46 protein-coding genes and 1 pseudogene (1 of these 47 running past the window's edge) are annotated in these 57,671 nt (G+C 37.8%); 13 read left to right on the top strand and 34 right to left on the bottom strand.

The genetic code is table 11. From position 1 onward, the window contains the following. Positions 1-1,410 carry the 5' portion of a hypothetical protein gene (locus IMO47_RS14380; RefSeq protein WP_190977857.1) on the bottom strand. Its footprint begins 15 nt before the window's first position, so only the first 1,410 of its 1,425 coding nucleotides appear in the window; its start codon is at positions 1,408-1,410; its stop codon lies beyond the left edge, outside the window. Positions 1,411-1,795: 385 nt separating this feature from the next. On the opposite strand from IMO47_RS14380, the gene IMO47_RS14375 reads away from it, so the two are divergent. Genes IMO47_RS14375 through IMO47_RS14365 form a run of 3 tightly spaced genes read left to right on the top strand, consistent with a single transcriptional unit; the run spans position 1,796 to position 4,299 of the window. Next, the gene (locus tag IMO47_RS14375) at positions 1,796-3,001 is read left to right on the top strand and encodes an inovirus-type Gp2 protein (RefSeq protein ID WP_190977856.1); all 1,206 of its coding nucleotides are present in this window, start codon (positions 1,796-1,798) and stop codon (positions 2,999-3,001) included. A 27-nt stretch (positions 3,002-3,028) separates the two neighbouring features. Beyond that, the gene (locus IMO47_RS14370; protein ID WP_190977855.1) at positions 3,029-4,018 is read left to right on the top strand and encodes a hypothetical protein; all 990 of its coding nucleotides are present in this window, start codon (positions 3,029-3,031) and stop codon (positions 4,016-4,018) included. A 5-nt stretch (positions 4,019-4,023) separates the two neighbouring features. Beyond that, entirely contained in the window at positions 4,024-4,299 is a 276-nt protein-coding gene (locus tag IMO47_RS14365) for a pyocin activator PrtN family protein (protein ID WP_190977854.1), read from the top strand. Here IMO47_RS14365 and IMO47_RS14360 read toward each other — a convergent pair. Next, entirely contained in the window at positions 4,283-5,431 is a 1,149-nt protein-coding gene (locus IMO47_RS14360) for a tyrosine-type recombinase/integrase (RefSeq protein ID WP_190977853.1), read from the bottom strand. The two genes, IMO47_RS14365 and IMO47_RS14360, sit on opposite strands and share 17 nt — an antisense overlap. A gap of 133 nt (positions 5,432-5,564) precedes the next feature. On the opposite strand from IMO47_RS14360, the gene dusA reads away from it, so the two are divergent. Continuing rightward, on the top strand, positions 5,565-6,581 hold the full coding sequence (gene dusA, locus IMO47_RS14355; RefSeq protein WP_196076765.1) for a tRNA dihydrouridine(20/20a) synthase DusA: 1,017 nt from the start codon (positions 5,565-5,567) through the stop codon (positions 6,579-6,581). Between the two features lie 79 nt (positions 6,582-6,660). Here dusA and IMO47_RS14350 read toward each other — a convergent pair whose 3' ends face one another. Further along, the gene (locus IMO47_RS14350) at positions 6,661-7,551 is read right to left on the bottom strand and encodes a LysR family transcriptional regulator (protein WP_196076764.1); all 891 of its coding nucleotides are present in this window, start codon (positions 7,549-7,551) and stop codon (positions 6,661-6,663) included. Positions 7,552-7,653: 102 nt separating this feature from the next. Here IMO47_RS14350 and IMO47_RS14345 point away from each other — a divergent pair, with 102 nt between their 5' ends. After that, positions 7,654-7,791, top strand: a complete 138-nt coding sequence (locus IMO47_RS14345) for a hypothetical protein (RefSeq protein ID WP_196076763.1) — start codon at positions 7,654-7,656, stop codon at positions 7,789-7,791. Between the two features lie 220 nt (positions 7,792-8,011). Here IMO47_RS14345 and IMO47_RS14340 read toward each other — a convergent pair whose 3' ends face one another. The 18 genes and pseudogenes from IMO47_RS14340 to pilG all read right to left on the bottom strand — a co-directional run bounded on the left by IMO47_RS14340 (position 8,012) and on the right by pilG (position 32,807). Continuing rightward, positions 8,012-8,464, bottom strand: coding sequence for a hypothetical protein (locus tag IMO47_RS14340; protein WP_242052670.1), 453 nt, complete (start codon positions 8,462-8,464; stop codon positions 8,012-8,014). Between the two features lie 81 nt (positions 8,465-8,545). After that, positions 8,546-9,647 (bottom strand): annotated as a pseudogene (locus IMO47_RS14335) (DUF695 domain-containing protein). A 98-nt stretch (positions 9,648-9,745) separates the two neighbouring features. Beyond that, positions 9,746-10,516 (bottom strand): tRNA threonylcarbamoyladenosine dehydratase, encoded by a 771-nt coding sequence (locus IMO47_RS14330; RefSeq protein WP_196076762.1) that lies wholly within the window; start codon positions 10,514-10,516, stop codon positions 9,746-9,748. A 135-nt stretch (positions 10,517-10,651) separates the two neighbouring features. Continuing rightward, entirely contained in the window at positions 10,652-13,408 is a 2,757-nt protein-coding gene (gene acnA, locus IMO47_RS14325) for an aconitate hydratase AcnA (protein WP_196076761.1), read from the bottom strand. A gap of 212 nt (positions 13,409-13,620) precedes the next feature. Next, a complete protein-coding gene (locus tag IMO47_RS14320; RefSeq protein WP_196076759.1) occupies positions 13,621-14,445 on the bottom strand; it encodes a TatD family hydrolase in 825 nt (274 codons plus the stop codon). Further along, a complete protein-coding gene (locus IMO47_RS14315) occupies positions 14,445-15,413 on the bottom strand; it encodes an RsiV family protein (protein ID WP_196076758.1) in 969 nt (322 codons plus the stop codon). Before IMO47_RS14315 ends, IMO47_RS14320 begins: the two co-directional genes overlap by 1 nt. 262 nt (positions 15,414-15,675) lie before the next feature. Continuing rightward, positions 15,676-16,443: a hypothetical protein gene (locus IMO47_RS14310; protein WP_196076766.1), complete on the bottom strand. Its 768-nt coding sequence runs from the start codon at positions 16,441-16,443 to the stop codon at positions 15,676-15,678. A 140-nt stretch (positions 16,444-16,583) separates the two neighbouring features. Beyond that, a complete protein-coding gene (locus IMO47_RS14305) occupies positions 16,584-18,173 on the bottom strand; it encodes a peptide chain release factor 3 (protein WP_196076756.1) in 1,590 nt (529 codons plus the stop codon). A 339-nt stretch (positions 18,174-18,512) separates the two neighbouring features. Continuing rightward, positions 18,513-19,127: a MarC family protein gene (locus tag IMO47_RS14300; RefSeq protein WP_196076755.1), complete on the bottom strand. Its 615-nt coding sequence runs from the start codon at positions 19,125-19,127 to the stop codon at positions 18,513-18,515. A 333-nt stretch (positions 19,128-19,460) separates the two neighbouring features. Beyond that, positions 19,461-19,673, bottom strand: a complete 213-nt coding sequence (locus IMO47_RS14295) for a hypothetical protein (protein ID WP_196076753.1) — start codon at positions 19,671-19,673, stop codon at positions 19,461-19,463. Between the two features lie 480 nt (positions 19,674-20,153). Beyond that, entirely contained in the window at positions 20,154-21,446 is a 1,293-nt protein-coding gene (locus tag IMO47_RS14290) for a serine hydrolase (protein ID WP_196076752.1), read from the bottom strand. Positions 21,447-21,811: 365 nt separating this feature from the next. Continuing rightward, positions 21,812-23,875: an EAL domain-containing protein gene (locus IMO47_RS14285; protein WP_196077411.1), complete on the bottom strand. Its 2,064-nt coding sequence runs from the start codon at positions 23,873-23,875 to the stop codon at positions 21,812-21,814. A gap of 404 nt (positions 23,876-24,279) precedes the next feature. After that, a complete protein-coding gene (locus IMO47_RS14280; RefSeq protein WP_196077412.1) occupies positions 24,280-24,744 on the bottom strand; it encodes a hypothetical protein in 465 nt (154 codons plus the stop codon). 8 nt (positions 24,745-24,752) lie between these two features. Then, positions 24,753-29,237 (bottom strand): Hpt domain-containing protein, encoded by a 4,485-nt coding sequence (locus IMO47_RS14275; protein ID WP_196077413.1) that lies wholly within the window; start codon positions 29,235-29,237, stop codon positions 24,753-24,755. 146 nt (positions 29,238-29,383) lie between these two features. Further along, positions 29,384-31,453, bottom strand: coding sequence for a methyl-accepting chemotaxis protein (locus IMO47_RS14270; protein ID WP_196077414.1), 2,070 nt, complete (start codon positions 31,451-31,453; stop codon positions 29,384-29,386). Between the two features lie 42 nt (positions 31,454-31,495). Continuing rightward, on the bottom strand, positions 31,496-32,032 hold the full coding sequence (locus tag IMO47_RS14265; protein WP_196077415.1) for a chemotaxis protein CheW: 537 nt from the start codon (positions 32,030-32,032) through the stop codon (positions 31,496-31,498). Positions 32,033-32,035: 3 nt separating this feature from the next. Continuing rightward, on the bottom strand, positions 32,036-32,404 hold the full coding sequence (locus tag IMO47_RS14260; RefSeq protein ID WP_004827615.1) for a response regulator: 369 nt from the start codon (positions 32,402-32,404) through the stop codon (positions 32,036-32,038). Between the two features lie 19 nt (positions 32,405-32,423). Then, on the bottom strand, positions 32,424-32,807 hold the full coding sequence (gene pilG, locus IMO47_RS14255; RefSeq protein WP_196077416.1) for a twitching motility response regulator PilG: 384 nt from the start codon (positions 32,805-32,807) through the stop codon (positions 32,424-32,426). A 284-nt stretch (positions 32,808-33,091) separates the two neighbouring features. On the opposite strand from pilG, the gene IMO47_RS14250 reads away from it, so the two are divergent. Both IMO47_RS14250 and IMO47_RS14245 read left to right on the top strand, forming a co-directional pair. Continuing rightward, positions 33,092-33,733 carry a hypothetical protein gene (locus tag IMO47_RS14250; RefSeq protein WP_196077417.1) on the top strand — a complete coding sequence of 214 codons (642 nt, stop codon included), beginning with the start codon at positions 33,092-33,094 and terminating at the stop codon, positions 33,731-33,733. A 246-nt stretch (positions 33,734-33,979) separates the two neighbouring features. Next, complete coding sequence (locus IMO47_RS14245; protein ID WP_196077418.1) at positions 33,980-35,695, top strand: proline--tRNA ligase; 1,716 nt, start codon at positions 33,980-33,982, stop codon at positions 35,693-35,695. A gap of 70 nt (positions 35,696-35,765) precedes the next feature. Here IMO47_RS14245 and IMO47_RS14240 read toward each other — a convergent pair whose 3' ends face one another. The 8 genes from IMO47_RS14240 to IMO47_RS14205 form a co-directional block, all read right to left on the bottom strand. Then, on the bottom strand, positions 35,766-36,713 hold the full coding sequence (locus IMO47_RS14240) for a DUF6160 family protein (protein ID WP_196077419.1): 948 nt from the start codon (positions 36,711-36,713) through the stop codon (positions 35,766-35,768). 95 nt (positions 36,714-36,808) lie between these two features. Beyond that, positions 36,809-39,280: a DUF6160 family protein gene (locus IMO47_RS14235; RefSeq protein ID WP_196077420.1), complete on the bottom strand. Its 2,472-nt coding sequence runs from the start codon at positions 39,278-39,280 to the stop codon at positions 36,809-36,811. Positions 39,281-39,305: 25 nt separating this feature from the next. Continuing rightward, a complete protein-coding gene (locus IMO47_RS14230; protein ID WP_196077422.1) occupies positions 39,306-40,058 on the bottom strand; it encodes a hypothetical protein in 753 nt (250 codons plus the stop codon). Between the two features lie 16 nt (positions 40,059-40,074). Beyond that, complete coding sequence (locus IMO47_RS14225) at positions 40,075-41,631, bottom strand: hypothetical protein (RefSeq protein WP_196077421.1); 1,557 nt, start codon at positions 41,629-41,631, stop codon at positions 40,075-40,077. A 258-nt stretch (positions 41,632-41,889) separates the two neighbouring features. Further along, positions 41,890-43,260, bottom strand: a complete 1,371-nt coding sequence (locus IMO47_RS14220; protein ID WP_196077175.1) for a hypothetical protein — start codon at positions 43,258-43,260, stop codon at positions 41,890-41,892. A gap of 930 nt (positions 43,261-44,190) precedes the next feature. Further along, complete coding sequence (locus IMO47_RS14215) at positions 44,191-45,549, bottom strand: hypothetical protein (RefSeq protein WP_196075842.1); 1,359 nt, start codon at positions 45,547-45,549, stop codon at positions 44,191-44,193. A 351-nt stretch (positions 45,550-45,900) separates the two neighbouring features. Next, positions 45,901-46,470, bottom strand: a complete 570-nt coding sequence (gene dcd, locus IMO47_RS14210; RefSeq protein WP_004827590.1) for a dCTP deaminase — start codon at positions 46,468-46,470, stop codon at positions 45,901-45,903. A 133-nt stretch (positions 46,471-46,603) separates the two neighbouring features. Beyond that, complete coding sequence (locus IMO47_RS14205) at positions 46,604-47,197, bottom strand: LysE family translocator (protein WP_196077466.1); 594 nt, start codon at positions 47,195-47,197, stop codon at positions 46,604-46,606. Positions 47,198-47,654: 457 nt separating this feature from the next. Between IMO47_RS14205 and IMO47_RS14200 the strand changes: the two genes are divergently transcribed. Then, the gene (locus IMO47_RS14200) at positions 47,655-48,200 is read left to right on the top strand and encodes a DUF2062 domain-containing protein (protein ID WP_196077467.1); all 546 of its coding nucleotides are present in this window, start codon (positions 47,655-47,657) and stop codon (positions 48,198-48,200) included. 26 nt (positions 48,201-48,226) lie between these two features. Here the strand turns inward: IMO47_RS14200 and IMO47_RS14195 are convergent, their stop codons facing one another. Both IMO47_RS14195 and apbC read right to left on the bottom strand, forming a co-directional pair. Then, entirely contained in the window at positions 48,227-49,102 is an 876-nt protein-coding gene (locus IMO47_RS14195; RefSeq protein ID WP_196077468.1) for a 5'-methylthioadenosine/S-adenosylhomocysteine nucleosidase, read from the bottom strand. 552 nt (positions 49,103-49,654) lie between these two features. Then, positions 49,655-50,908 carry an iron-sulfur cluster carrier protein ApbC gene (gene apbC, locus IMO47_RS14190; RefSeq protein ID WP_196077469.1) on the bottom strand — a complete coding sequence of 418 codons (1,254 nt, stop codon included), beginning with the start codon at positions 50,906-50,908 and terminating at the stop codon, positions 49,655-49,657. Between the two features lie 340 nt (positions 50,909-51,248). Between apbC and IMO47_RS14185 the strand changes: the two genes are divergently transcribed. After that, positions 51,249-51,446 (top strand): hypothetical protein, encoded by a 198-nt coding sequence (locus IMO47_RS14185; RefSeq protein WP_227552392.1) that lies wholly within the window; start codon positions 51,249-51,251, stop codon positions 51,444-51,446. A gap of 141 nt (positions 51,447-51,587) precedes the next feature. Here IMO47_RS14185 and IMO47_RS14180 read toward each other — a convergent pair whose 3' ends face one another. After that, on the bottom strand, positions 51,588-51,785 hold the full coding sequence (locus tag IMO47_RS14180; protein WP_196077470.1) for a hypothetical protein: 198 nt from the start codon (positions 51,783-51,785) through the stop codon (positions 51,588-51,590). Positions 51,786-51,955: 170 nt separating this feature from the next. Here IMO47_RS14180 and IMO47_RS14175 point away from each other — a divergent pair, with 170 nt between their 5' ends. Then, positions 51,956-52,174: a DUF6500 family protein gene (locus tag IMO47_RS14175; RefSeq protein WP_196077471.1), complete on the top strand. Its 219-nt coding sequence runs from the start codon at positions 51,956-51,958 to the stop codon at positions 52,172-52,174. Between the two features lie 13 nt (positions 52,175-52,187). On the opposite strand, the gene IMO47_RS14170 is transcribed toward IMO47_RS14175, so the two are convergent. Together IMO47_RS14170 and IMO47_RS14165 are read right to left on the bottom strand one after the other, a co-directional pair. Continuing rightward, positions 52,188-52,484: a putative quinol monooxygenase gene (locus IMO47_RS14170; RefSeq protein ID WP_196077472.1), complete on the bottom strand. Its 297-nt coding sequence runs from the start codon at positions 52,482-52,484 to the stop codon at positions 52,188-52,190. A 342-nt stretch (positions 52,485-52,826) separates the two neighbouring features. Continuing rightward, complete coding sequence (locus tag IMO47_RS14165; RefSeq protein ID WP_196077476.1) at positions 52,827-53,627, bottom strand: hypothetical protein; 801 nt, start codon at positions 53,625-53,627, stop codon at positions 52,827-52,829. 179 nt (positions 53,628-53,806) lie between these two features. On the opposite strand from IMO47_RS14165, the gene metG reads away from it, so the two are divergent. From metG to IMO47_RS14150, 3 genes are all read left to right on the top strand, one after another. Further along, positions 53,807-55,864 carry a methionine--tRNA ligase gene (gene metG, locus IMO47_RS14160; protein WP_196077473.1) on the top strand — a complete coding sequence of 686 codons (2,058 nt, stop codon included), beginning with the start codon at positions 53,807-53,809 and terminating at the stop codon, positions 55,862-55,864. A gap of 84 nt (positions 55,865-55,948) precedes the next feature. Then, the gene (locus IMO47_RS14155) at positions 55,949-56,434 is read left to right on the top strand and encodes a hypothetical protein (protein ID WP_196077474.1); all 486 of its coding nucleotides are present in this window, start codon (positions 55,949-55,951) and stop codon (positions 56,432-56,434) included. 133 nt (positions 56,435-56,567) lie between these two features. Beyond that, positions 56,568-57,545 (top strand): MBL fold metallo-hydrolase, encoded by a 978-nt coding sequence (locus IMO47_RS14150; protein ID WP_196077475.1) that lies wholly within the window; start codon positions 56,568-56,570, stop codon positions 57,543-57,545. The last annotated feature ends 126 nt before the right edge of the window (positions 57,546-57,671 follow it).

Raw genomic sequence — 57,671 nt, 5'->3', positions numbered from 1 at the left:
AGTTTCAACCTCTGGAACTCTTTTCTTTAGAAATTCACGTATTGTCTTTTTCAAACTACTGATGTTTAAATTTTTGGTCTGAGGTCTACTTTTTTTAGAAGATTTTAAAGAAGGTAAAATACTTTCTTTAAGTGTAATTTGAATATTCGATATCTTACGCTTACCTCTATTTGGAGGAGAGATCGATACTTGAAACTCTTCTAAATTTAGAAAAACCTTCTCTAACTTATTAATAAATGACTCATAGCTTTTACCAAAAGCTAGAGGTTCGCCATAAACGTACTCATTGTTCAAGTGGTCATCTTTCTGCCTCTTACCTGAGGTGTCATTGACCAAACTGACAGCATGTTCAAGGTCAATAAAAGTTAAGTCTTGATCTGCAAAAATAAGATTAAAATGATAGTTAATAAAATAAAGTGCAAGGATGGCATTTAGAACTGCATCATAACCGAGAGAATAAATTTCTTTGCGATTTCCAATTCGCTGATTTGAAAACTTATCTAAAATAGATAAAACCTCATTCGCTACATCAGTCAGCTTATTTATTTCATTGATATCAGCAGCATTATATTCATTGTTATTTCCATTTCTCATAAAGTCCAATCTTCTTGATTGATAATTGATTAAGAAATTTCTCAATATATAAGGCAAATTATCTGGCGCCTCATTCAAACTCATTTGAAGTACAAAGTGGGTCGATGTAAGTTCTTGATCAACTTTAGCGTTGTAATCCAGATATGATGAGGAATCAAAATACAATGGAGACGCATGAGAGAATAGGGGCTTCAGAATTTCGTAACTTTCTTTAGTGCTGGGTAGCCCAGTAGAACTCTGAGGATCCTTACTACTATTGAACTTACCGTAAGATAAGTGAATCGGTAGAAAGTTAAAAAAAAGATCTTCTAGACCAAGCTGAGGAAATAGATTCGGAAGATAAAAGCCATTTTCATTCAGATAAGATAAAATCTTTAGTCGCCCCAGAGCTCCAGAATCAGGGTAAAGAATCGTATCTACAGCATTCCAGAAGTCCATAGAAACTTCATAAAATAGCTGTCGTATTTCTTCAATAGTCATGATTTCATTTGAAACAAGAAAAATATCTGGTAATAAAAGCTTACCCGTTTGCAGGAAACCCATAGCATTGTCCAAGAGTCTTCTTTCTTCCAAAATAAATTCAACATTTTGTTCAAGCTCTTCGTCAGTAATCTCAGGATTATAAAGCTTATATTTCTCTTTCACCGACACAAACAACTGATTCTTAATTACAGTTTTTTTTTCAACCAAAAAGTCATAAAAAGCAGGAAATCTGATCCTAAATTTACAGGCATAAATTGCTTGTTCAATATGACTTTTTACCACTGGATCAGCAATAGAAAAAACAGCGTGTGTATAGGTTTTCTCAGTAGCCAAATTTTAACCCCTTATATATCAATAACTAAAACATAAAAATCTGGATGGATACATTTTTCACCCTCAGAACAACAAACTAGCTCATACCAACTAACCCACTTCTAGTTTTGAGGAACATTAAGATGTTTCAACTTAAAAAATTACCACATTGGTCGCTAGCCATAAGCCAAATTTTCGGCAATATCATTTCACTGATTTTTGGACACCATCTAGCCAGTTTCACCTGCATCTCTCCATATATCACTACTACAGGTGGTCTGAAATGGGACGTCTCCCATTGTGGTACCTATATGATTAATAAATATTAATCAATACTTTATAAGAACAACCATCAATTAACTATGAGTTATATCTAAATAATATTAGATATACAAGGAGACCCTACATGGGAGTATTAGCCCATCCAACTCATCACAGAGTAAGAAAACCAATTACTCCTTTGAAAAGACCCAATATTGTGTCTTTAGACGAAGACCTAGACATCTTTGAGGCTAATCATGGTAATGCCTCAAAGATCTTGGATAAGCATCACACCTTAACCTTAAAAGATAGCTTGTTCACACATAACCAGGAAAAAGGCTCTCCTCAGGTACTACCTGAGGATAAGCCTATGTACTTACATTTTGTTTGTTTATGGATCACACAAAGAATTAGCTCTAGAGATGAATGTTTTTTGTATTTCAAACACGAATCTCTGACATCATCACAAAGATTCTTTGTTACGGATTCAACGCTTTGTAATTACTACAAGCAAATCTTCATGTCTGAAGATATTAGTGAAGGCGACTATAAAAGCGAACATTACAATTGTGTTATAGATGCTGTGAGCAAGTTCTGGTCTTACCGATTTGATCTGATAAATTTATGGAATGCACCATCTGCAAAGATCACAATCCAAGACGAGAGCGGAAATTTCAAACAAGTTACTATTGCTGAAATCCTTAATCAAATGAATTTTGAAGTGTATAAGAATATCCATGGCTCTGTTTTCAAAGAAGCAATTCGAATACGGGTTAGGCGTGCCTCCAATCACTTTAAAAGCGCAGAAAAATATCTTTCTGAATTACGAAGTGATCATGGACGCTTAGTCGTTATCCGTTTGGATTTATGCCTTCCACCAGAACTCAAGAATATTGATGTTCCCGAGTTGAAGCATAACTTTGATCGTTTCACCCAGAAAATGAGAAGAAGTAGATTATTGAAACTCAATGGCTATATCTGGAAGCTTGAATATGGTTTTGCAAAATCATTCCACTACCATTTGATCATATTTCTATGTGGTAGAAAACACAGTCATGACATCAAGCTTGCTCAAATGATCGGTGAAATGTGGGATAAAACGATTGGAGGTAAAAACTGCTACTTCAATTGTCATTCTACAAAGTATCTGAAGCATTACAAAGACATTGTGGTTGGTCGGTTAGAACGGAATGACCATATTAAATTTGATCGCTTGTTGAATGTAGTTATTAGATATTTCTGTAAGAAAGATCAGTTCATTGTGCACAAGAGTATTGTGAACAAAAAAACTTTTGATACTGGCCGTACACGTAGTACGCGCAAAAACCTTGGACGTCCAGCAAAAATTTAAACTTCACGAATACTTTAGGAATACACAATGAATCAAGCTATTACTCTTTTAACTAATAATTGGTCCAACATGCCACAGTTGAAACTAAGCCCTTTTTATCACTCAGTTGATCAGAACGAAGTTGAAGTTTTAACCTCTGTGCAGAAAGCTCTTATCCGCATGGAACAAGACTCTTTTAAGACATTTACGGATAAGAAACAAACGAAACTAAGCTCAGAATGTATAGCATTTTTCAATTTACTACCTTCCATCGCTCAGCTGCGCCTAAGTATCGATCAGTCTTTGGAGCTCAATCATTATATTCAAGTAATTTTTGAAGAAGTATCCAATCCTGTGCATGAACAATTTCTCTGTGGAAATCACATGTTTTTAGGTCCAGAATATTTCCTGAACACTGTTACTCGCATTAAATTTGCCCTTACGTACAACAAATGTGCTCTAAGACTAGTTAAAAGAGTGACCCCAATCAGAGAACAAACCAACCGACAGAAAAAGTATTTCAGCCAATTATTGAACAAGAATCAAGAACTGGCTTGCTATCAGCTTGAGCTACCGCTTTGGACCTACCCTACTTTACTCAGTACGGAGCCTGTAAGTTCTAATGAGAAAAATGCTATTAAGGCTCTAAAAGCATATCTAAAAAATATCCATGCAGCTCCTGTCTTCCATCAAAAGCTGTGTGATATACAGTGGCGTGTAATAAAAAGCATTCACGGAAATATAATTGGCCAAATTCTGGTTTATTTGGTTGAAACTGAAGAAGACTATCAACCTTATTTAAAAACACTTTGGGTCGATATGGTCAAAGCTGAACTTTTAAATTCTAGCTTTTATCTAGAACCAAGTATCACATCGCTAAACTGTTATATGGGTAATGGCTTAGCTCTGAAAGAATGGAAAAAGAAGCTCGATTTACTGCACACTCACTTGGAGTTTTACAGCTATAAAGCAAATGGCATATGTTTCGAATGGAAGAGTTACACAGGCAACTTCTACCAATTAAAGCTAAAGGAATAGTAAATATGGGAGCTGCAATTAAGCTAGAAACAGTTGATTACTTATTCATGAAATATCGCTCTATGGCAGTTGACTTGATGACAATAGTCAGTGACTATTATCCTCATTTAAGTAAAGCTGAAGCATTGAGAAAGGCAAATAATTGCGAGTTTCCTTTCTCAGTGTTCAAAATAGATAAAAGCAAGCGTGCACCCTTTCTGGTGCATCTTAATGATCTTGCTGATGTTTTAGATAAACAATATTCAGAAGCCTCAAAAGACTTTGCTACGTTTCATCAATGAGGCGTAGCACCTCTTCCAACTGCATAACATCTCTTCTGGCTTTGACAGAAACATAACGCTGCAAACTGCTCCAAGAATCATGCAAACTTACTTTTTGAATTTCAGGAATAGTAAAGCTTTGCTCTGCAAGTCTAGTACATCCTTCATGCCTTAAATCGTGAAAACGCAAGTCTTCAATTCCCAACATCTTACAAGCCTCACGAAACTCTTTGCCTAAACTCTTCGGATTCAAAGGTAAAAGTAGATTTTCATTGTGGCCTAACTTAAGCATTCTGCTACGAACCTCATGATCCATTAAAAGTTCAATCATCGTTTTGCAGGGTTCTAAGACATCAAATGTCTTGTGGTTTCCTTTCGAGCCATTAGGATTTTTCAAATCATGAACTTTCCAAGATGAATGATGCTGATCATAATCATCTAAACTTAAACGGGTTAATTCTGCTTCACGTCTACAAGAAAAGATGGCAAACCAGATAACTAAATGCATCGGGTACTTCGTTCCATACCTATTCATTTTCCAGCGCTCGACAAAATACTTTGTTAAAGCTATTAATTCCGCATTGGTTGGCAATCTATCCCTCTTCTTACTAGAAGAGATTTGGCGGGTTTTTCTCAGTTGTGCGGTAGCTTTATCAAAACTATTTAAATCAATATCTATATCCCACATCACGGCGGCATGAGCCAAGACACCACGAATATGAAGCAGCTCATGTTGCTGTGTACTTGTTGCAATTGGATCTAAATCCATGTGAGGAATCCCAGCTTTTCTCAATGCAACATGATCAGCCAAATGTACTGATTTTATTTTTGTGATAATATTGCGCGCTATCGGAAATTTCTTAATTAAGAGTAGAGAATAGCGTTTCGTCCTTCCGTACTCGCTCCCAACTTCTTCCAAATATTTATCAATGGCATCTGCCAAAGTTAGGTCTATAAGTTGCTCTTTGCCTAACAAAATGTCTGGATTTTCTTGAATCTCAACTTCTCTTTTCTTAAGCCAGTTTTCCGCCATTTTCTTTGAATGGAACGTTTTGCTTTCAGAGTAGACAGGATATCCCTTTCGATTGATACGGATAGCAGCACGGTAACTCACACTACCATCTGCACCTTTTCTAGCTGTAACAGACCCCATAATTTACACCATGAACTATTTTTTCCATTATGGTGTAAGATTCGGTGTAAATGCAAACAGCAAAACCTACATTCACAAGTGTTACCATGCGTTTACGCAGATTCAAATACTAGATTTAAAGGTATGATTTTAAATGACTATTAACAAAAACCTTGAAGCCATTAGTAATCCAAGAATCAGCGTAGCACCGATGATGGATTGGACAACTCGCGACTATCGTTTTTTTGCCCGTTTATTTAATCCCAATATCATTCTATACACAGAAATGGTCACAACAGGGGCTATTATCCATGGTGGGGCAAATCGCCATTTGGATTACAACCATGAAGAGCATCCGATTGTATTACAACTTGGCGGATCAAACCCAAAAGAACTCGCAACTTGTACCAAGATGGCGCAAGACTGGGGCTATGATGAAGTCAACTTAAATGTGGGCTGCCCAAGTGACCGTGTGCAAAATAATAAAATTGGTGCATGTTTGATGGCTGAACCGGATTTGGTTGCTGAATGCATAGCTGAAATGCGTCACGCAGTTGATATTCCAGTCACCGTAAAACATCGAATCGGCATTGACGACATGCAATCCTATGAAGAAATGCTGCATTTTGTCGATACTGTTGCAAAAACTGGATGCAATAATTTTATCGTTCATGCCCGCATTGCTCTGCTACAAGGTTTATCTCCAAAAGAAAACCGAGATATTCCTCCACTGCGTTATGAAGATGTCTATCGCTTAAAGCAAGATCGCCCTGAGTTGCTGATCGAAATCAATGGTGGGGTTAAAACCTTTGCTGAAACTCAAGCACATTTAAAACATGTCGATGGCGTCATGATCGGTCGTGAGGCTTATCATAATCCTTATCTATTAGCGGAACTGGGACAGCTTTGGAATTTAGATCTGCCTGATCGTTTTGAGATTATCGACCAAATGTTGCCTTATATTGCTCAACGGATGCAGGAGGGTGCACCACTGTCGATTATTACTCGTCACATTCTTGGATTATTTCAAAACCTGCCAGGTGCACGTAAATGGCGTCAAGCTTTAAGTGGTGGCAATGCCAAAACTTTTGCCGATGTCGAAACTGCTATTGTGAATATTAAAGAAGCAATGAAACGAACTGAAGATTATATTCGAGAACAGTCTGTTTAAATTCACTGATCTCAATAGCCAACAGACTCAGTCAAAAAAAAACGATATGCATTTACAGCCTATCGTTTTTTATCGAGGTTCAATGTTGAAAGCATATCGCTAATTCTTTTGCGCATTTCACTACTGCATCATCCGCATGACTGTTCCATGCCATAAAGACATCAGAGCGTGCATGCTCAACATCCAAAGCAATCAATCTAACCTGCTCTGGTAATATATTTTTGAATTCGGCAGGAACGATACAGATACCTATGTTTGCTGCAACCAATTGCAGTTGCGACACTTTTCGAGATTGAATTCTGGCTTTCCGAGGTGCAAAACCTGCACTCAGGCAAATATTAGCAACCAGATAACTCAGCCCACCTCGTTCTGCATGAGGCGTTGATACAAAGGTTTCATGTCTTAATTGCTGAATTTTAACTGTGCTTTTTTCCGCTACAGGGTGGTGTTGATGGACAGCAACATATAAGGGTTCATCATATAATTGAGTGACGATTAAGCCATCCAAACTATTTAAAATAGGGGGACGAAAAAATCCAATATCAATGTTACCTTTTATCAATTCAAGCACTTGATCTTCAGAAGACATATTATTGATTTCAAAATTAATATTGTGATGTCTGGCGACATGATCAAACAACTGTATTTTTTCCAAACTCATCGTAATGGTACTTGAATGCGCAATCTTAATTAGGCGGTGTTGCCCTTTAGCAATATCTTTAGCGTTTTCAATAATATGATTTAAGTTGAGTAGGTTATTTTTAACTTGGGAATAAAAGAACTGCCCTGCTTTGGTCAGCTTTATTTTCTTATCACCACGATCTAAAATTTCGAAACCAACTTCTTCTTCCAAAAGCTTCATTTGCCGACTTAACGCAGATTGGGCAATAAACAACTTTTCTGCAGCAGCAATAAATCCACCTTCTTCAACAATTTTAATCAGATAATGGAATTGTTTGAGTGTTGCCATATTCATCTCAATATTAGATCAATCATTCTTTTTTCTATATTAGATTAGATCAACAAACTTCACTAGACTGAATTTAAAAGTAAGCGTCCAGGAAGAAAGGCAATGAGTATCTCTAAACAAATCTTGATTTTTATCAGTATCATTGGTGCGTTTCTTTTATTGAGTTGCTATGACCGTTTCATCACTCAGCAAACAGGAAAAGAGATTAAACAATCAACGTTTATTGAGTCGCAGGATTGAACAGATCTGGCACATTGAACGAGTAACAACAAGGGCTGGTTTTTTTAACCACAATCATGTATTAAAAATAAACCCGCTATAGGCTGAACAGCATTCCGAACTGATCTCATTCAACTTAGAGGGATAAACCACATTGATGGCTATTCAGGTAGTTTCGTATTAGGAATGCTGCTTTATAAACGGGTACGGAATTTTACGAGAGAATATTTTTCTATATTGGTCAAACATTCGGTTTTATTTTTTTTAGGTCATATTGATAGGCAATATATCTGCCAGCAAGATCATCACTGACAGAATGATTATGTTTAAAATAGACTTTGATCATACATGTCTGTAAGTCATTTAGTGCAAAGACTTTAATACGTTCAAGATATTGTGTCTGCTGTTGAATACTCACCTTCCAGTCGAATAATTGGTTTATTTTTTGAAACTCGGCTTGTGCACTGGCTTGCTGTATATTCTTAAAGTTACATGTCTTTATCGCATTATGAGGATATTGGGTACTTGACCAAATCAGCACGGTTCTTATATCACTCAAGGCTTTTCGTGCTTCATTCAATTGATTGACTGCTTGAACGTGGCGAACCGTTGAATAACAACCGTAACCCACTCCAACTACAATCAAAATGAACAATATGAGCGGGCTAAGATTAAAGTGTAAACGATTCCCCATAGAAACATGTTTATTCAATATCCATATATCAATTGAAGCTAAATCTACTGTGATTCGAATGGCATCAGATAAGTTCCGAATCTATCGACCAAATTTATTTAGGCAGCGCCAATATTTATCCTTAAAGATACTGACCTCAATTTCAAAATCGTTGCTATATTTTTCAATAATTTGATCAATTACTTTGGACGGTTTTCGAAAATCCTTAGCGGCAAAATACATGGTTCTTAAATGATTTCCAGTTTCACGACCAATATTTAAATAACCATCAACGTCTTTTAGCTCAGCCAATAATGCTTGTTCTATATGTTCAAGTTGTTCATATTGTTTTGAAGGCGGCATACCGCTCGAGTTTTGACCATCATAGGTGATTTCAATAATCATCATCCATGGATGCGACGCTTTTTGATCCCAATCCAGCAAAGTACTGTTTAAAACTGCAATCAGGGGTAAGCCCTCATTCGTTTCCCCTTGCAGGCTGATATATTCATCTTCATCTGTATTCGTTCGGATAACTTTGTCTAAACGAGAAATTTCACTCGTTTTTAAAATTAAAATATTTTTTAAACTCTCCATCGGCATCAATTCTTTTTCAGCATCCTGTCGACAGCGTATTGAAACCTGATCCAATTTAGTGATTGAATCGTATTCGCCTAAATAATTGTCTAAAAAAATATAAACTGCTTGTAAAAACTCGGCTTTTTGCTCTTCATTATATTGATCATGCACGACAACGAGGTCAATTTCATCAGGGTATCCATCATGATCTCTCAGATAAAAAGATAAAGTTTCTTGACTAAATTCATGACCGTGCATAGCAATACTGGTCTGGTGAATATCGCTGGCAGGTTTCAGTGCGGTAAATTTCCAACCTGCAATTTCAGGGGCAGCAGCCACCAACAAAGATAATATTGGAAATCACACCATCTGGCGTCAAGATCAGCTCAGCAGTCTCTTGATCGAACATTCCTGTTAGGAAAAAAATCCCAGCATGAACCTTTTCCAATTCAGGAGACAATTGATCAAAGAAATCTTTTTGAATGGTGTCTTGATTCATTTCATCAACCACTCGATGAAAATGCTGTTGATGCTGCTGAAACCATTGCCAAAATTCAGCATAACGGTTTTGATTGTTTTGTATCTGTTGTTGTTGTTTTCCAAACAATTTCTTAAAAAAACTCATTTTGATTATTCTCTTTTATTGCTGATGAATCAGGTTAATTTAACCGAATTCATCTGTTTTTTAAATGTACTGAAGCAACAATTAAGACAGCTTAAGCATTACTTTTCAGGTTGTAGACGGTCCAATTTTTTTAATACTTCTGCAACCGCAACCATTGCAAAACTGGATGTCACGACAACAGCTGATCCATAACCGCCACAGCGCAGACCTGCACTGGCACATACGTCTGCGCTAGAAAATGGATTATCTATTGAATAAATACAGGTAATACCAAATTTTTCTTTGGGTTTCTTACAAATACCTTTGGCACGTAACTGGCTACGTAGTTTTGCCAGCATCGGGTCTTGCTCTGTCTTAGACAAATCAGCTACACGAATCTTTAAAGGGTCCAGTTTTCCACCCGCTCCACCGGAAACAATCAACGGGATTTTATTAAAACGGCAATGTAACATCAGTACAAACTTTGCTTTAACATCGTCGATACAATCTAAAATAATATCAGGTGTCTTTTCTAAGATTTCCTTGATATTTTCAGGACTTAGATAATCATCTATCAAATTGATCTTGATCCGTGGATTGATTGAACGGCAGCGTTCAGCCATGACTTCAATCTTTTCCATCCCTAGAGTTGAACTCATCGCGGGCAATTGACGGTTGATATTTGAAGCGGCAACAGCATCCATATCAACAAGGGTGAGTTCACCCACCCCCGTTCTGGCTAAGGCTTCCACAGCCCATGAACCCACTCCACCGATCCCAATCACCATCACATGACTTTTTTCATAATGACTAAACGCATCGTCTCCATAAATCTTGGCAACACCGGCAAAACGGCGTTCATATTCATCATCAGTAGAATGGTCAGTCATGTTTGGCATCAACTCTAAAATACCGCACTATTTTACTCATTTATCAGCAATGTGTCTTGCATGGACGCAATAAAAAAAGCCCTGTACTGTATACAGGGCTTGGAGAACCGATATAAAACCTGAGGAATAGCTTAACTAAGATGCGATTAAATTACGCAGTACATAATGCAAGATCCCGCCTGCTTTAAAGTATTCCACTTCATTCAATGTATCAATACGGCATAACACTTTGAAACGATCTTGTGATCCATCTGCACGTTTAACCTCAACCTCTAAAGTTTGATGAGGTTGTATATCATCAGATAAACCATAAATAGACAGCTGTTCATGTCCGGTTAAATTTAATGATTGGCGGGTCTGTCCATCGACAAACTGCAAGGGCAGTACCCCCATTCCTACTAGATTTGAACGATGAATTCGCTCAAAACTTTCGGTAATGACCGCCTTTACTCCCAAAAGATTGGTGCCTTTCGCCGCCCAGTCTCGTGAAGAACCCGTACCGTACTCTTTACCGGCAATGATCACCAGTGGGGTGGCTTCTTGCTGATACTTCATAGCAGCATCATAGATCGCCAGTTTTTCACCGGTTGGGATATACAGCGTGTTGCCGCCTTCTTCACCATTCAACATTTCATTTTTGATACGAATATTGGCGAATGTGCCTCGCATCATCACTTCATGATTCCCGCGGCGTGAGCCATATGAGTTGAAGTCTTTTTGATCCACGCCCTGCGCTTGTAAATAACGCCCCGCTGGACTGTCCTTTTTAATATTCCCTGCCGGTGAGATATGGTCTGTGGTGACTGAGTCGCCTAAAACAGCCAAGATATTAGCATTGAGAATGTCTTGAATCGGTTTTGGCGGCTGATCAATTCCTTCAAAGAACGGTGGATGACGGATATAAGTCGATCGTTCATCCCATTCATAAGTTTCAGAGTCAGGAATCTGAATCGCCTGCCATTTCTTATCGCCATCAAATACCGCAGCATATTCTTTATGGAACATCTGTGTATTCACTTTTTGGAGTACAGCATCAATCTCTGTCTGTGTCGGCCAAATATCTTTTAGATAGACTGACTGCCCCTGTGAATCAACGCCCAGTGCTGTAGTGGTAATATCATGACGTATGTTACCGAATAATCCGAAGGCAACCACCAACGGTGGAGAAGCCAACCAATTGGTTTTTACCAGAGGATGTACACGGCCTTCAAAATTTCGGTTTCCTGAAAGTACCGATGCGACATTCAGGTCATAGCACTGAATCGCATCTTCTATAGGCTGAGGCAATGGTCCAGAGTTACCAATGCAGGTGGTACAGCCATAACCCACAAGGTTATAGCCCAATTGATCCAGATAAGACAGTAATCCTGCTGCTTCTAAATAATCCGTAACGACTTTGGAACCCGGTGCTAAAGAACTTTTGACCCACGGCTTACGCTGTAAGCCTTTTTCTATGGCTTTTTTTGCCAATAAGCCCGCTGCCAGCATTACACTTGGATTCGATGTATTGGTACATGAAGTAATTGCAGAAATAACCACATCACCATCGGTCAATGGATACCGTTGACCATCAATGACACAATGCGGTTCTTCATTTTGTAATGCAGACTGTTTAGAATCGATGGCTGCGCCAGCCCCCCCTTCATTCACCAAGCGTTCTTTCTCAATTTTGGCGGGTTTAAGATCTAATTCCATCAGTGCACTAAAGGTCTTTGGAATATCAGCCAATACCACACGGTCTTGTGGGCGCTTTGGTCCTGCAACACTGGCTTCAACCGTATTCATATCCAATGCCAAAGTATCGGTAAATACAGGCTCATCTCCTGCATTGCGCCATAACCCTTGTTCTTTACAGTAGGCTTCAACCAGTGCAATACGATCATCTTGACGACCCGTCAAGCGTAAATAGCCAAGCGTGATTTCATCGATAGGGAAAAAGCCACAAGTTGCCCCATATTCAGGCGCCATATTGGCAATGGTTGCGCGGTCTGCCAATGGTAAATCTGCAAGCCCATCACCATAAAATTCAACAAATTTCCCGACTACACCTTTTTTACGCAGCATTTGAGTGATGGTCAGTACTAGGTCAGTTGCTGTGATTCCCTCACGTAATTTGCCTGTTAATTTAAAACCAATCACTTCAGGAATCAGCATCGAAATCGGTTGACCCAACATTGCGGCTTCGGCTTCAATACCTCCAACGCCCCAACCCAGAACACCTAAACCATTGATCATGGTGGTATGTGAGTCAGTCCCCACCAAGGTGTCCGGAAAAGCATACTGTTCTCCGTCACTTTCACCTAACCATACAGCCTGTGCCAGATACTCTAGATTAACCTGATGACAGATCCCCGTACCCGGTGGGACAACGCTAAAATTATCAAAGGATGATTGCCCCCAACGCAAAAATTGATAACGTTCACCATTACGCTGCATTTCAATTTCAACATTTTCTTCAAAGGCTTGGTCTGTCCCAAAATGATCTACCATGACCGAATGGTCAATCACCAAATCAACAGGTGATAAAGGATTAATTAAATTGGGATCTTTATGGGCAGCCTGAACAGCAGCACGCATCGCAGCCAAGTCAACAACTGCTGGAACTCCGGTAAAGTCCTGCATCAAGACCCGTGCTGGTCGATACTGGATTTCTTGATCTGAAGTTTTATCTTTCTGCCAATCGACAATAGCCTGAATGTCACTTCGCTTTACCGTGAGATCATCTTCAAATCTCAGTAAATTTTCCAACAGTACTTTGAGTGATTTCGGCAGTTTTGAAATATCACCTAATTCAGATTGGGCTTGTTTCAAACTAAAAATTTTATATGTTGCATTCCCAACATTTAAGTTGTGTAGAGAATTCAAACTATTTATACGACCATACTTTGCCATTGAGTTAACCTCCAGCTTGGCGTTAATTTCTTATTGAGCTACTTGGAGTACTTCTTTCAATCTAAGACAAATATTTATTTTAGGTGTTGTGAATTGGTTATTTTTATTCAATTGAGTGAGATGCTAGGCTACGTCCAGTGACGTATGGTGATCCATTTACTCAAGATATTTTCAGCAAACATATGCCAAGTCATTGCGGACTTAAGTCCTTATCAAACCTCATTCATCCTCAAACATGTCATGGAGTTGTTCCATAGAATATCTGCCAATAACGAAAGTTCCATGTTTAAGCTTTCTGCCAAACCTTGCAGAACATAGGGTAAATTGACAGGCGTATTACGTGTTCGGTGTTGTGTAGATGTCTGACAGCACAAAGGCGTCATGTCTGGACAGTCTGTTTCTAGAACGAGATGTTCTGCTCCCACTGCCTGTACCACAGCATGGAGTTTTTTGGCATTTGGCTGAGTAATCTGTCCTGTGATCCCAATTTTAAATCCCAACTTGATCAATGCTTTGGCTTCTTCTACACCACCACTGAAAGCATGTGCAATTCCCCCATTTCGAAACTGATGTTGTTTCAACATCGTCAGAACATCGGCATGAGATTTACGGATATGCAAAAGAATCGGCAGATCAAACTGTTGAGCAAGTTCAATCTGCGCTGAAAAGAATGCCTTTTGCTTTGCCAAAATTTCAGGCTGTTTATGTTGTCTCAAAAAAGTATCTAAACCGATTTCTCCAACAGCGATACACTGTTCTGTTTGGAGAATCTGTTCGAGTGCATCGAGATGTGCTGAATCATGCTGCTCAATATAGAAAGGATGCAAACCCGGTGCCAAATGGCTGCGCGGTGCCTGTTCTAACTGGTTCAGTATGTAATGAGTATGAATCAATTCTTGAAAACGTGATTTTAAAAACCCGATTAAAACCAGATGTTCAACCCCAGCCAATTTTGCTTGATATGCCAACGTCTCCCGGTCCTGATCAAAATCCGGAACATCGAAATGCGTATGGGTATCAAACAGTCTCAATGACATTATGATTTCGCTTTGCTGTCAGCCGCCGGCGCAGAACTATTCGGTTGATCTACCTGCATTTGTGCCGGGAAATATTGCGGTTTTAATATCCCGTTTAATTGATCATAAGGAATGGTTAAACGAGGTAAACCCACCACATATGGACCAATATCATATTCACCATACTGCAAAATCAAACCTTGTTTGCCCAGATAAAAATTATTGGATAATTGAAATTTCCAAACTTGCTCATACTCGCTCACATTATCCGCAAGTTTTGAATCAACAACCCAAGCTTTGAACGCATCATGTGCCAATTGTTCAAATTTAGCTTTTTGCTTTGTTTCAATAATTTGATCCAGTTGAACCTGTTTCTTGGTCAGCAAATCAAAATTAAAATAAGTTTGTGCAGATGATCCATGTGCTCCCCCCAAGTAGCTACTGCTATTTAATACAACCGTTGCTAAAGGCTTGTCCGAATTCAATATTTTAGGACTTAAACTAATCGTGATCTGACCACTTGCACCCAATGTCTTAAGTTCTTTATCCAGTGCCAAGAATGAGTTTGCATACGGTTGAACACGATCTTGCAATTGCTGAGTCGCTGTTTTATCTACATTTACTTCACTGGCTGAAGCTTGTGAACTGGCTTGCTGTTGATCGGCAACTTTTTTACTCAACTGTGCAATATCCAACATTTTATCGAGATTATCCAAAATTGCTTGGTCAATCACTCGATCTACAAAAGGCTGGTTACTTTGCAGTCTTTCAATTGAAAATTCAGGACATGTTTTTCCATCACACTCAGGTAAACTCAGTTTTAATTTCTCTCTATCGCCTTGTAACAGCAGTGAAGTATCTGCGACTTGTGATGCAGCAGCTTCATCTACTGTTGGCTCTACTTTTTTAGAGTCTGGTTTTTGACACGCTGCTAATCCCAAGGTGATTAACAAAATTGAAAGTGCTAAGGTATTTTTTTGATTCAACATTTCACAAACCTATCCAACAATCCAAGCTCAGATTTTTTCAATATCTCTAAGGGATAGCCTATTCTTCTCTGTATCAATCCTCAATCAAAATTTGTATGAAAATTGAAGCGTTATTATCATTATCAATGTGCTGATTTAATGTTCAAACCCGGTCATCAATGCTGTATACAAACTCAAAGGAAAGTTCGCCTCATCGACAATTCAACATCATGGAATAGTCGATAAAATTTAGTTTTACTGATCAGCTTTGCAGGCATCAAGATTAGAACATATGTTGAAATACTTCTGCTTTAAGTATTTTTTGCGTTTGTTCTTTACTTAAATAAATATCCAGCTGAGTTGCATCTTCTACAATTTCATTGGCGCGATAGTGTAAACCTACACCTTCTCCATCAAAAAACCAATCTGCTTGTCCCCAATAGAGTTTTTTAGGTGCATGTTTTTTTACATCGGAATTTTGTTTTTCCAACCATGCTGCATATTTTTCTTGTACCCAAGCATTCAACTGATTTTGTTGATTGGATTGAATCACATCCAAAATGCTCAAACTTTTTTTCAATTTACGATCTGCGACGAAAAAGTATTGACGTTCCTGAATACTGACATCCGCTTGCAATGAGTTGACCGAGACTTGAAGTAAAACATATTGATTACGTTGTGATGCCATTCGGGTTTGCATATGTAATTCAAATGCTTTGTTTTTTGGAAATTCTTCTTGCCACGCATCTGACTTTTTGACAAAAGCATTAATTGCTTGCTGTAAAGTCATGCTCTGCTTTAAATCAATTTGCGCTTGAATCACATTCGCCTGATTATTACTGATCCATTGGTTGAGCCAAGCATCTTGAGTTTTAATGGTTTGGATGTCGATTTCAATGCAGTTCTTTTTCTCGCAAAATGGCAATGCATAATCCGCTTTGCTTTCTTGAATATTTAAATAAGGTAAAACTTCTGCGGCTTGTTGTTTGGGTTGTAATACTGAACCATCTTTATCTTGATCTTTTTTTGAATCACATGCCACCAAAACCAAAGTACTCAAACAAAACACCGTGATTATTTTTTTTGAATATTGCACCGTATAAATCCCTTTGGACAAAAAGCACTGTATTTTGATACAAAAACAGCTTCACTAGGAAGCTGTTTTTACATTTTGCAATAAGTTAGCAAAACTTAATGTTCACGCGTCGCACGGAACTGAATATCAGGATAACGCTCTTGCATCAGCTGTAAATTCACTCGGCTCGGTGCAAGATAAGTTAAATGACCACCACCATCGACTGAAAGCTGGTCATGCGCTTTTTTCTTGAATTCATTGAATTTCTTTTCATCATCACAAGATACCCAGCGCACAGTATTGATATTCACAGGCTCATAAATACAATCCACTTTGTATTCTTCTTTCAAGCGGTATGCAACCACATCAAATTGAAGCACCCCTACTGCGCCTACAATTAAATCATTGTTAATTTGGGGCATGAATACCTGTGTCGCACCTTCTTCAGAAAGCTCTTTCAAACCTTTTTGCAGCTGTTTAGATTTCAAAGGATCTTTGAGACGTACACGGCGGAACATTTCTGGTGCAAAGTGCGGAATACCTGTGAAATGAAGATTTTCACCTGAGGTAAAGGTATCTCCAATTTGAATCGTACCGTGGTTATGCAGACCAATAATATCACCCGGCCACGCTTCTTCCAGTTGCTCTCGTTCGCCGGCAAGAAAAGTTAATGCATCACTGATACGTACATCTTTACCAATACGTACATGATTCATTTTCAAACCTTTTTCATACTTGCCTGAACAGATTCGCATAAAGGCAATACGGTCACGATGCTTCGGATCCATATTGGCTTGAATTTTGAAAACAAAGCCACTGAAGCCTTCTTCAGTGGCTTCAACAGTACGTTCATGTGTTGGATGTGCTTTCGGTTCCGGTGCCCATTGGATAAATGCATCAAGCACATGATCAACGGCAAAGTTTCCTAAAGCTGTACCAAACAATACCGGTGTTTGTCGTCCTGCCAAGAATTCTGCCGGATCAAGCGGATCATTGGCCATTTTGACCAGTTCCAATGATTCTTCAAAAGACGCAAATGCCAAGTCACCCACTTTGTCACGGATATCTGGATAGTCATAACCATCACGCACTTCAATATCTGTAATGGTTGAACCAAAGCCTGCCTTGTAAAGATAAAGCTTATCTTCAAGAATGTTATATACACCTGCAAAATCACGCCCCATACCCAGTGGCCAAGTGATTGGTACACAACGGATTTTAAGCACATTTTCAATTTCATCAAGCAACTCTAATGGCTCACGAATTTCACGGTCCATTTTGTTGACGAATGAAATAATCGGGGTGTCGCGCATACGACACACTTCCATCAATTTAATGGTACGTTCTTCGACACCCTTTGCCCCATCAATCACCATCAACGCCGAGTCAACCGCAGTTAAAGTACGGTATGTATCTTCCGAGAAGTCTTCATGTCCTGGCGTATCGAGCAAATTAATGACATGTTTTTTATAGGGAAACTGCATTACAGACGTAGTGATCGAAATCCCACGTTCTTTTTCCATTTCCATCCAGTCAGATGTCGCGGCACGATCTGATTTACGACTTTTTACCATTCCCGCAACCTGAATTGCTTTACCCCATAGCAACAGTTTTTCTGTCATTGTGGTTTTACCAGCATCGGGGTGGGAAATAATCGCGAAAGTCCTACGCGCTGCTACTTCTGTAGCTAACTGATCTTTAAACATAAAAAATCTACAATATGTGCACAGTTATGTACACATTGATAAATATGTACTTGAACTGAAAAAGTTGGAATTTGAAATTGTGTGGATTGTAGCAGATTTCATCTCTATTTTAACGCTTGTTGATCAGTCTTAATCATCTGTAGTCTGTTCTTGAAGAAGTCATACATGGAAAATGAAATTCGACAATGGACTCGCCATCTCATAAAGATCCTTGCTTGGTACAACTTATCTCGTCCTAAACAAGATAGCTAAAGCCTGCATCCATCTCCTTCATGGAAAGAAAAATAGAACGAACAATACTGAAATATAAATTTTTTTTGATTGGATTCACATTGAAAATCAGTATTTATTAATCAATCCTATGATTCCATTTGCAATCATGTCAATCGCAATGGTTCCAATTAAAAGCGCCGATAAACGCCCAACAATATCAAAATAGCGGTCAATATATTTGGCATGACTGTAACGTAAATGATCATGACCGAATTTCATGATCATTAAAATCCCGCAACTGATAAATAAAGTGAATGCAATCAAGAGTGCCGACTCGAGGAAAGACATACTGACACCCGTTACAACAGCCGCACTAATTGTGCCTGGACCAATCATAAACGGCATCGCCATGGTACTGGCCAAGTGTGCGGGTGTTCCTCTCATCTCGCCAATTGTATCAGCACCTTGAAAGACAAAACGATAGCCAATCACCAAGAAAATAAGTCCACCAAAAATTTGAAATGACTCGAAACGGACATTTAAATACGTACTAAAGATGGCTTCTCCACCCCATGCGAAAAGCAAAAATACGACATAAGCAATCAGTGCACCCTGAGCTAAACTCTTGTTGAAAATTTTAGTTTCAGTATGACGAATCATCCCAATCATATAAATGCTCATTAAAAATGGATTGAGCAGAGAAAAAAATAAAGCAAAAGAATGGATATAGTTTGAAAACATAGGAACTTTCCATTAATCAATTAAAAAATATAGGGATGAATAAAGTGTAATGTCAGTTCTTCACTCATTTTGTCGAACTCGTTATTTAGAATTGTAAAATTGTTGGATATAAATAACTTTACTGGATATAAAATCATAAAATATGTAACTATATGGCTACTCATTTAGGTCAATCAAAGTCTGTAAACTTGAAGTAAACAATTAAATCTTATCAAATGATCTTCAATTTTCAGACTGAATGTACTAAAAATAAAAATTATGCAGGATAAACATCTAAGGGAGAAAAGTCTGTCCATATTTATATCATGAAATGTTGTTATACCTGAACATGGATCAACATTTATAACCGATTTTTAGCCCATACACCATCGCGGTATTGCCTTTAAAATCAACTTGTTCTGCGATTTGTGAGATCCCTTCCATAGGGAGAAAGTATCTGCCATCTTGTGCGACAGCATCACCAAACCCTATATATCGAAGACCTGCAGAAAGAAAATATTTGTTCGGTTGAAAACCAATGATTGTCGTAATGTTTTTGGGTTTCAACGTTCGCTTTGGTCCCAACAAAGGTATATTGAGTAGCCAAAAAAGTATTATTCACTTTCACAGGATATTCTGTATTCGCACCAAAAGGCTGGTCATAAAGAAGACCAAATGGGACCTTAGGTGAAAGCTGAAACTTCAAGGCAGCACTGTAATATTGAATATCTTTTATCATGTCGCCCGTATCTAGATCAGAACTTCCTGATGCGACTAAATTAGGTCTATTTCTAATTTTTCCCGAGATATCTGGAGAGACAGCTGTAATACTTGCCTCTGCATAATGCCCATCTTCTAAAAATGCTAAAATAGATTGACCAGACTAATTCATACTCGCTGCATAAATTTGTGTAGATGAATCGATACTCAACAAGCAGAAGATGAGTGGGTAATTTTCATAATTAACCATCCTTGATTAAAGACAATAGCTTATGATGATAACGCAAGTGCTGTTCTTGTTTAATTGCACTTGCGTCTGGTTGTATTTTATTTATCGAGTGAAGCAGCTATCGCACTAAAAGCCGCAAGCGTATAGGCTTCAATATCATGATCCTCAGGTAAATCCAGGCTCGATTGCTTCACTATCACGACATTGTGTTTAGGGTCGACATAAATCCATTGTCCATTTATTCCCCATGCGCTAAATGACTTTTCAGGATTATTGAAAAACCAAAATTGATCCACATAACTAGATCCTTTCGGTGTTACGGCTTCTTTTGCATACATACTGTTTGCATAGGCTTTTGCATCTCCACCTTGAGCAATTCGCTCAACGACTTCAGTAGGTAAAATTTGCTGACCATTGAATTGACCTTTTTGTAAGATCATTTGCCCAAAACGAGCCATATCCCGAGTTGTTGCATTTACCCCACCACCACAACTGGCTATTCCTTGTGGATCAACGAGAACATAAGCATCACGCTCCATCCCCATTTTTTGCCAAATGCTTTTTTCAAGCAATTCTGTTGGTGTCATACCTGACGCACGTTCAGCTAACCAGCACATGACATCACTAATCGGAGTAACATAATGAAATGTAGTACCATGCTCTTTTTCTTTTTTAAGGGTAGGTAAAAAATTTCGTATGCCTAATTTACTGTTATATACATCATGTTCTGGCATTAACCCCAGGTTTTTAATGTATTGAGCAATTTCTGAATGAGGAGATAAATAATCCTCTGAATATTTTACCCCAACCGTCATATTCATCACTTGATCAACACTTGCATCACCAAATGCCGAATCTTTCAGTTCTGGAATATATTCAGCTACTTTTGCATTTCTTTTTAATTTTCCCTCTGCAATCAACATTGCGGTCAAAGAACCAAAAATAGACTTACTGACAGACATCATTTGGTGGCGTGTAGATGCATCTTGACCATTTAGATATCTTTCAACAACAATTTTTCCATTTTTTAAGACAACAAAACCATCCGTATTGGTATCAACCAACATCTTTTCCAGATTGGTTTCCACAGACTGTTTTGTAGACGGTTTTATAAAGCGAAATGGGATATTGTTTAATTGCTGTGAAGCATATTTAAATTCCGAGATCGATTTATTTCCCGTCCATATTGTACTTGTCGGTAAGAATTCCTGCATATGTAAAAATGAATAGCGATTTTTTTCAGGTGCAAATACATTGTTCAAATTTACATCGAGTTTCTGTCGAGGGCTTTCCAACTTATCATTCTGATGAATCTCCGAAAATGCCGAACCATTAAAAAGACACAGGCACACTAGCCCCAATAAGGTTTTTTTTACATGACAAGTCAGCATATCATTCCCTAATACGCAGTTAATTATGTGAATATTGGATGATATTTTTATTTATGTGTACACTCATTTATTCTCATGGTTATTATTGATATTTATAAATGCATTTTCCAAGTCGTTTTTCTTGAAATATTATTTACCCAAACTGATAATTTCATACCAAGCTTAATGGTCTGACTGCAAAGAGTCTAAAAAATAGCTAACTTCAATCAAAACTTTAAACTTTTTCTAAAAATATCTATATTTTTTGATGAATAGTCGATACTGCCGAATTAATAGTATTACTTTGATCGGTACTCTGCTAAATGAACAAATATTTATTGAAATGATATCTTTTTTTATTCTCTCAGGTCGTTTTAAATTATTGTTTAAACTGGGTGATAATTTGCTTCTAAACGATCGACGGGCAATGGCATGCCTAATAGATAGCCTTGTAACTGTTGACAACCTAAGCGTTTAAGAATTTGCGCTTGCTGCTCTGTTTCAACACCTTCTGCGGTAACAACCAAGCCTAAACGGATTGCCAGATGAATGATACTTTCTAAAATAATCTGTTCTTTTGAACCTTCGCACAGATTTCGAATGAACTTACGATCTATTTTTAATTCATCTACAGGCAAGTCTTTTAAATATAAAAAGCTGGAATGCCCTGTTCCAAAGTCATCAATGGCCAGTTTAATTCCTAAATTTCTGAGTTTTTCAAAAGTTTGAATACTATCATCGATATGATGCATCGCCGTAGACTCAGTAATTTCAATAATTAAATTTCCATGTTTGACCTGATATTTCTGGATTAACTTTTCCAGGTTGCCAATCAGATGCTTATGTTCAAATTGCACTGCAGACAGATTAACGGCAACAGGGCAAAAGGCATAATTCTTTTGTTCCCATTGTTGAATTTGCATACATGCTTGCTCTAAAGCCCAATAGCCCATACGAATAATTAGGCCAGTCTGCTCAGCGCCACCTATAAACATACTGGGTGCCAGTAATCCCAAACTTGGATGTTTCCAACGAATCAGGGCTTCAACACCACAAATACGATAGTCAGCAGTAAACTTAGGTTGATAAAACAGGATAAACTGCTGTTCTTCAACAGCTTTGTATAAGTCATTAATCAATTTAGACTGACTTCGATTGTGATGCTGCTGGTCCAGGGAACAGCTATATACACTATAGGTATTTCGCCCCTGTTCTTTGGACTGCATCATTGCCGAATCTGCATTAATTAATAAATCTTGTAAGTTTTGTCCATGATCTGGAAAAAATACGATTCCGATACTTGCTGAAATATTGATTTCTTTACCCGAAATTTGAAAGCTATCCTGAATTTTTTGTAAGAATAGTTCTGCAATCTGCTCTGCTTGAATACGGCTTGAATCTTCAAGAATCAGAATAAATTCATCACCACCAATACGAATCAGCTTTTGCCCTTCTGTCAGTAAAGGATATAAACGTTGGGCAAACTTCACCAGAAGTTCATCGCCGATATGATGACCAAAAGCATCATTAACCGACTTAAAACGATCAAGATCAATATAAACCAAGGCTATTTTTGTTGCAGCCTCTTTATAGTCCAAAAATAGTGCATCCGTATATTCAACTAAAAAAAGGCGATTAGGCAACTTAGTCAGATTATCTTGAAGTGCCAATCCTTCAAGCTCTTTATTGGCTTGTATTAATTGTAAACTGCGTTCTTCTAATCTTCGTTCTAAAATTGCCACACAAAAGGCAGAAACAAGAATCAAACTTGCCACAAAAATAATAGTGAACAACAAAACACCTTGCCCTTCGTTCAACTGATTTTCAAAATGATTGACATGCGTTGACGAAAACGTTACCGCTGCCATACCAGTATAGTGCATCCCTACAATGCTCAGTGCAATCATGATGGATACGGCAGCTTTATACAACAGCTTATGACTAAAGGTATTTTTATACTTAAATGCCAGCCAAAACGATAATCCCGAACCGCTGATTGCAATCGTCACAGAGAGTATGACTAAAATTGGATGATAATAAATTTGCTGATTTGGAATTTCCAATCCCATCATGCCCACATAGTGCATGCCGGCAATACCTAATCCCATAAGTAAAGCGCCCAAAATTAAACGCGGAAGGGGTAAGGTATCCTGAGTTGTTAACCAAACTGCAAATATCGAAGCCAATGTTGCAATAATATAAGAGATTACAGTGAGTGCCAGATCAAAAGTGTGATTTTCTGGTAAATGGCAAGCCAACATTCCGACAAAATGCATCGCCCAAATGGCAAATCCCAGTGCCATACCACTTAAACAGATAATAATTTTTTGGAGATGGGCAGCGCGAGGCGTAAAAATGAGTTGTTCTAATGAAATAGCAATGTAACAGATAATCACTGCAATGCACGCAGAACCTATTACGAGACTACCATCATAACTCATATAACTCATAAATTTTTTCTTCCAGTAGTCAACCTATTATTGTTATAAGGAATCCCAATGTTTTTACGACGTATAATGGCAAAAAGGTTCACTTTTTAAGAACTCTAATATTTCTTAAAATATCACTATCCTATTGAAGGTCAAGTTATTTTTCTTAAAATTATCAGCCCCATTTTGAAATAAGTTAATCATGCGAGGGCTTATTTTGCAGAATTGAAAAAAGATCGAAGAATTAAAACAGTTTAGTGTGATTAGCATCTCATTTTTACCTGCATAAATTAGTTTTCATCATTTCGATAAAAACACAATCTCTGGTGTGCAGCTCTATCAAGAAAGAGAAAACCGAGCGATATCTATCGCTCGGTTTTAACTGAAATCGCGTTCTTTTTAACATGCAATGTCTAAGTAAATTGCTAATCTTTTCTTAGTCCAATCTCAAGCTGAATTTGATCTAAGTCTGGAACATGGTAGCGAACATTACCTATTTTTACATATTGAAAAATTGTTTTATCTTCAATAGCATCTTCAACATCCACCACTTCAGAGATACGTAAACGAATAGAGTTCGGCATTTCATTACACATTAAAGCAAAACGGTCATCCGCCTCTTCACCTTCAATAATCAAGGCAACTCCCAAAGCCTTTCGGGGATCGCTGACACTAAAGGTGGGTAATTTCTTTTCATGCCATTCCACTATAGGAACATGAATTGGGCTGTTCTGCGCAGACAGCACCACATTCTGCGGTAACAACATTGGGTCTTTACCATAACAATTAATAATATAAGCATCAATAAACCCAGTAGACACCGTAATCAGGTGTTGCAGTTCCTGTGTACTGATTTTATCAAGCGCAGATTTTTCGATATTTCCCGCCATGAGTGCTCCTATTCAACCGTCAACAAAGCATCAATATTGGCTAATAAATCAGCCTCTTGGAATGGTTTACCCATATAGTTTGTCACCCCCAAGCTAAATGCACGTTCCCGATGTTTTTCACCTGTTCTTGAAGTAATCATAATAATTGGCAAGTCACGATGAATTTCATGATGGCGAACCAGATTGGTCACCTCGAATCCATCCATGCGTGGCATTTCAATATCTAACAGCATCAGATCTGGTTTGACATTTTCAAGTTGCTCAATCGCATCCACACCATCTTTGGCTGTAATCACATCAAAACCTTGACGTTCTAATAAACGTGACGTTACCTTACGAACGGTCACTGAATCGTCCACAATCATAATCAAGCGACGTTGATCACGATGACGTTGTTTATCCTGTTGTAGATATTCAGCACCACCTCGGCTTGAACCTTGAACTTGTCTAGCAATATTTTGCCCATCGAGAATCAAACAAACTTGACCGTCACCGAGAATCGTGGCACCTGCAATCGCATTAATTGCCGCAAATTGCTTCCCGATCGGTTTAACTACAATTTGAGAACGTGAGCCAATTAACTGATCGACCAGAATTGCAACAGATTGACCTAAACTGCCTTTAATCAATAACACTGGCAATGAATGTGCAAAACCATGCAAACGTGGTGTCACCTGATTGACTGTAAATTCACCAAGATAACGCAATTTATAACTTTGGTAATCTATATCGAAATAGTCATTTTGAGTCTCGAAATACTCTTCCAAAGCGGCTGGAGAAATTCGTACAATCCGATCAATTTGCGACAATGGAACAGCAAACTGTTGATCACCGACTTTCACCATCAATGCATCACTAACAGCAACCGTTGTAGGTACGCGGATGGTAAAAGTGGAGCCATGCCCCAATTCAGAACTTACACTGACCTGCCCACCCAACGACTTAATTTCACTTTGAACCACATCTAGTCCAACACCGCGTCCAGAAATCTGGGTAACTTGTTGCGCTGTACTAAAACCGGGATGGAAAATAAATTGTAAAATTTCCTCTGGTTCCAGATGCTGATCTGATTTAATCAAACCTTTTTCGATGGCTTTATCACGAATAATTGCAGGATCGATTCCTTTGCCATCATCCTTAAAGGAAACCAAAACGTCTGTGCCTTGACGACTAATATTCAAGTCAATTCGACCAGTCAACGACTTGCCTGCTTTTTGTCGCTGCTCTGTATCTTCAATCCCGTGGTCAATTGCATTACGCAACATATGTTCCAAAGGAGATACTAATTTTTCCAGAATATTACGATCCAATTCACCTTCGGTGTTGTTTACCAAAAGCTCAGTAGGCTTATTGACCGTCGAGGCGGTTTGACGTACCAAACGCTGTAACCGTGGCAATAAACGAGAGAAAGGAACAAGACGGGTGCGCATCAGACTTTCTTGAATTTCAGCTTGAATCCGTGATTGCTGCAATAATAAACCTTCAGTATCACGAATTTTCTCAGCCAAGGTGGTTTTAAAGTCCACCAAGTCGGATGCAGATTCAGCCAGCGATTTAGACAATTGATTCAAAGATGAATATTGGTCCATTTCCAATGGGTCAAAGTCTGCATAGCGCGCACTTAAATCACCATGCTTAGCAATAATTTGACTTTCCAGCTCACCTTCCATTCGACGAAGCTGATCTGCCAGACGTTGAATCGCTAACTCCATATCGGTCAACGTATTTCCCAATTGCCCCAAATCCATTTCAATACGCGAACGGTTAATGGCATTTTCACCAGAAAGATCGATCATCTTCTCAACCAAATCCGCAGAGATACGAATCATCTCATTGTTGGTTTCAGTTTTTTCAGAAAGATCCCATTCACCCAACATGGAAGGTGGTTCAGAACCATCGCCTTGAACAAACTCATTATTGGTCTGTTCAAAAATCAAATTGGTTCGAGATAATTTTTCTGGAAGCTGAGCAGAAACATCAACATATTGAATACGGTTTAAATTTGACTTTAAACCATCAAAATTATCGTAGCTCTTTTTAAAGATTGCTGCATCTAACCAGTGAAAAGCACTTTCCAATAAACCGTCATACACATTCGAATTAAAGTTGTGCTGACCAAATTGTTCAAAAGCATTTTCAAGCTCATAGGCAATATCCGCAACACCTTCTAATTTGACCATTTTTGCACCGCCTTTTAAGCTGTGCGCAATACGTTGCAATTGAAGCAGTAAACTACGGTTACTTCTTTGATCAAACCATTGACTTAAGATATTTAATCCATCATCAATCAACTCACGTGCTTCCTCAATAAAGGTTTCTTGAGCAACACGTTCCGCGTCGTCTAAACCATCTAATTGAATCTGTTCAACCGCAGGCTCAGCATGTTCAAGCGTAGATCGCGGTTGCTGATCAACAGCAACAACATTCAAATCTGGGGCAATAGAATCGTCGACTAAAACGATCTCATTTGCAACTTTGTCAGCTTTCTCAATCTTCGTATCATACGAGAATTGCTGTTGATCAATGTGCTGTAAAACGTCAAGAATATGTGTTGCTGGATAATCAATAGATTTTTCACGAATCAACTGAATACGATCTGCAACATCATCTTGAATTAAACGAATAGATTGAATAACGTGTGGTCCAGCTTTGAGCTGACCTTTAATCACACGCTCGTAAATTGTTTCGAGTTCATGGGCAATTAAACCAATATGCGTTGCTTGAACCATGTTTGCACCACCTTTTAAAGTGTGCAAATAACGCATTAAATTATTTAATGCAGTGGTGTCATCTGGATGACTTGACCATGTATTGAGATCATGATCCATGCCTACCAGCAGTTCATCCGCTTCCTCAATGAAAATATCAAGAACGTCGGCATCAAATTCACGCTGACTTTGCGTAGAATCAATATTTTGCTTATCTAGATTAATCTGGGTTAAGACATGATGATTGGCTGTTTCAACAGAGTTGATCTCGGATACAGTTGCTGCCACATGTTCAACTGCTGGTTCAGCACCTTGAACCTGGTCCACCTCAATGTCTTGATGTACATAATCATGAAGCTCATCCAAAATCGCCTGAGTTGCATCACTCAAACTGACACGTTGGCCAGATGCCAATGTATCAAATAAATGAATAAATTCCTGATGGGCTTTAGAGAATATTTCAAACGCATAATCTGTGTTCAGCAAATCAGACTTGGCAATAATCTGGGCATATCCATCTTTGAGTGCAAGACTGAAATCATGAATGCCTTGTGAAGCACGATTGTCAGTATGGTCGACCAGGATCTGAGCTTGTTGAATCAGTTGTTGGAAATATTCTGGATATTCAACTTGAGCGCGTTTATCAAACTCAAATTCAGCATCCAGCAACAGATCGATCTCCAAATCCACCAGTTGGGTCACTAGACCCACTTGTGGCTGATGATCTTGTTGATATTGATGTTGGAAATCATAACGTTCCCAAGCATCATTAAATTTTTGGTAAATCTGTGCTAATTGCGTATCCTGATCACCGGTTTGCTTGAGCACATGCAGATAATCACTGACGAATTCAGCATAATAGGTCAATAAAGCATTTTCATTTTTAGAAGATTCTGTATCTTCTTGAACCAGCACTTTAAACAAATGCTCAACTTTACCACTTGCTTCAAATACATCCTGAATATGCGCCATTGAAGAACTTCCACGCAAAGTGTGTAAAGCGCGAATCAAGCGATTATATTGTTCAGGGGTATGTTGTTCTAAATGCAAAAAGTCTTTGATTGTTGCCAGATGTTCTTCCGATTCTTCAACAAAAATCGTCAATGTTTCAGAGATTAGACTTTCATCGGAAGTTGATGCTGCCTCTAAAGCAGACTGTTCGGTTTGAATCAGGTCTGGTATCTCATGCCCTTCCACAGTTTCGCGGCTGGCAATTGATTCAGCTGTTTCAGCATGTTCTACAGCCGCGTCATCTCCTGCAAGCTCTAAACCTGTCACCACACTTTCATCATTGAGGGTCTGCGCAAGTGACAGTAGATCTGCCAATGCAGGTTCTAAACTATGCTTTTGCTGTAATTGCTGCCCCAAATACACCAGTGGTGCCAAATCAAGTTGATGTGGTTGTTTGTTTAAAAACTCAGCATACAATTTGAACTTATACACATTAAATACAGCACTGACATATTGTTGAATTTCAGTACTTAATTCCAAGTTTTTTGCAATTACACGATTTAATGTATCTTCAACAGTCCAAGCCAACTCCCCTGAACGCTTTGCCCCCACCATACGTCCAGAGCCTTTAAGGGTATGGAAATAGCGACGCACATTCACCAATTCCTTGTCTTTGGAATCATCACTTAGCCATTGATCAAGAGAAGCTTGCAACTGTTCAAAAATTTCTTCAAGTTCTTCTACAAAAATTTCTAAAATCTCATCGTCCTGATCAATATAGGCATCTTCAGGTAAAGTGACGTGTTCAACTAAATGTTTTAATATTTCTTTCATAGCTCAGGCTTCTATGTTAGTTCCCGATTTTGGGACTAAAACCTTTCAAAAATACAGTCAAGCTGAATGGCTTTAGAAGGCTTTTTCACTGTGCGCAATTCCTACAGTTTTATTGTAGAAATTGCGCATATCAAGTCTCAATGGTTTTAGTCTGGTAATTTAAAGTCAGAAACTGATTGACGCAATGAATCCGCCATAGTTGCCAATTCAGATACCGAACGTGCTGTATCAAACGTTGCGCCTGTCGTTTGCGAAGTAATTTCCTGTACAACATTCATCGTATTGGCGATATGACCTGCTGATGCAGACTGCAATTTCGCTGATTCAGAAATACTTTCAATCAAACCTGCCAAGTTACTCGATACCGTTTGAATTTCACCCAAGGCAACCCCTGCATCTTTTGCAAGGTTTGCACCACGTACAACCTCAGAAGTGGTTTGTTCCATTGAAATAACAGCTTCGTTGGTATCGGTCTGAATGGTTTTTACCAGTGTCTCAATCTGCTTTGTCGCAGATGCTGAACGTTCTGCAAGACGTTGTACCTCATCCGCAACCACGGCGAAACCACGACCTGCTTCACCAGCCATAGATGCTTGAATTGCAGCGTTTAATGCCAAGATGTTGGTTTGGTCGGCAATATCGTTAATCAGCGAGACAATGTTACCAATCTCTTGAGAAGACTCACCCAAACGTTTGATACGTTTTGATGTTTCTTGAATCTGTTCACGAATCGTGTCCATACCCTCAATTGAACGGTTTACAACATCTGCACCATTTGATGCAATCTGTACTGAACGTTGTGCTACTTCTGCGGATTCGGCAGCATTTGCCGATACGTGGTCAATCGATTGCGCAATTTCATTAATCGCTGTAGATGCACCAGCAATCTCTTGTGCCTGATGCTCAGATGCTTCAGCCAACTGATTGGTAATTTGTTGTGTATTCTGGGTATATTGTGCAACTTCCTGAGAAGTCTCATTGATTCGTGATACAAGGTCACGTAATTGGTCAATCGCGAAGTTGATCGAGTCGGCAATTGCACCAGTAAAGTCCTCAGATACCGTTGCATATGAACTCAAGTCACCATCAGCCAAATCGGCAATTTCATCCAATAAACGTAAAATCGCATTTTGGTTACGGTCATATTCGTCTTGTAAGCGCATTACACGTACTTTATCCGACTCACTACGTAAACCAATCAATTTAAATACAGCAAATAAGAATGCGCCTAAAGCAAACAATAGGATCAAGGCAGGTAAAATGGTGCCTACCCCGGTATTCACCGAAAGTCGATCTAAGCCTTTTAATAAATTATCCGATTCAGCAAAGATATTTGATGATGCCTGACGAACTTTAAAAATTTGATCAGAGTTCTTTAATACTGAAGTCGATGCCAATTGCACAATTTCATTGTAATCTGATTTGATGCTTTCTAAAGATTCACGCAACTCAGGCTTGTCAATACGCGTTACACCCAAGTCAGCATTACCGTTTAACTGTGCATTCAGGTATGTTCCAAAAGTTTCAGTATCGGCATTGAAGTCTTCTGCAGAAGCACGTGTATTATCTGAACCCCCTAGTACTGAACCAATAGAACGTAAGATACGTTCTGCAAGGAATACTTGGTTTTTCGCGATTACAACCTGTGTACTCGGCATGTTATCACGTGCCATTTGGTCAACCATCAAGTTATATTCAGCCTGCATGCCTGGAATCACATCTGCAACGGCGATATTGGTGTCATATAACTGGTTAATGATTTTTTGGTGGGTTGCAATCATGTCGATATCAGCAGAAACTTGATTCCAGGTTTTTTCGACCCCTTCTACTGCTTTTGATGATGCATGAATATCTTTAACAATATCCAAGTTTTCTTTAAATTTCTTTTGCGACGCCACTAAAGCATTGATCGATTCTTTTGAGCCTGAAGCTGTTGCTTCAGTTGCTTGGCGCGATAATGTTTGAGATAAAAGCTTTAATTCACCCAAACTACGAGTTAAGTCGTTATTTCGAGGAACTGTATAGAATAAAACCAAAAGTAAAATAATCGCGACGATGATGCTGACAATCGCCATTTGAATAAATGGTTTTGATTTGTCGCTTTCCCCAAATAACTTTGCAAACTCATCAATTTTCGATTTGGTTTTTGTTAATACGCCTGGACTACTTTTTTGAGCAGTATCCCCTGTATTTTTCTTTTTTAGTTTAAAGCCCATTCAGCTTCTCCCGATTCGCTTAACTCTAATTAGGCGTCAAAGCTAGTTTATAAATTTTTCTGATGCATTCATGTATTGAGGATCATTCAACAAACGACTGAATAAGAATATATTCCAAGCTTGGTTATGCTGTTGGAAATATCCTTGACAATAGGTTTGAAGCTTTTCTTCCAGTTGATTATTTTTAGAAAAAAAGCTTTTTTTATTAAAATGTTGAATCCCCAAAACCTGATCTACGACCAGACCAACATAATGGTCATTATGACTAATACATAAGACTTTTTGAGTAGGTAGAAATTGGCTTCTTTGCCCCGTTAAATAAAAAGCCAAATCGGAAACCGACAATAACCGTCCGCGAATATTCGCTAAACCTTTTACCCAGCCCTGAACATTGGGAACTGGTGTATATTTTGGCGGATAAATGACTTCCGAAACTTCCCCCAATGGAGCAACAAAATATTGCCCCATCATTTCAAATGCAATGCCTGACCATCGGTTTACTTCGCTATCATTGTCAGCGTAATTTTTATTTCCTCGCTTAGACAATCGAAGTAATTCGATAAATCCATTCGCTGCCATACATTATCCTGCTTGCAGATGCTGCTTGATTGTGCTGATCAGCTGATTTTCATCAATAGGTTTTGTTAGATAATCACAAGCGCCCTGACGTTTGCCCCACACACGGTCAGTTTCTTGATCTTTGGTACTTACAATCACAATTGGAATATGCTTCGTTGTTGCGCCACGCGCAATCTGACGAGTTGCCTGAAAGCCGTTGACTCCAGGCATTACCACATCCATTAATACAAGATCTGGTAGCTCTGCTTGTGCAATAGTAATCCCATCTGCACCATTGGTTGCTTCAATCACCTCAAATCCATGTTTAGCCAAGATTTCTTTAAATCTAAACATTTCAGTTGGTGAATCATCAACGATTAAAATTTTTGTCATTGTTTCCCCCAATTAACCGTTATGCACTCACATGGTTGCGAATTGCATTTAATAATTCATCTTTACTAAATGGTTTTGTTAAATATTCATCAGAGCCGACAACACGACCCTTTGCTTGATCAAATAAGCCATCTTTGCTTGATAGCATAATGACTGGAATGTTTTGATAATTTTGAGAATTTTTAATCAATGCACATGTTTGATAACCATCCAAACGAGGCATCATAATATCAACAAAAACAATATCTGGATTAGCTTCAGCAATCTTAGACAAAGCTTCAAAACCATCTACAGCAGTGACTACTTCACAACCTTCTCTTTGTAATAACGTTTCAGCAGTACGACGAATGGTTTTAGAATCATCGATCACCATGACTTTAAGATTTTGAAATTTTTCGTCCATTTAATGCCCCTTTCCGTAAGCTTGGAATGAATTGTGCTGTACAGATTTATTTTTACAATTAATCATGGTTTTTTAACATATATTAACTCACTTTATCAATGAACATTTCTTGTCATAAATCTCACTTCAAATAGAAAAACACAGTAAAGCTCACATAAAAAAAAATATTCTGTATTTTTTTAGAACTTAATTGTTTATTAAAATTTTGTAACCACATAAAATGATCAAAGATCGTTTTTAAAATCATATAACTGACTTTATTTTTTGGGGATGGCAAACTTCGAATGGATAGAATAATCTATTACCAAAATACTGGCTTAAAAACAAAAAAAATACGCTGTTTCACCTTAGCAATCTGTTTGATCACATGCAGTGCTGTGGCATATGCAGATGTATCGCAACCTAGAGCCGCTTGGTATCGATATTATGATAAAAACGGCGTCGCCAATATTAGTACTTCAGTCACGCCTGCACACATCAAAAATGGCTATGAAGCACTCGATCGCAATATGCAGGTGATTAAACGCAACCCCGCCTATAATGTCGAAAAAGATCTCCAACAGTCCACCTCACGCGCATCTGAAGTTCGCAAACTAGAACAAGATGCCCGTCTCAAACGTGCTTATGGAAACTCGTCCGTTGCCGCCAGCAAACGTAATGAGCTTCTCAACAACTTAAAACAGCAAATAGCACTACAAAATCAAAACCTTAAGCAATTACAAAGCGATCGAATTATATTAAAAAGACAGGAAATGGAATATTATAGAAAAGGCAATACCGTACCGTCTACGCTTAAAGATCGAATCAAGTACAATGCAGAAAATATAGATAAAACAAAAGGCTATATTGAAAATTTACAAAATAGCTATCGCACCACACAAAGCAAGTATGACGATATTATTAATCGACTAAAAAAACTTGAATAATCAACTTTTAAATCAAAAAATCCGTGCTCATTATTGAAAAAATCTTAACAAAAACCAAAGCGATCTAAATTTTCATTCAACTTTTTAAATTTAAAGCTCATGAAATACCCTTTTATGAGAAATCACGCATCAGCTGATCTTTGTATTTCAAACCAATCAGACATTAAAAATCTTCAGCTAATTTTTTATCGTATTATTTTATCGTATAATCTTCGCTTTAAATCTAAAAATTTTAGGACAGTTTCCATGCGCGCGAGTCGCTTTTTGTTTGCTACGTTGAGAGAAACCCCAAACGATGCTGAGGTCATTTCACATCAGTTGATGTTACGTGCCGGGATGATTCGTAAATTGGCTTCAGGTTTATATACTTGGCTGCCGATGGGTGTACGAGTACTCAATAAAGTTGAAGCAATTGTGCGTGAGGAAATGAATCGCGCAGGTTCATTGGAAACTTTAATGCCTGTAACACAGCCTGCTTCACTGTGGGAAGAATCAGGTCGGTATGTGCAATATGGTCCTGAACTTTTACGTTTTAAAGACCGTCACAGCAACGATTTTGTTCTAGGTCCAACACATGAAGAAGTGATTACAGATTTAGCACGCAACGAGCTAAAAAGTTATAAACAGCTTCCGATGAATTTCTACCAAATTCAAACCAAATTCCGTGATGAAATTCGCCCTAGATTTGGTGTAATGCGTTCACGTGAATTTATTATGAAAGATGCATACTCTTTCCATGTAGATCAAGCATCGCTACAAGAAACTTATGATGTCATGTATAACACATACTGTCGGATTTTCACCCGCTTAGGCTTAAATTTCCGTCCTGTTCAAGCTGATACCGGCTCGATTGGAGGCTCTGGCTCACATGAGTTTCATGTACTTGCTTCAAGTGGCGAAGATGATATCGCATTCTCTACCGAATCAGATTTCGCAGCCAATGTTGAAATGGCTGAAGCAATCTTGGTGGGTGAACGTGCAGCACCAAAACAAGCGTTTTCAATTGTCGATACACCCAATCAAAAAACCATTGCAGATGTTTCTGCCTTTCTAAATACTGATCCTGCCCATTCTGTTAAAGCATTATTGGTACAAGGCGTTGCTGACGAAAGTGGTCGCGTTCCTGTGGTTGCATTGTTCTTACGTGGTGATCATGAACTCAATGAAATCAAAGCGGAAAAGCACCCATTGATTGCAGCACCATTGACTTTTGCGACTGATGAACAATTGAAAGCATTAGATTTAACAGCTGGATTCTGCGGTCCTCAAGGACTCGTGGAAAAAGGCATAACAGTCATTGCAGATCGTGCTGCATCGGTACTTTCTGACTTTGTTGCCGGCGCAAATGAAGTAGATAAACATGCTATTGGTGTAAACTGGGAACGTGATGCTCAATTTACTGAAGTGTTTGATTTGCGTAATGTTGTAGAAGGCGATCCGTCTCCAGATGGTCAGGGCACCATCATGATCAAACGTGGTATTGAAGTGGGTCATATTTTCCAACTCGGGAAAAAATATTCTGAGGCGCTGGGCTGTAAAGTACTCGGTGATGATGGCAAACCATTAGTCGTGACCATGGGATGTTATGGTATTGGCGTAACGCGTGTAGTTGCCTCTGCAATTGAACAAAACTTTGATGACAAAGGGATTATTTGGCCTATGGCGATTGCACCTTTTGAAGTTGCCATTGTTCCGATGAATGCACAAAAATCACCACGTACACTTGAAGCTGCTGAAGCGTTATATAACGAATTACAAGCTGCAGGTTATGATGTTTTACTAGATGATCGTAATGAGCGACCAGGAGTTAAATTCTCAGATTTAGAACTCACCGGTATTCCTCATCGTATCGTGATTGGTGAGAAAGGCTTGGATGCAGGTACTTTTGAATATAAAGGTCGTAAAGATACTGATTCTGTTAATTTAAGCAAAGCAGATCTATTGGCTAAATTGGCGAAGTAATTTTACTCAACCATAAAAAACCCGCAATTTTTTGCGGGTTTTTTCATTTAAACCAATTAAAAATTAAAATTTATAAACCATTAATTTTGACTTTTAAATCAGTAACTGAGGTCCCAATTGCACCAAAATTTCCCATCGAACCATTCTGAAGACCGTTAAACACAGTAGATGTACTGGTACCACTGTTTCCCATAATCATCTGATTGATCCCTACATCAAATTTACTGGACTCGCCGGTATTACCAAAAACAAAACCACTTGATTCAACGCCTGCGTAAAAACCATTTAAAGAGAAACCATTGGTTTTATCTGTACCCGTGAGTTGAAAATTGAAGTTTGCACCAATATCACTATCGTCTGACAGCAGGGCTATAGCACAGCCCGTTCCAGCGCCACAAATGGATTGAATTGCTCCGCCAAAGGCAAGCATACGACCTTGAGGGGCATTGCCGAGTTGTAAATTCATTGTAGGTTTAATTGCAGCAAAATTGATGTCAAAACCATTGTCCATTTTCAGTATTTTAATCACATCTGATTTTTCACTGGTTCCGGTGAAAATAGATTGATACCCTGCTGGACCGGAAGATGAACTTGCACCCGCCAAATAAAGTGCAAAAGGCGAAACTTTGATACCCGTAATATTACTGCCGAAACTTAAACCAATATTCGCAAATGGTTTGCCTGCAGTACCTCCATCTGCATCCAACATTACCTTCATCGTCGGTGTGGTTGAAGCGCCCAAGAAGGTCACATTTAAACTTTGGTCTGCAAGTGTAGCTGCAGTTTTGCCAGCAACAACAAGCGATGCTTTATTTGCATCATTCACGCTTGTACCTAATCCGTCACGATCAATAACAGACAGTTGATTGATTTGAACTTTGCTAATATTTATACCGACATCAATCCCTGCCTGACCCGTTGTTTGGGAAAGACCTTGATCATCCAGGGGTTGCATCGCCATTGCAACTGGACTCAATATCAATAGTGATATACACCCTAGCTTGTTATTTTTCTTCATTATCCTAATCCTTAGGAAACTTTATATACTGCCTATCACATCACAGTCTAATCAGAAATGAACTACGATAAAAGCATAACCCGACCAATAACGCATCAATTCCGCGGAATAATATTAAACTCACTGCTTAGTCGACCACCCGTCAACGCAATTTCACCTAAACGTGCACCAGATACCAATGCGCCTGAAGCAGCTGGAGGATAAAAGTTTAAGTCTCTCGCTCTAAACACACCATCCACTGATTGTGTCGGATTAAATTGGAAGCTTGCATTAAATCCAACCTGTCCTGTACCTGAAGTTGGATTTTTACTGATGACAATCGCATTATTAAATCGAATATCACCTGTCAAGTTATCCAGACCAAGTGATGAACCATTGACAGGGTCACTGATTTGAATCGTATTATTGTTTGGAGCCAACTTCAAATCACCCACAACAGTTAAACGATTTCCTGTTCCATCATTTCTAATTTCACTATCTGGAATCAGTGATAAATCCATATCACCTCCAAAACGAAGCTTTAAGCCAAACAGTACATCATCATTTTTTGCAAAATTATTGGGGTCCGAGACACTTTTATTACCACAAGCAACGGATGCTGTCGTTACCCCAAGGGCACACGACTTGTAAGTGGTTCCAGGTAAATAGCCTGCAGCGACTTCAGCTGCCATCACCACCAACATATTTTTTAAGCTTAAATTTAAACTTCCATTTTCAACACCAACGCTACCATTTCCCTTGAGTAACATGTCGATATTTCTAAGCCCCATATAATAATCTGTAGGCTGACCATTTCGTAACCCACCATCAATCACCATAATCGATGTTGTGTTGTTACCTAGCTTAGTGGTGCCATTTTTATCAACACCTTCAGTCGTGAGTCCCAATGAAAAACCAAGCCGAGCCGTTTGACCTGAACTCGCTACACTACTTTTTGCCCCGTTTGCTGTATAAGAATAAGCTGTTGCTGCATCAACTGTCGTTCCATACATCGCTAAGTTTGCATTCAGGTTATAAAATGGTAGCGCCAAGCCCCATTGGTTATTCACACCACTATCTGTAAAAAGATTATTTGTTGCTACACCCGCACTTGTTGTAAACCGACCTCTTCGAGAAATTGCTTGGAATGCCGCCGCTCGAATAGAAGATACAACACTATAAGGCCGATTTCCCGATGTCAAAGTGCTATAAATATCCTGTTTATAGTCATTTACATTTGTTAATGACTGACCATTGGCAAAACTTGAAGTTTGGAATGTATTATTGACAGGTAAAGTCACTTGCTTTGAGTCTGTTAGGTTTAAAAATACACTGCCGGTATCAAAAGATGCACGCGTATCTTTTTGTAATCCTGTTAAATTGCCAAATTCAAACCCATAGCTATTTAAACCCGCACCGCCTATTTCTAAGGTGGTTGCATCACCACTGCCAGCAAGCATTGTATCGCTATCTTTGGTAAAGTCTGTTTTCATTCTAAATGCAATTCCAGAACTACCGACAATATCTTTACCGGTATCAGTACCTGTCGCATTCACAGCAGAACCAATAAGATTGCTTGCATTTTGTACACCGCGGAATTGCAGTGAACTGTTCACCATACGACCACTTGCACCGACACGAATCAAGCCTTTCGCGCCTGTTGGCGTATTATAGCTATCTACATCATATAAGGATGCCGCTGTAGGATTAGTGCCTTTATTATTCACCATAATTTCAAGATTTAGACCAGCATTGGAAGTTGTGGTTCCATTGCCATAAGTCCCACTATTGATAAAGCCTGCTTTTGTAGAGGCTGGATCAACAACACGGGCTAAATCAACATAACCATAAGTTGTATTTGGTGTTGCAGAATTTCCTGCAGTATTAGCACCCAAGTTTGTTTGCAACTTAAAGCCTTCAACTGCATCTACAAATGCAAATCCTTTACCTTTAAAATTGAAGTTGAAATTCTTTAAAATCAACTGATTTAATTGATTTGCAGCACTGGTTTGTCCAAGGTAAATATTGGCATTCTGCAGTCCTAAAGTCATATCCAGTTGATTCGTTTTGCTCAAAAGTCCATTGACTGTTTTTAACCCGATTATTGTATTCGATGAAGTTTGTATTGCTAAATTTCCAATTTTTGCACTACAGCGAGCGCCACTTGGATCACTGTCACAGACCCGAAATGAATCTACTGTCATGAGTACAGGAGAGAGTGATAAATCCAGATTGACTCCAGCCTGCCCGCTTGTACTCCCCATGTTCAGTTTTAAATTCGCTGTTAATGGATCTGATGGCGATGCAACGCTATTTTTTTGAATCTTGACTGTATCTGCTGTTGCCGTAAGCGCTTGACTCGTTGCATCCGCTTCTGCACGACCCGTTTGATCTGTCCAATACAATGTTTTAATATTGGCTTCCTTTAATGTCGCTTCTATATTGACACCGTCTTGACCATTTACATTTCTGAGATCTCCATCATCCAGAGCCTGAAGTGCGTAAGCAGGCACATGCATCACCCATAAGCTGAATGCCAATGTATTTAAAATAAATCTTTTTCCATGCCGTTGTTTTTGTATTTTCATCCTTAAGCCCTCAGATTTATTTTATTTAGCAGCGCTTGTTACTTGCAGAATCACAACTGAACATCATTAACTTGCCCTGAAGCGCCAGATTGCCATTCATTTGCATGCCCATAAATCCAGTTTCACGACCTGTATCGTAATTGTTTGCGGTAGAACCATTGATACCCGTTGTTTGAGGTTTTGCAGCATATGTACTGGCCTTAAAATAACCATATTGCGCTTGTGTTGCACCAGAAGAATTTTCAGTGACCGTTCCATCCGCATTGGTTTTACTGGTGAATTCATCTTTTTCAATAGAAAGCGAGTTAAAGCCAAAGTTACGGATCTGTATCGGCTTATCTGCATCAAAAGATAACTGAACAGCTGGTTTAATCATCTGTAAATCATTGGTATTTTTATAAACTAAATCAGCACCATCCAAACCCAATTTCTGAATATTAATAGTTCCCTGAATTCCTTTAAATACCACCCAGAGTTTTTTTCCTTGAGTACTGCTCGCAACACCATTCGCATCTACATAACGATTGTTTACCGATAATGCTAAGTGGCAAAATTGAAATTTCTCACAAACTCCACCAACACCATTATCAAACTTATAAGCATTATTGGTTGTGTAAAATGAATCATTGGCATTAATTTGATTCAGTACCAATTTTAAAGATAAATCTGCACCTGCCTGCCCTTCGACTTGCTGTAGATCTTGATCGGATAACGCTTCCAGAGCAACTGCATGGGCGCTCAATAAGCCAGTGAGAATAAGGAGTACTGCTTTTTTCATCATAATTCTTCCTATCCTATAAGCCTTTAGTCGTTATTTTCATATGTTGGATCAACATGCCATCAATGACCGCGGAACCCAAATTATTCTGTGCATTTGAAGTTGCTGCATTGCTTAATTGATTAAATGAAATTCCAACAGCACCCGCACTCTTATCAGCAAGTAAAGTTTTACCGGCATCAGGACTATAAACGGTTCCTATGCTAATACTACTGTGCGTCGCTGTACTCCCTTGGTAACCTGAAATTGAACTTGTACCGCAATTATAAACATTACAAGTCGATCCTTTATAGCTCGTATCCGCGCCTGTATAATCCGTATATATCTGTTTATAAATTGATTCTTTATTCGGAATTCGAGCAAGTTCCAAACTAAAATTTGTTCCATCAGAACCCAGAATAAGTGGCTGATATAATGAACCCAATACTAAATTTGTATTCAGGTTATAAATATAAATACCTTCTTTATCTGAAAAAGTGGGTGCTAAACCGCCATTGATTGCAGGAGTAGATAATATGTCTTGCGCTGTACCTGTTGTACAGCCATTCAAGTTTCCTACCCCACATTCTTGGGTACTTAAACGCAACACATGATTCATCAAGTTTACAGGCATAGTCCACGAATTTGATGTAGATGTTCCCAATAATTTAGAACCATCACCACTATTCAACCGTATAACGCCAGCGAGTCCTAAAGTATTATTATAGAAAGCACTCATCCCACCTGTATTGGTCGCACCGCCTAGTGTCTGGAACAGTTGAATTTTACTGCCATTCAGTCCAAAACCATTAAAAATACCCTGTAAACGAATACGGTTTGCACGTCCTGTTGCGGTTGTACTAAATCCCTCACCTAAATTAAATTGGTTTGAGTCCTTATCTGGTTTACTTTGATCACGTACGAAACCATCTGCCCATAGCGCTAGTTTAAGGTTATATGCATCCTCACCGCCTGCATCATTGACAAATGCATTTGTAGTCACGGTCCTTTTATCAGCCGCAAATGTATAGATATTTTCATATAATGGTGCTTCAAAATTTAAATAGGTTACCGAATTACTCCCTGTACCAAAATCTGGAATATTTTGATCCGTTTTTACATTAAATATCCAAGGATTTGTTGCAGTTCCCCAACTTTTAATTGCAGCATTTGCTACACCACTCGTTTGTCCTGAATCCAACCGTAGATTTGCATTATTGGTTGCATTTTTAGACAAAGCTAAACCGTATAAATATAAATCTGCCTTACCCACTGAGTGATCACTGCTATTCACAACGCCATCTTTATTGGTATCTTGTACGATTGATGACAACGGCCCTACAGGCACATAATAAATATATCCGGTATCTAAACTACGATCGGTCAGTATTGTATTTTGCGACTGGTTTACGCCGGCACCTTGAAACACCATATAGGCATCTTTAGGTAATAAGGCGATACCTTCACCTGTGGTATCACTTAGTTTTTCATCAGACATGACTTCCAATGCGAAGCACGATTGGGCAATGGCTAAGCCAACAAAACCAGCCAAAACTGTTTTATGAAATTTTGCCGTATAATTGAGTGTAGTCATCTATGACCTTCCTGTGTTATACGATGCTCCGCACCATATTTTATTTTATTTCTTAATCTCTACATCACTGTACATTATGGTCTTTCCCTACCCATACAGTTGTGTTATCTATATCACACTTTATCTTATGCAATATTTTTCATTATGCCAAAGTCTTTTATGTAAAATACACGATTTTCCGATAAACGTAATTTTAAAAAATAGAAAAAAAGCAATAGAACATTTGCTTCTATTGCTTTTTAAATTTGATGATCATGTTTAACAGAATTTTAAAGTACCATAACAGTTTGGGGTAAAATTTTGATTTTTTAATGATAAATTTTTCATTGCCATATCAACTGCATTGGCATTATTTGGTAAATTTGCTGTTCCCAAAGGAATATTCCCAGCAAGACAGCTTAATGCAAAAGTACCACAATACACCCAATTATCAGCCAAAAAGTTATTTACTTCTAACAAAGCATCTTTAACAGTTGGCATAGCAATATCAATATTTTTATTGGGTGTAATATCACCAATATCAATTGGATTAGAAATTTCAAGCCACCATCCTTTACGAGCTATAGATTCAGCTCCTGGCCACCTAATATCTTGAGATTGCATAGACAACAAAACAGGAGTTCCATTTAATGTTGCTTTATGAAACAATCCTAAACTTTCATCAATAGTAGCATTTACCTTAAGATTATTTAAAACTCCGCTCGTATCTCCCGAAATTTTAATTCCTAAAAGAGTGGTGTCAGCTGCCAACTGACCAGAAAGTTTAATATCATTAACAGTAGTCGATGCATTCAAAATTGCAGAACTCATACGTTTACCTTCAATTGGCTGTTGAGGTAAACTAAGAATCGCTTGTTGAGACGGGGTTAATGTAATATCATAACTTGTTGTTTTATAAGTTGTTCTAACAACTCCACAACCACCAAATATTGACGTACTACATGCTTTACCCGCAAGAACTATACCTGTAGGATTCATCGCTCCGTTTTGTGTAATTGTCAATGGGTTTATAGTCGCCTTTCCAGTTTGAGGTGCGATCATCATATACCCACTTAGGCTATTAATCCCATTAGGGATACCATTATTAGAACTATCAACTAAATTTTCAGTTCCAAACGTCATAAGACCTGTAGCTTTCTCAGAACTTAAATTAATTCCTATAACTTCGCGCGTCGAAGCACTATTTGGGTTTTTAATTGCAAACTGTATAAAAGGATTGGTCAACACGGCACTTGAGCCCACACGTGCCGCTCGGTCACTCGTACTATTTGTATTTGAGGTTGCAGAATTCCCTAAGCCACTTAGACTTAAATTATCAATATCTATATCGCAGTTTCCTGCACCATTAACACCACCACACCCCAACTGTAGCTTTTTTATATTGGCATTTAATTCTAATTCTGCTTCCAAGCCTAATTTATAAAAACCAACATTCTTTTCACTGCCCAAACGCTTAGCTTCAAGATTAGTCGCATCTGTCGGTGCAATATAAGACAAACTCATCAGTGCTTGACCTGTCGTATCAGAAAGTTGCTCATCGGACATACTTTGCAAAGTCGTTGAATTTGCGTAGGCAACAGACACACTTAGAGAAATAAGTGCTATACAAAAAGGTTTTATTTTAAGCATGAACATCTCCTTATCCTTAGACTATGTTCAAAATTGTCACACTCTATTTCTTTTAGTAGCAAAAGTTAGTTTTAAAAAAAACTTCATAAAACTTCAAACTTTAACAGTAAAAATGTATTTTAATTTTCAATAGAGCAATATAATATGAGCAAATTATCACACTTTTTTTGATTTTTGATGTATTTCCGATAAAATGAAAAATTAAATAAAACCCATTATTTATCAAGCACTTAAAAAATATAATTATAAAATTCATCAACTTCAGTCTATAACTTCCTCCGCCAAGACACTGTATTTTATCATTTTTTAAATACATGTCTTTATCTAAAGTCATCTATCAGATTTTTATTTCGTACTATTTTTTTAAAATTAAACTTCACAATAAGAATTAAATATTAGAATGCAAAGGATAATCACCTATTTTAATTGATTTAATAAGTAGAAACTCTGAATCCATATCACTGTTTAAATTTAGGTGGCTTACCATCAATAGACCACTAGAGTTATCCATTATTATAAAAATTTGCTATACACTTCTATAACCTTCAATATCTCAAAATAAGTGCTCGTTGGGTTACTAGAGAAAATCAACCAACACATGCAGTAATTTACAGTTATTATCATCAATAACAATGTGAATTTGATAACTGTGACTTTGATTAAATTGGTCATGTATAAAGTACGTTGACCACGATTGATTTACTGCTTATGGATCTTTAAGTGAGGATTATCCTAAAGTCTTCAACAAGATTTTTCAAAGATAGAAAAAGAGAACAATAACTTATTATAAAATGAAAGTGGCTGGCTTTATCAGCGAGCCTAACTCTCAAAAGCATCGTATATAGTTAATGTAAAGGATTTTATTCTTATGACTTTTGCTTAAAAATTTAATACAGTACATTCTCAAGATACATCTAGAAGAACTTGTAATTAACAAAACTTTAATGTTCCATAACAATTTGGTGTAAAAGATTGGTTAACTAATTTCAAGTCACTTAATGCCATAGGAACAGCAGCATTAGCTCCCAGAGCCATAGTCTTTGTATCAATCGTTCCGCTGAATACGCATCCCAACACAGTAAGCCCACAATTGATAGGATGAGCAGTTAAATAATCACTTACCTTTCCTAGCGTAGCGCTCAACGTATTTGTTGCGATTGTTACTGGACCATCTGGAGTAACATCACCGATATCTATTGGATTCGAAAACTCCAACCACCACCCTCTTTGAGCAACAGAGACCCCACTTGTCCACTGAATATCTTGTGACTGCAAGGATAAGGAAGCAGGCGTTCCATTTAGACTTGCTTTATGGAAATATCCTAAATTCTCATCAATCGAAACATTAACCACTAAGTTATCTAGAACTCCTACAATATTTTTGTCGCCTAATTCTATATTTCCCAAACCTGTTAATCTTGGATTAAGTGTTCCTGATAATTGAATTCCATTTACAATTGCTGTGCCATATAAACTCGCTGATGAAATTCGTTTTCCAGTAATAGGTTGAACAGGTAAATCCAAAGCACCTTTATTGGGAACATTGATACTCAAATTATATTTTTGAGAAGCTATACCAATATCACAGCATAATGTTCCTGTCGCTTTTCCAGTAATGTCTACACCTGTTCCCACTGTACATCCGCTAGCGCTAGTATTATAACAAATTCCAGACATTGAATTAACACTAACTGAACCACCAGCTCTAGCAATTTGCATATAACCACTTAAAGAATTAATACCATTTTTAGTAGTGGTATTCTCTTGCCCAAAAGTTAACAAACCAATTGCTTTTTCTGAACTCAAATTAATTCCTACGATTTCACGAGTAGACGCACTATTTGGGTTTTTTATAGCGAATTGAATAAAAGGATTGGTTAAAACAGCACTTGAGCCTACACGTGCAGCTCGATCAGAAGAACTATCTGTATTTGATGTTGCTGAATTTCCTAAACCACTCAAACTTAGATTATCAATATCAATATCACACCCGCCTGCTCCATTTACTCCACCACAGCCTAATTGTAATTTCTTGATATTTGCATTAAGTTCAAGGTCAGCTTCTAAACCCAGTTTATAAAACCCAATATTTTTTACCCCACCATCACGTTTAGATTCTAAGTTATTTGAATCAGTTGGCGATGTATAGGTCAGACTCATCAACGCCTGTCCTGTCGTTTCTGACAATTGCTGATCTGTGAGTGGCTGCAGCGTAGCTGCATGGCTTGAGCCTATGACAAAGCCACTGAATGCAACCAATGCGAGACTTAAATATTTGAACTGGGACATAATATGCTTCCATCCTGAGCAAAGCTTGACCTTATTTTTATCTTTATGCTAAATGTTCATTCAATCCCAATCTGAATAACACAATATAAATCACATTATATTTAGCATATATTTAATGATTTTATTTGTAGCATAGATTAAAGTTTACACCGAGAAAATATTTGTATATTCCGATAAAAATCATTAATTTAAAATAAATTAACAAACATTTAAATTATTTTAAACACTCCACTTTATTGAGCATAAATCTCAAATTAAAATAAATTGATACATCACAATATATTTGCTATATCCATAATTTCAGACATAAAAAAAGCAAGTATTTTACTTGCTTTTTAAACTGATTCTTTTTTAGGTCTTAGGTAAAGTGACACCTGTCTGACCTTGGTATTTACCGCCACGATCTTTATAAGATGTCTCACAAACCTCATCCGATTCAAAGAATAACATCTGTGCCACACCTTCACCTGCATAGATACGTGCTGGTAAATTGGTTGTATTGGAAAATTCTAGTGTCACATGACCTTCCCATTCTGGTTCGAGTGGTGTGACATTGACAATAATCCCACAACGAGCGTAAGTCGATTTTCCTAAACAAACAGTGAGAACATTACGGGGAATACGGAAGTATTCAACTGTACGCGCTAAAGCAAATGAGTTTGGTGGAATAATACATACATCAGATTCGATATCGATAAAACTACGATCATCGAAATTTTTTGGATCTACAATTGCTGAGTGAACATTGGTAAACACTTTAAATTCACGCGCACAACGGACATCATAACCATAGCTTGATACGCCATAAGAAATTAGCTTCTCACCCTGTTCGTCATAACGAACTTGGTTTTCTGCATACGGTTCAATCATACCGTGTTTTTCGCTCATTTCGCGAATCCAACGATCAGACTTAATGGCCATTTATTTCTATCCCAAAACTGTGCTGTTTACTGCGCTGTACTTTAACTGAAATTGCTTTTGAAAGGAATGTTTCTCGCGAAATAGCTTTGCCTCAGTCTGTAAGTAATCTCCACAGACTTTAACGAGAAGGACTTTATAAACTTAAAAGAGCAGAATAACTGAGTGGTACTGTGAAGCTGACTAGGACCAAAGAAGCTGTTCTTTGCATATTGCGTTGATTCAACCAGGTCACTTTATTGCTACAAATCACAGAACCGATAAAAGTCCAAAAGAATGCAATCGGAATAATCAACAATAGGAATACCAGCATGTGAGAGGTATAAGCTGAAGCATTTTGCCATACATAGGTTGGAAAAATTGCAGAAGCGAATAACAAAGCTTTTGGATTTAACAGTGTTGCTAAAAATAACTCTCGAGCACGGATGGTGACTTGGTTAAAGCCTTCATCTTGATTTGCTGTACGCCATAATTTTAAAGCCAAAAATAGGATATAACCCGCACTAAATAGTTTAAGTATAACAGGCACACTTGGAAACTGCTTCGACACGGTACCGATGATCAATCCCCAAATCGTGATGGAGACAAAATATCCTAAAGCTTCAGCTGGAATAAGTGCGAGAGATTTTCGAATTCCAACTTGAATTCCAGAAGACGCTAAAAGCGTATTAGTTGGTCCAGGGGTTAAAAGAATCGTCACCACCAGGCCAATAAAAAACCATGAAATCATTAAATGACCTCACCTATCAATTGAGCGCAGATTAAATCTTTTAGTGAGAATTGGCAAAAAAATAATTGTAAGAGAAATCTCAAGGTACACCATAAACCAAACTAAATATATTTTATTTTCAATTAACTACATGTCTAGATAATGCAAAAGACTCCAAAGTCATTTAAACCATGATTGCTGTTTTTAAGTTCATATTTGAGTAATAAAACTTTCAATAATGTCTTTTAAATCAGTATAGTTAAGCAAAAAAAGTGAAACTGATCACACAAATATGGATTGTTTATAGCAAATGAACCTACGCTTTACTGGATATCACTGTTTTTAAGGTAATTTTCAGTTTCTTTGCTTAATATTCACCCAAAACTCTCATTCATTCTTTCAGGTATTTTGTTCGAAAGGTTGTCGTTTTTATCTACATTGATGCACAATAGTCACCTTTCCTTCATTCTTTAGTTTTATGGCAAAGCATTTTTTTCAGTCTTGGCTCCCTTCACCAGAGCGGGTCAATAATTTGAAATTCATGAAGATTTTTGGCGAAAAAGCCTTAAGTCCTCAGCTTTGGTACGTCAATCGAAAGTCTATTTCGAAAGCAATGTTTATAGGTACGTTTTGGGGTATTTTACCCATTCCGTTTCATACCCTGCTCATTATTTTTTCAATATTGATATTTGAAGCAAATCTGCCGATTGGCCTAATTTTAGCCTGGATCATGAATCCAATCACCATTGTCCCAATTTTATTTTTTGCATTTTGGATTGGTTCTAAAATTTATCATGTACATATGATCAATAAAGAGATGCTTCTAGGCATATTTCACCAAATTATCCATTGGATCAAAAACTTCGGGCACGGTCATATCGATTTTAGTCTGGCAAAAATTTTAGCTACCGGACTTTTTATCGAAGCTTTAGTATGTGCATCTTTGCTATTTATCTTGACACGTATATATTGGCGGTGGAGCGTGATTAGAAAATGGAATCACCGTAAAAACCATTCTCTTTAAAAATTTATCTCCAACACCTTTGATTGTTATTTTGAAACCGCCTGTTTAGCTTTCATATATTCAACCACAACATCCAACACATAATGCTGGCATGCCTCGCCAGTGCCTGCATCATAAGCTCCACCATTGGTAATGTTATTTGACAGCACTCGAATACCCAAAAATGGGACTTTAAATTGACTGGCAATTTGTGCAACAGATGCTGCTTCCATTTCTTCCACCGCAGTCCCATAGTTTTTATGTAAGTATGCAATTCGATCTAATTCATTATTCCAAACATCAGCCGAACCGATGGTACCTTCAACCACCTTGCCCTGCACATAATTCTTCTGAGCACGGTGTGCTGCCATTAAAAGATCAGCATCCGCTTCAAATTTACGAATTGCGATCGGCTCTGGATCAGATTCATCATCTGGCAGTACATCAAAGGCTTCGTTCCATTCTAAAGCGTTTGAACCTTCTCCCAATGCTTTTTTAGGGGTTCTAAATGCACCAATGTTGGTTGTGTAGCGACCTAAAACAATATCATAGACCTTTAAATCAGGATCATGCCCACCCGATGTTCCCTGATTGATAATGGCAATAGGCTGATAACGCTCGATTGCGATAGCCGTTGCAGCTGCCGCATTGCTCATTCCCATTCGTGTCTTAGAAATAATCACAGGATAACCTTGATAAGTCCCTTTCCAAAACTTCCATCCACCTACAGTTTCTACGGTCGCATTATTCAATTTTGCTGCCATTTGCTCAGACTCAACAGGTAATGCACCTTGAATCACAATAGGTTGTAAAGCTTTCTGAATAGGGCTATTTTGACTTGTATCATTTGAATCATTGTTGCATGCAGTCAATAGCAGGGCACCACACATGCCAAGAACACGGATCATTTTTTTGAATTGCATTATTTGCTCAACGGCTTAATTAAGAACTGAATACTTAAGCAATGAACATACCAATTCTAGAAATTTTATTTTTTATATCAAAATTAAATAATAAATGATTTTGATACGTTAGATCTGCTTGAAGTTCATTCAGCGCGATTTCAGTCCCTTCAGCATGAACTGAAGATAAATCATCATTCAACCACTACCAATCTTCAATTCATTTAATGACATGATTAACTCACAATTCAATTTTGGTTTTATACTGCCCAATTCCAAGTTCAGCAGTAACCGTTTAAATCTTGGTCACAGATGTGAAATCCCAAAATCTGAAAGCATGCTTCCAACAATCGTGCCAATGTATACCACTCCACTTTTATATTTTGCAGTAGTCACCTGATCATTTTTTAAAATAGTACAATCGGGTAGCACTGTTTCATCACCATTGAACGTATTATGAATACCGGTAAAAACCTTATCATCTGGTCAGTTTAAATATTTGATTGAATTATCCTCACTAGCCTTACTTGAATTAAATGACAAACATCAAGAAGGCTAGCGCATAGCATAAATTTAGAAAATTCTATGTGGATCTTTTTCTAAGCGAGGCAGAGCTTTGGCAATTTTCTCAGCAATCAACATATAGCTTTTCGCAGCTGCATCTCCTGCAATAACAGAAGGATGACCCGCATCGGCATTTTCTCGAATCTGTACATTTAAAGGTAATCGACCAAGCAATGGAATATCATATTGTTCAGACAAATGATCACCGCCACCTGTACCAAAAATTTGCTCTTCATGGCCACAATTTGTACAGATATGTGTCGACATATTCTCAATGACACCCATCACTGGAATCTGGACTTTATTAAAGAGCTCAATGCCTTTTACTGCATCCATTAAAGCCACATTTTGTGGTGTAGTTACAATCACCGCACCAGTTACAGGAATACGCTGTGCAAGGGTCAATTGGATATCACCTGTACCTGGTGGCATATCAATCACCAATACGTCAAGGTCAGGCCATAAGGCCTGATTAAACAGTTGCATCAATGCACCTGTGGCCTTTGCACCACGCCATGCAACTGGGGTATTTTCTTTGCCAATCAAATGTCCGATTGAAAGGACTGCCATTCCATATGCTTCAAGAGGAACAAAGTGTTCCCCTTCAATTTTGGGTGTCTGTCCAGCATTGCCCAACATCGTCGGTATGCTGGGTCCATAAATATCTGCATCTAAAACGCCAACTTTTAAACCTAACGAGTTGAGCGCGAGCGCTATATTTACCGTAGTTGTCGATTTTCCTACCCCGCCTTTACCCGATGAGATCAAAATAACATTTTGTATGCGTGGATGTTTAGGAATATCCCGTTGTAGAGGTGCGGTTTTCTGAATGGGTGGGTTATTGGGATCAACTTCTGCTGGAACAGGCTGCGGTGAAGCATCAACGACTGGTGGTAATTTACTATTTTCTGCTTTAGTCTGACTGGAACAACGATGCCCTGCTTTTCCATGTTGTTCACTAGAGCAACTTGAGTCATGCTGAATTTTTTGCTGAATCACATGCATATTCAACTCTTGGATACCGCATTTTTCTAAACTATCGGCAAGATCATCATGGATTTTCTGTAAGTCTTCTGCTTCAGTGGGATATGTATTGATCGTAAGCTGCAATACCCGTCCAACAACATTCACTTGGGTAATGCGATCCTTTAACGCATTGTTCGAGTTTGGCAACATGTAGTTTTGCAAAACAGATTGGACTTCTTCCTCTCTCACCTCCTGCGCAGGAGAAAAAACTGATTTAAGTGAAGAAAGCCAAGACATAGATTTGCTCCAAGTTTGCAAATACAACAAATACTGAAACTATAGTTTAACTGTAATTTGAGCTGAGGGTAAGCAAACTTCTATTCAGCTTTTTGAATGTCTTTATTGATCCTACTGATTTAGTCAGTTTTGTGCATATGACTGCTGTTTCTTCATCTAGTTATTCTTCATCTAGTTAGTCAGCAATTTTATCATCCTGGATTCTAAATACTGCGGGTTAAATCTATATCGATATTGTCTTTTAAACCTCTCAATTCAGTACAGAACACACTGAAAAAAAGTGATAGTGGGATTTCCAATTTTTATAATCCAATTTTTATAATAAGAAGGTTTACTGTTGTTGAAACTACGCCATGCTTTTACACTTTCTTTCTTTATTTGCGGTTCTATTTTTGCAGGAACATTGACCAATACTGTACGTACATCTTCTGGACAATTGATTTCAATAGGCGACAGTTTTGCAGATATGAATACACGCATTGCTCAATCGCCAATTTTTATTCAGACTTATGAAAAAAAGAAGGCAAAACTACCATGACTGTTTTTAATTATACTTATGAAATTGAACTGATTAATTATACCTTTACGATCATTGACAATCAGATTCGTCAAATTGAATGGACGCCTAAAACGCCATAATTTAAAGCCACTGAAAAATCATTTTTCAGTGGCTTTAAAATTAACTCTTATCAGTCTCATCATCATTTTTGTGTTTCAAATCATTCACTTTTTGCTCACCTTTAAGCAAGGTTTCTTTGGCTTTATGCTTTAAATCATCAGCTACTTTTTCAGCACTTAATTTTGCTTCTTTTGCCTTTAACTTTACATCATCAATTACTTCAGAAGCTTTATTTTTTAAATCGTCTAAGTTTGTCATCTGTCGTTCCTATTTTGATTAAGTTACCTATTATTTATAGCAACAGAATCAAGATAAAACGTCAAAAACTGCATTTCAGAAACAATTCATCTACAGAATGTAGCGATGTATCTTTTTGTTTCAAAATGAATAAAATAGTCAAATTAGAATCAATATCTTCATTCTAATTTATGCAACAAGTGATCAAAGACAAAATTATTCGAATATGCAATGAGAAAATTGCAAAAAAAGGCGATCAAGTGGGATTATCCTTTTATGCATTTTTTGCTAATAAAAATGATGACCCAGAAACATTAATGCAGGTTGCAGAATGGTGGATTAAAACCCATAAACTCGATCATTTTGAAAAGGCAAGTAAAATTAAAAACATGATTGAAAATGAACAATAAACACTTTGAGGTTTTAAAATAATTCATGGTAATGCTGCATATGGGTAAAAATGCCTTTTTGTCTTATGTATTGGTCAATTAGAGGCACCAATCGCTGAAAATGTTCTGATTGAACATGCGCATCTAGTGCAGCGCGGTCAATCCATTCTTCAACAAATACAAAATGACCTGTATTTCGTAAATCATGATATAAATCATAGGCAATGCAACCTGCTTCTTGTTTGGTCTTTTCAACTAATTCTTGATATAGAGGCAAAACCAAATCAATTTTATCCACTTGAATAAAGTCTTCGGCTATCAGTTTAAGCATCAATCAAAACCTGTCTTAAATCATTCATTGAAGATATTACAGAAAATCCGACTAAATAGATCAATCAACACTCATGAATCCTATGTTTTTTAAACAAAATAACGCTCAAAAGGACAACTTCTTATTTAATAGATAGTGATAAACAAATATTTTAGATTTTTAGATCGGATACGTCCTTGACTCATAGTTTTTTTATTAATCATTAGCAATCTAGATATTTTACATAAATACCAAGATCGAATTCCATTCCCCTTGTTCGATCTTGGCTTCAGCGTCTAAAACATCAACATAAAATATTAGATTTCGAGATGAAATTAAGGTGAATTCTTTGATATTTGCTGACTAAGATTTTAATGAACTCATAAAACTTACAGCGCTAAATAACCAAATAAACAATACAAAGCTACGCCCCTGATTAAAATGACTCAGCTCTGTACCATGCAAAATATTATGGCGCGTCATACTCACTGTTGAACTGTTGTCCATTTTGTATGCTGCCAGCTCTAAAAAGTAATGATTCCATTCATTGGCGATTTTGACTTTATGCCATAAGCTCTTAATCTCATGCCCTTTTAATCCCGGTACGATTTTATAAACATCAATAAACTTGGTTTCTTGCTGTTTTAGGTAACCATTTTGAACCAGAACCGCTGTCAATAAACCTTCCAACTGCGCATATAGCAAAGGAATACATCCTGCATAGAATTTTAATTCATAGAGTTTAAAACTTTGTTCTAATACTGCTTTGTATTGAGGTTTTGATGCACCAATATCTAATTGATCAAATGCATCCAGCAAACTCGATTGAAAAAATTCAGTATTGATCACATCCAAAAGATTAAACGCTGAAACCTCTTTTGCCTCATGGATAAGTTGCCAAAAGTACAGAAGATTTAATGCATCGTTAGCCACCTTCGCACCCACAGGCTGGTCGAGTTGATCAGCAAGTACATCGAAATAATTTTCTTCTTGGGCAATATCTCTGAGCGTTCGAATTAAAAACTGATGTTCATCTTCAGAAATGTCCTCCAGATAGTATTCTGCTTCTTTTAAAATATTTTTTTCAAGCTGCACTTTTGTTTTTTGATTTTGTGCAATACGAATTACAGGTTGATCATCATCACAATAATCTTCATCAATCATCACGTTATTACTCTTGGGCATACTTCAATCATTGATTCTATAATAATAAATGGTTTGGTAGATGAATATGGATAAAAATCTACATTTAAAAAGAATTCACCTATTCTGTTGTGCATCTTGATAGCAATTACGTTAAAATCAATACCCTTGCCTTAACTTTGAGAAAGAGAGTTATATCCGTGCGAAATATTTTAGTCACTAACGCCCTTCCATACGCAAATGGTCCTATTCATATGGGTCATCTACTCGGCTACATCCAAGCAGATATCTGGGTTCGTGCCATGCGTGCAATGGGTCATGATGTGACTTATGTATGTGCGGACGATGCTCATGGTACAGCAATCATGCTTCGTGCTGAAGCCAATGGAATTACACCTGAAGCACAAATTGCCAATGTTCAGAAAGAACACATTCGTGATTTTGATGGTTTTGGTGTGCATTTTGATCACTATGATTCAACCAACAGTGATGAAAATAAGGTACGTTCTGAAGAAATTTATATCAAAAACCGTGAAGCAGGAAATATCGCGATTCGTCCTGTAACACAATTATTTGATCCTGAAAAAAACATGTTTCTTTCTGATCGCTTCATTAAAGGGACTTGCCCAAAATGTAAAGCTGAAGATCAGTATGGCGACTCATGTGAAGTCTGTGGAACCACATACAATGCGACAGAACTGTTGAATCCACGCTCAACTTTAAGTGGCTCAACACCAGTTGAAAAATCATCGGATCATTACTTTTTCAAACTGCCGAATTTTGCGGAATATCTCCAAAAATGGACACGTGATCAAGGTCGTTTACCCGTGTCTATCGCAAATAAGTTAGATGAATGGTTTGAGAATGGTTTAAATGATTGGGATATTTCTCGTGATGCCCCATATTTTGGCTTTGAAATTCCAGACGCACCCAACAAATATTTCTATGTATGGGTTGATGCACCTATTGGTTATATGTCGAGTTTTGAAAATTACATCAAAACCAAACGTCCAGAATTGAGCTTTGATGATTATTGGAAAAAAGATTCTAAAAATGAAGTGTATCATTTCATTGGTAAAGACATCGTTTATTTCCACGCCTTGTTCTGGCCTGCGATGCTTGAAGGTGCAAACTACCGTACGCCTACAGGTTTGTTTGTAAATGGATTCTTGACAGTGAACGGTCAAAAGATGTCAAAATCACGAGGCACGTTCATTAAAGCTGAAACCTACTTACAACACTTGAATCCAGAATATTTACGCTATTACTTTGCGTCTAAACTATCTGATAAAGTTGAAGATTCTGATTTAAATCTTGATGATTTTGTACAGAAAGTCAACTCTGACTTAGTAGGTAAAGTCGTCAACATTGCCAGCCGTTGTGCAAAATTCATTAATACCAAGTTTGAGAATAAATTGTCTGTAACTTGTGTAGAGCCTGAATTGGTACAGAGTTTTATTGATGCAGGCGATTCGATTGCTAAGGCTTATGAAGCTCGTGAATTTTCTACAGCAATTCGTGAAATCATGGCACTGGCAGACCGTGCAAATCAATATATTGATGAGAAAAAACCATGGGCATTGGCCAAAGTTGAAGGTGAAGAACAACAGGTTCATGATGTATGTTCTGTGGGTATCAACCTTTTCCGCCAATTGGCCGTTTATTTAGCCCCTGTTTTACCAACACTTGCTCAACAAGTCCAAGATTTCTTAAAACTCGCACATTTTGATTTTGCTTCACGTCAAAACATTTTAATCTCACATGAAATTGCTTTGTTCCAACCGTTAATGCAGCGTGTAGATCCTAAAGCAGTTGCAGCGATGGTTGATGCATCTAAAGAGTCTTTGGGTACACCTGCTGTAGAACCTAAAGCTGAAAAGAAAAAAGAAAAGAAAGCCGAGAAAAAGCCTGAGCCTAAAGTAGGTGAAGCTGAAATTATTGGTATCGAAGACTTTATCAAAATTGATCTACGTGTAGCAGAAGTTTTAGATGCTGCCCATGTTGAAGGATCAGATAAATTACTTCAACTGACCTTAAATGTTGGCGAAACGGAGCCACGCAATGTATTCAGCGGAATTCGTGAATTCTATGCGCCTGAAGATTTAACAGGCAAATTAGTCGTGATGGTTGCAAATCTTGCTCCACGTAAAATGCGTTTTGGTATTTCTAATGGAATGGTGCTCGCTGCTGGAAATGGTGAGGGCGTTTGGGTCATTTCACCCGAGTCTGGCGCAAAGGCTGGTGACAAAGTCTCTTAATCAACAGCAATCAAATGGTTTAAAAAGGCTTCTTCTGAAGCCTTTTTTTATGCTAGTGTTCAAGAAAAAGATCAAAGCTACAACATGACTATTACAAAAACCATCCTTCAGCAAAAGCCCAAATGGCAAAGATCAGCATTTGTCATCTGGGGACCATTTATTGGCACATTGATTATTGCGATCACATTTCATAGCCACATTATGTTCGATGATCCCATACGATTTCTACAAGGTATTCTTACCCCCTCAATCATATTTCCAATGATCGGTGGATTATTTTTAATTATGCCATTTGGTTATCTACTTGGCATTATTCCAGCACTGATTACTCAATGGTTGTTCCAGCACTTCTTCAAACAAAAACTCGTTCAAATATCCTTAATACAATGCATGATCTATGGTGGAATTTTAGGCTTAATGCTTGCCCCTTTTATTGTTATTTTTGCCATACTCAGCTCATCGCCTCTATTCATATTTAGTTATTTGCAGTTTGTTCTCATCCTCCCTACAACCTTAATTTGCACTGTTATTGAATGGAAAAGACTCCAAAACAATCAGCAAATAGATTGAAGTGCTTATATATTTTTTGAAACTCATAAAAAATTCGCTTACAAAAGCAGAGTTTTTTTCATCATTAAAAAGCTCAATCACAGTTCAATCCATGCTAAAAAATAATTCATTAAATTAATTTTGATCATAGCCAATGAAAAATATTGTTCAATCCTTGTCAGTACTCTGCGTTTGTTTATTTTCTCTTGGATCAAAGGCAGATGTTCAGAAAACTTTACCGATTATTGAGCAACAGCAGCAAGTTTCTGGTTTTTACCAACATCAAGTCGGCAATATACAAATTACAGCCTTACTGGATGGCACAAACTTCATGTCGCCAACACTTTTTAAAGGTATTTCATCAGACAAGGTTCAAGAAATTTTAAAAAAATACCACGCTGATCAAGCCAAAGGTGTACAAACTTCAATAAATGCTTTTCTGGTCAATACAGGAAAGTCTCTGGTATTAGTCGATAGTGGTACTGCTGACTGTTTTGGTGCTCACCTAGGTTCTGTGCTGAAGAATCTAAAAGCTTCGGGTTATCAACCAGAGCAAGTCAATACAATTCTACTGACTCATTTACACTCTGATCATTCCTGTGGTATCACTAAAAATGGGATTGCTAACTTTCCGAATGCCACAATTTACGTTTCAGAAAGTGAAGCGAACTATTGGCTAACCCCTAAACAAGTAGAAAAAATTGCACAGGATAAACGCGAGAATTATCTAGCAACTGTAGAGAAAATCAAAACCGCACTTGCACCTTATCAAGTAAAACAGCAATTTAAGACCTTTAAGCTTGGTGATAATATCCATGGTTTTGAAGTAATCAATACCGCTGGTCATACACCAGGTCACATCAGCTACAAACTCAAAACTACAGATGAAGATGTTATCTTCATTGGCGATATTGTGCATTCTCATACTGTTCAATTTGATAAACCTGAAACAGCAATAGAATATGATATCGATCCTAAAATGGCTGTGCAAACACGTTTAAAACAATTTGCAGATTATGCTAAAAATGGACAGACTATTGCCGCCCCCCACTTACCTTTCCCAGGCATTGGTCATATCTACTCAGCAGATGGGAAAAGTTATCAATGGATTCCGATACACTTTAAAGACTGATTATTTGTTCTTTAACCACAATCAATTGAAAGCTTACCCTGAGTTGAGCTTTTTATTTACCTTATATACTCATCTTTCCAATTTTTCTTGTTGTTTCATCTCATCTTTTTATTTTCTTTCATTTAC

It is taken from the genome of Acinetobacter sp. Res13-Abat-PEC15-P4-01 (assembly GCF_015676285.1).
Taxonomy (GTDB): domain Bacteria; phylum Pseudomonadota; class Gammaproteobacteria; order Pseudomonadales; family Moraxellaceae; genus Acinetobacter; species Acinetobacter nematophilus.
Note: the sequence above shows the minus strand (reverse complement) of the source record. Positions and strands in the feature narration are given on the sequence as shown.

Coding starts and splice junctions, on each gene's coding strand:
- IMO47_RS14375 (WP_190977856.1), top strand. CDS start 1,796: ATGGGAGTATTAGCCCATCCAACTCATCACAGAGTAAGAAAACCAATT.
- IMO47_RS14370 (WP_190977855.1), top strand. CDS start 3,029: ATGAATCAAGCTATTACTCTTTTAACTAATAATTGGTCCAACATGCCA.
- IMO47_RS14365 (WP_190977854.1), top strand. CDS start 4,024: ATGGGAGCTGCAATTAAGCTAGAAACAGTTGATTACTTATTCATGAAA.
- IMO47_RS14360 (WP_190977853.1), bottom strand. CDS start 5,431: ATGGGGTCTGTTACAGCTAGAAAAGGTGCAGATGGTAGTGTGAGTTAC.
- dusA (WP_196076765.1), top strand. CDS start 5,565: ATGACTATTAACAAAAACCTTGAAGCCATTAGTAATCCAAGAATCAGC.
- IMO47_RS14350 (WP_196076764.1), bottom strand. CDS start 7,551: ATGGCAACACTCAAACAATTCCATTATCTGATTAAAATTGTTGAAGAA.
- IMO47_RS14345 (WP_196076763.1), top strand. CDS start 7,654: ATGAGTATCTCTAAACAAATCTTGATTTTTATCAGTATCATTGGTGCG.
- IMO47_RS14340 (WP_242052670.1), bottom strand. CDS start 8,464: ATGGGGAATCGTTTACACTTTAATCTTAGCCCGCTCATATTGTTCATT.
- IMO47_RS14330 (WP_196076762.1), bottom strand. CDS start 10,516: ATGACTGACCATTCTACTGATGATGAATATGAACGCCGTTTTGCCGGT.
- acnA (WP_196076761.1), bottom strand. CDS start 13,408: ATGGCAAAGTATGGTCGTATAAATAGTTTGAATTCTCTACACAACTTA.
- IMO47_RS14320 (WP_196076759.1), bottom strand. CDS start 14,445: ATGTCATTGAGACTGTTTGATACCCATACGCATTTCGATGTTCCGGAT.
- IMO47_RS14315 (WP_196076758.1), bottom strand. CDS start 15,413: ATGTTGAATCAAAAAAATACCTTAGCACTTTCAATTTTGTTAATCACC.
- IMO47_RS14305 (WP_196076756.1), bottom strand. CDS start 18,173: ATGTTTAAAGATCAGTTAGCTACAGAAGTAGCAGCGCGTAGGACTTTC.
- IMO47_RS14300 (WP_196076755.1), bottom strand. CDS start 19,127: ATGTTTTCAAACTATATCCATTCTTTTGCTTTATTTTTTTCTCTGCTC.
- IMO47_RS14290 (WP_196076752.1), bottom strand. CDS start 21,446: ATGCTGACTTGTCATGTAAAAAAAACCTTATTGGGGCTAGTGTGCCTG.
- IMO47_RS14285 (WP_196077411.1), bottom strand. CDS start 23,875: ATGAGTTATATGAGTTATGATGGTAGTCTCGTAATAGGTTCTGCGTGC.
- IMO47_RS14280 (WP_196077412.1), bottom strand. CDS start 24,744: ATGGCGGGAAATATCGAAAAATCTGCGCTTGATAAAATCAGTACACAG.
- IMO47_RS14275 (WP_196077413.1), bottom strand. CDS start 29,237: ATGAAAGAAATATTAAAACATTTAGTTGAACACGTCACTTTACCTGAA.
- IMO47_RS14270 (WP_196077414.1), bottom strand. CDS start 31,453: ATGGGCTTTAAACTAAAAAAGAAAAATACAGGGGATACTGCTCAAAAA.
- IMO47_RS14265 (WP_196077415.1), bottom strand. CDS start 32,032: ATGGCAGCGAATGGATTTATCGAATTACTTCGATTGTCTAAGCGAGGA.
- IMO47_RS14260 (WP_004827615.1), bottom strand. CDS start 32,404: ATGACAAAAATTTTAATCGTTGATGATTCACCAACTGAAATGTTTAGA.
- pilG (WP_196077416.1), bottom strand. CDS start 32,807: ATGGACGAAAAATTTCAAAATCTTAAAGTCATGGTGATCGATGATTCT.
- IMO47_RS14250 (WP_196077417.1), top strand. CDS start 33,092: ATGGATAGAATAATCTATTACCAAAATACTGGCTTAAAAACAAAAAAA.
- IMO47_RS14245 (WP_196077418.1), top strand. CDS start 33,980: ATGCGCGCGAGTCGCTTTTTGTTTGCTACGTTGAGAGAAACCCCAAAC.
- IMO47_RS14240 (WP_196077419.1), bottom strand. CDS start 36,713: ATGAAGAAAAATAACAAGCTAGGGTGTATATCACTATTGATATTGAGT.
- IMO47_RS14235 (WP_196077420.1), bottom strand. CDS start 39,280: ATGAAAATACAAAAACAACGGCATGGAAAAAGATTTATTTTAAATACA.
- IMO47_RS14230 (WP_196077422.1), bottom strand. CDS start 40,058: ATGAAAAAAGCAGTACTCCTTATTCTCACTGGCTTATTGAGCGCCCAT.
- IMO47_RS14225 (WP_196077421.1), bottom strand. CDS start 41,631: ATGACTACACTCAATTATACGGCAAAATTTCATAAAACAGTTTTGGCT.
- IMO47_RS14220 (WP_196077175.1), bottom strand. CDS start 43,260: ATGCTTAAAATAAAACCTTTTTGTATAGCACTTATTTCTCTAAGTGTG.
- IMO47_RS14215 (WP_196075842.1), bottom strand. CDS start 45,549: ATGTCCCAGTTCAAATATTTAAGTCTCGCATTGGTTGCATTCAGTGGC.
- dcd (WP_004827590.1), bottom strand. CDS start 46,470: ATGGCCATTAAGTCTGATCGTTGGATTCGCGAAATGAGCGAAAAACAC.
- IMO47_RS14205 (WP_196077466.1), bottom strand. CDS start 47,197: ATGATTTCATGGTTTTTTATTGGCCTGGTGGTGACGATTCTTTTAACC.
- IMO47_RS14200 (WP_196077467.1), top strand. CDS start 47,655: ATGGCAAAGCATTTTTTTCAGTCTTGGCTCCCTTCACCAGAGCGGGTC.
- IMO47_RS14195 (WP_196077468.1), bottom strand. CDS start 49,102: ATGCAATTCAAAAAAATGATCCGTGTTCTTGGCATGTGTGGTGCCCTG.
- apbC (WP_196077469.1), bottom strand. CDS start 50,908: ATGTCTTGGCTTTCTTCACTTAAATCAGTTTTTTCTCCTGCGCAGGAG.
- IMO47_RS14180 (WP_196077470.1), bottom strand. CDS start 51,785: ATGACAAACTTAGACGATTTAAAAAATAAAGCTTCTGAAGTAATTGAT.
- IMO47_RS14175 (WP_196077471.1), top strand. CDS start 51,956: ATGCAACAAGTGATCAAAGACAAAATTATTCGAATATGCAATGAGAAA.
- IMO47_RS14170 (WP_196077472.1), bottom strand. CDS start 52,484: ATGCTTAAACTGATAGCCGAAGACTTTATTCAAGTGGATAAAATTGAT.
- IMO47_RS14165 (WP_196077476.1), bottom strand. CDS start 53,627: ATGATTGATGAAGATTATTGTGATGATGATCAACCTGTAATTCGTATT.
- IMO47_RS14155 (WP_196077474.1), top strand. CDS start 55,949: ATGACTATTACAAAAACCATCCTTCAGCAAAAGCCCAAATGGCAAAGA.
- IMO47_RS14150 (WP_196077475.1), top strand. CDS start 56,568: ATGAAAAATATTGTTCAATCCTTGTCAGTACTCTGCGTTTGTTTATTT.